This window comes from Flavobacteriales bacterium (assembly GCA_016124845.1).
Lineage (GTDB): Bacteria > Bacteroidota > Bacteroidia > UBA10329 > UBA10329 > UBA10329.
On sequence record WGMW01000031.1, the window covers coordinates 1 to 41,199 of the forward strand.

A 41,199-nucleotide genomic window follows, 5' to 3' on the forward strand; every position below is an offset into this window, starting at 1 on the left:
CCTTACGGATATTCTATGCCAGAAAGTAAAGGTCGATGATGACCAAGATGAAATAAGGCACCAACCCGCCCGCGCCTGAATAATCCTTGGCAATGCGCTGCCCCAAAAAGAGGGTGGAAAGAGTGGTAGATACATACATAAACTGGCAGAGGGCTCGCCTTCTACCGTTTTAAGATGTCGATCCAGAGCTAACGGTAAATACCCAACGCTTGTCGGATGCCAATTCGGAGCAAAGGATTGCCTCCCAACAGTTGTAGGATGGGAATCTGGACTGACGGATTGACACAGTTCATTGATCTTCGAATCGAACGACAAGGATTACCATTGGGACGGCACCTTCAAAGGCAAGCAGGTAGAAATTGGTGTGTACGTCTATGATTTCACTATTGTGGATGTATATGGCGAAACGCACTTCTACCGCGGAGGCGTGAAGCTGATGCGTTAAGACCTCCCCCAGCCCCTCCCTTCGACAAGCTCAGGACAGGCCTTGCAAGGAGGGGAGTTTGAACTTTACAAACGTTTACAGGTAGGAAAATGGGCTTAGTGAACGATCTTAAAAACGAGCTCTTTCATCAGGTCGCCTGGTTCAGTGCTTACGTTGCCGATGCCTTTGCTTTTCAGGTCCACATCTCGCAAATAGCCCATAATGCTACGTAGCTTCTTGGCAGAGAACGTACGCGCACCCAATTCATAATCCTTTATAAAATAAGGGCTGACCCGCAGCACACGGGCCGCATCGCCTCCGCGTTGGTTCTGCTGCAACCATTGCAACAGCATGATCTTGTAGAAGTAGCCGTAGAGCGTGGCCGTAAGCATGGGCAACGGATGCTCCTTTATGTTGTTTGCGAAATGGATGATGATGCGGTTGGCCTTGTTCACATCGCGCCTTAGCAGCGCATTCTGCAACTCGAACACGTTGAAATCCTTGCTGATGCCGATGTTGCGCTCAATGAGTTCGGGGGTGATGGAGCCTCCTTTTTCGAGGTCGATGAAGAGTTTGCCCAACTCGTTGTCGATCTTGCCGAGGTCGTTGCCCAGATATTCGGCCAAAATGGTGGCCGTGCGCGGATCGATATGATATCCTTGCGCCTGTATGTGTTCAGAGATCCACGTTGGCAGCGTCCAATCTTTCACCTTTTCTGAAGTGAAGAACACCCCGTTCTTCTCGATGGCCGCTTTCAGGTCTTTGCCCACTTTTTTGCGCGCATCTATCTTCTTGTACTTATGGCAGAAAACAAGCACGGTTGTCGGCTGCGGGTTCTGCACGTAGGCCAGCAGTTCGCTCTTGGCATCATCGCCACTTGGAATGAGGTTACGTAACCGCTGCGCCTCTTTCACAATGACCACCTGCCGCTGCGCCATCATCGGAAAGCGCTTGGCCTCGGAAACGATGGTGCCCACATCCGTGTCCAAACCATACAGCACGGTTTGGTTAAAACTGCGCTCATCCTCCGTGAGTGCATGCTCCGCGATGTAATCCGAAATACGGTCGATGTAGAACGGCTCCTCGCCTTGCAGGAAATAAACAGGCTTGTAATTGCCTGCTCTCAAATCAGCCAGAATATTTCGAATAGGCATCTAAAATCTCAGGTGTTTGACGGTGAGACCGTTGTTGATCAACTGCTCCAACGATCGGATGCCGATCTTCACGTGGCGGTCCACGAAATCGGCTGTGATCTTCTTGTCGCTTTCCTCGGTTTTCACGCCCGAAGGTATCATCGGCTGATCGGAGACCAAGAGCAATGCTCCTGTAGGAATCTCGTTGTAAAAACCCGTGATGAAAAGCGTGGCCGTTTCCATATCGATGCCCATGGCACGCACCTTTCGCAGCTTGCGTTTGAATTTATTGTCGTGTTCCCAAACCCTGCGGTTGGTGGTATAAATGGTTCCCGTCCAGTAGTCGTAACCGAAATCGCGCATGGTGGTAGAGACCGCCTTTTGTAATCCGAACGCAGGCAACGCAGGCACTTCTGGCGGCAGGTAGTCGTTGGAAGTTCCCTCGCCACGGATGGCCGCAATGGGAATAAGCAGGTCGCCCAAGGCATTCTTCTTTTTCAATCCGCCACACTTACCGAGAAACAGACATGCTTTGGGCGCCACGGCCGTGAGCAGATCCATGATGGTGGCGGCATTGGCCGTGCCCATCCCGAAGTTGATGATGGTGATGTCGCCTGCCGTTGCCGATGGCATGGAGTTGTTCGTACCATCCACTTCCACTCCATTCATCTCCGCAAACTTTTCCACATAGTTCTGGAAGTTGGTGAGCAGGATGTATTTGCCGAACTTCTCCACTTCCACGCCTGTGTAGCGCGGCAGCCAATTCTGTACGATCTCTTCCTTGGATTTCATGGGGTGGTGAAGGTACGGAAGATGCGAGGTCAGAAAAAGGATTGCTTCAAAATCTAACTCAAATACTTTGTGAGAATGATTAACTTCGAAGGTATGAAATGGATGTTCCCGCTTCTATTGCTTTGTTGGATATCGACCGTTAGCGGGCAGACACCTTCCGACTGCTCCATTCCCACTTGGTTGGAAAACGAATATCATGATGATGTGCGGTTCTTGGCCATGAATCGGATCATCGCAACGAATGCTCCAGCGATGGACTCCCTCTTTGTTCCACTGGCCTATTTGGACACGGTTTGGGAAGGACTGGCCGCCATTTACAATGTTCAGAACATGCCCGAGCGGGACACGGTTTTCGACCTGTACTGCATTCATCAATATCTGGGTGGAGAAGCCACGGTCAATCTTTTCACCGTGTCTGTCGATACCACGTACGCATGGACAAATAACTGGCAGAATCTTACCACTCCGACCGGTGTTCCACAACTTGACAGCATCCTTTCCCTGACACAACTGAGCGTGGTCAATTTTTCGCCCTATTTCAATAACGCAACTCTTCTTACCCCTCTCGACCTGAACAGTTCTGGTGTCCATTCCGCATTGCTCAACATCGATGGGATAACCGAAGTGGATGGTTGGGAGATCAATGGTGATGGAAACTGGCTGACCTACTCCACCAGTGCTGGAATTCGGCACTATTCGTTTGAACTGGCCTGTGAAGATTGTCCCTCAGGCTGCATGGGTCACAGAATCTGGAACTTTAGCGTCACACCAACATGTGAAGTTTCGTTTGATGGCATGCAGGATTTTGGAGGCACCAGCTGTATCAATGATCCGGATTTGCAATGTGGATATACCGCCATCGGCAACTCAGAGAAGGCTGAATTCCCCATTTATCCCAATCCGACCAACGGTGTTTTTCAGATGCAGCTTTCAGATTGGAACGGTGCGAAGGATTTGTCGGTGACCGTTTGTGATAAGCTTGGCCGCAGGATGGAAAGCCTCAAACCGCAAACTTCCACTATTGAGATCGATGCAAGTGCGTGGCCGAACGGTGTGTATTCGGTTTCGCTGATCAACCAAAGTGGCGCACAGCATACAGAACGGCTGGTGATGCAGCATTAACTTCCAAACTCATGAAAAAGACATTTACGCTTCTCTCTTTGCTCATGGTACTGACCGCATCAGATTTGTTGGCTCAGAATTACCAGCCCATCAACAGCCACTCGTTGCAGGTGTTTTATCAGGAAAACTCGTTTCCACTAAATTCCTTTAGCGGTGGCAACATGTGGGGGACGAAAATCGACTCGGTGGCGGTAACCACCCAAGGAGACAGCCTCTACTACAATTACAGGATCTATCGTGACACCTCAGCTTCGGGTTCTGGTTGCATTTGGTGGAATGCGCCCAACTGGAACGGCATCCAAACTAAAGTTGACACATTGGGATCTTCGTGGTTCTACAACCAATCTCAGGACAGCATCCGTATTTATCACCAAGGGCAGCTGAATGAAGAATGGCTTGCCTACACCTTTGATAACGGTGATTCGTTACTGGCAAAGATCATATCAGTTGAGTGGATCGATGATGGATGGGTTGAAGACTCTGTAAAGACAATCCGGTTCAGTCGCGTTTCTAATGGTATTGAGGTTTCGGACCCATTGAATAATGCCAACTTGCAGGTTTATCAGAACCATGGTTTCAGAAAGACTATGGACTTTTTGAAATTTCCATTTGAGACTGATTCCATCATGCGCGTTGACCTGAATTCGATCAACGCCAATTCTCCCGGATATAAATCTGACAATGTTGTCGTTCCGTTCCCAAGTGTTGGTGATGGCTACCTTCAAACAACCAATTGGCATACCGGATCTTGTTATGTAAATACCGATGTTTCTATCCTTGTAAATGATGTGCAACCCGATGGGAACAATGGTGACCTTCTGGTTTCAATCATCAAGAATCAAGAACAAACGGGTCTCGGACACATTACCCCCGGCTGGGATATAATATCCTGCGATCCATCAGTCACATTCAACTCAAGCCACAACTACAACCAATCATTAATTCTTCACTATCAGAAATTACCAGACACCATTAAACCTCTGATTCAAGACTCTGACGGGTTGCATTGCATGCCAAGAGAAAATGGAGCCGCTTACCTCTATTCCGTTGAATCAAATTGTGGTAATCCGACCATACGAACCGGAGGTGACTTAATAGACCCTGCTTACTATTATTATGACAGCATATCAGATCCGTGTCTGAATTTCTACCCTCCGGAATGTGAAAGCACGCCAGAAATGATATTCTCGCCATATCTGGGCTATATCGGTTCGTTTTCATACTCTGTTGATAGTTACTGTACAGCTGCTCTGTTTACTCACACCGATTACAGTTATTTGAAAGTCGGAGATTTTGTCTGCGGAGAATACGCCATGGTTGGCATCGAAGAAAACCAACGACCCAAATTTTCCATCTACCCCAATCCTACCAACGGTGTTTTTCAGATGCAGCTTTCAGATTGGACTGCCGCAAAGAATCTCTCTGTGACCGTTTACGATATGCTTGGCCGCACGGTGGAAAGCCTCAAACCACAAACTTCCACTATTGAGATCGATGCAAGTGCGTGGCCCAATGGGGTTTATTCGATTTCGCTGGTCAACCAAAGTGGCGCACGGCATACAGAACGGCTGGTGATGCAGCATTAACTTCCAAACTCATGAAAAAGACATTTACGCTTCTCTCTTTCCTCATGGTACTGAGCACATCAGATTCATCCGCTCAGAACTACCAGCCCATCAACAGCCACTCCTTGCAGGTGTTTTATCAAGAGACACCTTATTTCACTCCCTATAGCGGGCAGACTGATGCAAACATGTGGGGTACACGGATTGACTCCATAAGTGTCACCGCGAACAATGATACCATCTATTTCAATTATCCCATTGCTCGTGATACAGCTGCCGAGAATGGTCAATTCGGCAGTATATGGTGGGACGCCCCCAATTGGAGCGGAAAACAAACGAGAATCGAACCATCTGGTTCAACATGGTTTTACACTCACAATGACGATAGCGTAAAAATTGAGCCTTTGCTTTCTCTCAATCAGGAATGGTTGGCTTATACCTACCTCAACGGAGACTCTTTAGTAGGTAAAATAACAAATGTTACTTGGGAAGATGATGGATGGATAACCGACTCCGTAAAGACCATAACGTTTTCAAGATATTCAAGCGGGAACCTTATTTGGGAGGGTATGCCGATTGAACTTTACAAAGAAAACGGGTTTCGAAAAATGGTGGATTTTGTAAAGTTTCCCAATGATACTATTCCAATACATCGAGTTGACCGGAATACCATCAATCAATACTCTCCAGGTTATTTGGTAAACGGAACTATTCGCCCAGAACCAACAATAGGAGATGGATTTTACACTATCTCAAGCTGCCAGTCTTACGGTGTCTCATGCTACGGCAGTAACGGTTCATCGTCAGAATCGGTTTTGGGAGTAACCACTGATAGCATCAGCGGTCAAATCACAGCGAGTGTGATGAGGAACACTTTATACAATTCAACCTTCCAATCATCAACCATTGACCTGATTTATGAACTCTTGCCTGACACTTTCGTACCCATATACAATGCCCAGTTCAACGAGGATTTGATGCCGAGAGAAGGAGGCTCCGCTTATTCCTTTAGTTGGTCTCATCTTGTAAATACGGATGATAGTTGCACTTACCCCTTGGTCACCATACACTCCCTACCTGCAGAATGTACAGGAGTAGAATACCATTTTGCTCCATACATCGGAATTGTTTACAAATTCTGGAGCGAAGATGATTATTACTGTACTGGGTGGGCGTACCATTACTTTTACTACTCTTATCTGAAAGTTGGCGACTTAGAATGTGGCGAGCAACTTGTGGTCGGAACTGAAGAAAACCAACGACCCGAATTCTCCATCTACCCGAATCCGACCAACGGTGTTTTTCAGATGCAGCTTTCAGATTGGAATGCCGCCAAGGATTTTTCTGTGACCGTTTATGATATGCTTGGCCGCAGGATGGAAAACCTCAACCCGCAAACTTCCACTATTGAGATCGATGCAAGCGCGTGGCCCAATGGGGTTTATTCGATTTCGCTGGTCAACCAAAGTGGGCACAACATACAGAACGGCTGGTGATGCAGCATTAACTTCCAAACTCATGAAAAAGACATTTACGCTTCTCTCTTTGCTCATGGTACTGAGCACATCGGATTCATCCGCACAGAACTACCAGCCCATCAACAGCCACTCGTTGCAGGTGTTTTATCAGGAAAACAACTTTGCACAAGGCGAAGACTATAACATGTGGGGAACCCGAATTGATTCGGTTTCTACATCATCGAATGGCGATACCATCTATTACAATTACCCCATTGTCAGAGACACCATAGTAGAATACGAGCTGTATGATGGTTCCTGCGCCTGGTGGAATGCACCGAACTGGAACGGTTACGAAACCCGAATAGACACGAATGGAAATGCTTATTTCCGCAATTCGTTCGGTGACAGTCTCCTTATAAGGTTCAGCGAACAACTTTCGGGTTCATGGGAAGCTTATCGCTTTGCTAACGGTGATAGCCTTGTAGCTACGATTACGGATATAACTTGGGTAGATGATGCTTGGATTTCAGACTCGGTGAAAACAATTGAATTCATCCGCTACTCTACAAACGGAATCGTCACAGATCCAATGAATCATGTAACCTTGGAGATATATCGGTCGCATGGCTTCCGAAGAATGATTGATTTCGTAAGATTCCCTGTACATGACGAACCCATCTATCAGGTAGACCCCAATTCTATCAATGTCAACTCCGTTCCTTACAGAGTTGGAAACGAATATCGGGCAACCCCACATGTTGGCGATGGATATTTTGAATACTCTCGTTTAGACTATGTGTCATCGCCAGCATATCATGGTTCAAGCACTTCCCGATTAATCACGGATGTTTCGACCAACGGGCAAGGTCAAGTGGTAGTGTATTGGCAAGAAAACTCTCAGTCATATAGTTTCGATCAGGTTCCAAGCAACATATCTCCGTACGGATACACGTATGAACTTCATACTTCCGATGTTCAGATTGTCACATATTCCGAGATCTATACTTCAAACCCTGACAGCTCCTTCAAAACCCTGATGCGTAACTACGATGACATCAACATGATGCCTCGAGAAAAATGGACCGGGTATGTTTATAATCTGTCAGAGAGCGAAGAATGTCCGAATACAGTAACGACCTCGAATTGTTGGGGGCCGATTGGCTGGGAGCCTGATAATGGTGATTCTTGCCTGTGGGCACCCATATTTTTCAAATGCAATGGTGGAAACAACCAAACATTTATGGCTTATGTTGGCGATTACGGAAGCTCAAGTTGGCAAACGGATTGGGGAGCATCAACCCAATACTCAGCTTACACAGGCTATAGCTATTTGAAAGTCGGAGATTTTGTCTGCGGAGAATACGCCATGGTTGGCATCGAAGAAAACCAACGACCCAAATTTTCCATCTACCCCAATCCTACCAACGGTGTTTTTCAGATGCAGCTCTCAGATTGGAACGGTGCGAAGGATTTTTCTGTGACCGTTTACGATATGCTTGGCCGCATGGTGGAAAACCTCAACCCACAAACTTCCACTATTGAGATCGATGCAAGTGCGTGGCCCAATGGGTTTTATTCGGTTTCGCTGATCAACGAACGTAGCGCACAGTATTCAGAACGGCTGGTGGTGCAGCATTAACTTCCAAACTCATGAAAAAGACATTTACGCTTCTCCCTTTACTCATGGTACTGAGCACATCAGATTCATCCGCTCAGAACTACCAGCCCATCAACAGCCACTCGTTGCAGGTGTTTTATCAGAGAAGTGCCTACAACTGGATGGCCAGTGCAAACATGTGGGGAACTCGGATTGATTCCATTTCAGTATCGGGTCAGGACACACTCTATTACAATTATCCCATTGTCCGCGACACATCATTAGAAAACCCACTACCAGAATACTCATGCGTTTATTGGAATGCACCTAATTGGAATGGAGCCGTAACAGGAATACTGCAAAGTGGACAAGCGTGGTTTTCGAATGAATTGGGAGACAGCGTGAAAATTGACCATAGCCTACTTCCAAATCAAAATTGGTTGGCATACCAATATCCAAACGGAGACTCATTGATCGGGACGGTGGAATCGATTCAGATCATTGAGGATGATTGGGTAACGGATTCTGTGAAGACAATTTCTTTCAAGCATATATCTCTCGGAGAAATAGTACCTGACCCGATAAATTTCATCACCATAGAATTATTCAAGGACCACGGTTTCAGAAAAATGGTTGATTTCTTGAAATTCCCATTCGACACAAATGCAATTCGCCAAGTTGACCCAAATTCGATAAACGTTTATGCCCCCGGATACATAGTTGGGAATGGTACAATACGAGGAGTCCCACATGAGGGCGATGGGTTCTTCAAAATTTGGAGGTACGACCACAACCCTCCTGGCAACAATTGCTACCATGTGGAAACAACGAAAACCTCCGAGTTGATCACATCTGTGAGCACTCCAGACCAAAATGGTTCTATCCAAGTTGAATGCATCACAAATCACCAAAGTCTGAACTCCATGACAACGGATTACGGCAATGATTGTGGTCCACCATTAATCGAAACAGCCTCTTCGGTAACTTCCAATCAGATAACCCGAACCTACACTCCGGTGACGGGGAATTATGAAACGCTCATTCAATTCGAAAACAGGAATCTGATGCCTCGCGAAAAGAATGCCGCCTACTCCTATTCGCCCTCCAACCCAGACAACATTTGTCAATTTGCTTTTGTAGATATCTGCTCCTGCAATCCAATAGTCAATTGGGATTCCAATAATGTGGAAGACAGTTGTTTTGTTGTGGAACATCCGTACCACTTTCCGTACTTACGAAACCAAACCTTTGTTCCGAAATATGGTTGGTGGAGCGATGAAGAAAACTGGTATTATGAAATGCTTGGCGATGGTCCAAACAAATCAACCCACTATACATATTTGAAATTCGATGAGTGCGTCTTCGGAGAATACGCCATGGTAGGCATCGAAGAAAACCAACGCCCCGAATTCTCCATCTACCCCAATCCGACCAACGGTGTTTTTCAGATGCAGCTTTCAAATTGGAACGGTGCGAAGGATTTGTCGGTGACCGTTTACGATATGCTTGGCCGCACGGTGGAAAACCTCAACCCACAAACTTCCACTATTGAGATCGATGCAAGTGCGTGGCCGAACGGAGTGTATTCGGTTTCGCTGGTCAACGAACGTGGCGTACGGCATACAGAACGGCTGGTGGTGCAGCATTAAAAGTAAAAGGCCCCTCACATTGCTGCGAGGGGCCTTTCATTTCATAGATATGTCGGATGGATTAAACCACTTTCACATTCGATGCACTTTGGCCTTTAGGTGTTTGCTCTACATCGTAGGTCACCTTGTCACCTTCTCTGACCTCGTCCTTCAATCCACTTGTGTGAACGAAGACGTCTTTGCCTCCTTCATCAGGAGTAATGAATCCAAATCCTTTGGTCTCATTGAAAAATTTTACTGTACCGTTACTCATTAATATATAGTTATGTGAAGCCGCAATGTACGCTTAATTAGATCGGAAATACGCTTGTGCACGATTTAGGTGATTATATTCGACCAATGCTGCCCAAACTGAATCTACCGATGCATGCCCAACGCCTGAAACAGGAGAACGGCAAGCATTTCGTTTTCTGTCAGGTGCGGAAGAAGTTTCTGGTGCTGACGCCCGAAGAATGGGTAAGGCAACATTTAATCGCCTTCTTGAACAAAGATCTTGGCTACCCACTTTCGTTGATGAAGATTGAGCGCGAAGTGAAAGGCGGTCACCGCACCAAGCGGGCCGACCTGATCATCTGCAACCCGCAGGGAAAACCGCAACTGCTGGTGGAATGCAAAGCTCCGACCGAAACACTTGGGAAGGAAACTTTCTTTCAGTTGGGCAGGTACAATCGGCATATTGATGCTGCGCTGCTGCTGATAAGCAACGGATTGGAACACTACTGCTGCCACGTGACCGATGAAAATGAGTTCCAGTTTTTGGATGAGATTCCGAAATACGCGCAAGGCTGATTTGACTAACTTGCAGTTCAGGACATGTTAACGCCACAGATTCACAGATGGACGCAGATTTCTCGGATAAGTTCTTTCTGTGCGAATCTGTGAAAACCAGTGAATCTGTGACCGATACATGTTCTTCATGATTTTTTGAAACGCGATGAAACACATTTCCATTTTTCTACTGCTCCTTCTTCCCTTTTCTCTTTTCGCACAGGAAAATGTGGTTCCTGACCTCATCATTGCAAAGGTGAAGGACACTGATGCCAGCACGTTCTCTGCTGAACTGAAAGAACACGCATCACTTGCAGGATTGCCCATCACGGAGGTGATACGGAAATATCCGCATGCGGAAAAACCAAGACCGCAACAGACAGATAATGCAGGAAATGCGTTCATCGACCTGACGAGGACCTACCGCATTGAACTGGAAGAAGGTTCGGATCTTACCGCCATCATTAAAAAACTGGAAGAAACGGGTGTTTTCGAATGGGTGGAACCGACCACGTATTCGCAATCGTTCTACATGCCGAACGACCCGCAAATAGGTTCGTTCGACCATCTGCTGCACGCCAATCTTTATGCCGCTTGGGACACGACCCAAGGTGATACGAACGTGGTGATGGGAATAACGGACACGAGTTTCGATCTGCTGCACGAAGACCTTCAGGGCAACCTGAAATACAACTACGCTGATCCGATAAACGGAACAGATGACGACAATGACGGCTACATCGACAACTACAAGGGTTGGGATATTTGGGGCAACGACAATGGCGTTTTCTCCACCAACGATTGGCACGGAACGGGTGTTTTGGCAGTGGCCGCTGCCACCACCGATAATGGTGTGGGCATGTCGGGCGCGGGTTTCAAGTGCAAATACCTGCCCGTGAAAATTGCCAATGATGCCACCAACGGTAATACAACCATTGTTACGGCAGATGGCCACGATGCCATCACTTATTGCGCTGACCGCGATTGCAAGGTGATCAACTGCTCGTGGGGAACGCTGACCTACAGCAATGACGGGCAGGACGTGGTGAACTACGCCACTATTAATAAGGATGCGGTAGTGGTGGCCGCTTCAGGAAACACAAATGCAGAAGAGTTCCGTTATCCTGCTTCGTTCTACCGTGCTGTGAGCGTTACAGGCGTTCACAATTCTGATGAATTTGACAACGGAGTGAATGCCCCTTTCACGCGCAGCGATAGTGTGGATGTGTGTGCACAAGGATTTGATGTGATGGCCACGGCAACGGTCGGAGCTTCGGGGAGCACGGAAGTTTATCAGACTACGGGCGGAACGTCCATTGCCTCACCGATCGTTACAGGTGTGGTTGCCATGATCCGTTCGGCCTATCCGTGCCTTACTGCGTTAGAAACCATGGACCTTTTGATCAGCACTGCGGTGGATATTGAAAGCGTTGGAACCAATTCTACCTACGCGGGAAAGATCGGGAAGCGGGTTGATGCGTATGCGGCCCTTCAGAACAATCCATGCCTGACGGTTGGCATTGAAGAGAATCAGTCACCGAAAGCAAGTGTTACGGTCTATCCGAATCCATCCAAAGGTGACGTGACATTTAAACTGAGTGAACCGGGTTCTTGGAATCTGCGAATAATGGATGCAAGCGGAAGAGTCGTTATCCGCCAAAAAGTGACCAGCAATTCGGTGATGCTTTCGGGCTTCCGACCAGGCATTTACGTTGCAGAATTCAGGAATAAAGATGCCGCGATCACCGAGAAATTCACGATTGTCAAGTAGCGACCAAAGACCTCGCAGGTCTTGAAAAACCGCTGGATTTAAAAATGCGAAGGCCCGATCAGCAAGCTGATCGGGCCTTCGGTTCTTTCAGAGACCTTCAAGGTTTTGAAAACCTTGAAGGTCTATCATTCTCAATCGATGTATATCTGATAAGGAAGTCGTGCTTGCACACCTTCCATTTTCATCAGGTCTTCCACATCTTTTACGTACTCGTAGTAATGACCGAGACGATGCTGCAAAAGCGCTTCCTCGCCTTTTCCCGTAAAATCTTCAATCATCTTTTGCATTGGGTCTTTCTTGGCAGGATATTCCACTACACGATAGTTCTCCAGCTCCGCCATGCGCGCAGCAATGGCAATGGCATCTTCAATTCCACCAAGTTTATCAACCAATCCGATCTGAAGCGCATCTTCCCCACTCCAAACTCGCCCTTGACCGATGCTATCCACCTGATCAGTGGTCATACCGCGACCTTCGGCCACTTTTGAGATGAACTCGAAGTAGATCTCGTTCACACCGTTCTGAACGATATCACGCTCAACTGGCGTTAGCGGACGCAATGGCGTTCCGAGGTCGGCAAAGCGGTTGGTTTTCACCGTATCAACGGTAATTCCCAACTTGTTGTTGATGAATTTCTGCGCGTTCATGAGCACACCGAAAACACCGATAGAACCTGTAATGGTGTTCGGCTGTGCCACAATACTGTCGGCTGCGCAAGAGATGTAGTAACCACCCGAAGCAGCCACATCGCCCATGGAAACAACAACAGGCTTTTCCGCTTTGGCGAGAACCACTTCTCTCCAAATGACGTCCGAAGCCAAGGCGCTTCCTCCAGGGCTGTTCACGCGAAGTACAATTGCTTTGATCTTGTCGTCTTTTCTTGCCTTGCGGATCTCTTCGGATATCTTTTCAGACCCGATGGTCTCATCATTTCCCTGACCACCTTCGATGCTTCCTACCGCATAGACAACTGCGATCTTTTCCTTGTGCGAAGCTTTTTCATCGTCTCCTTTCACCTTAGGAGCATCTTTGTATTTGCCCAATCCGATAAAGTTGATCTTATCGTCTTCTTTCTCCAACTCAAGTCGTGTACGAAGGTTGGCAAGCACTTCATCTTTGAAAAGAAGCTCATCTACCAAACCGTTCTCCTTGGCATCTTTCGCGTTTTGGATGGTGGCATCCTGCGCCATCTTATCCAACTCAGCAGCAGACTTACCTCTTCCTTCGGCAATGCCGTTCACCATCTTGTTCCACAGATCAGACATGTAGGTCATGGTCTGCATGCGGTTGGCCTCGCTCATCTTGTCCAGCATCAATGGCTCAACAGCACTTTTGAACTTTCCGTAACGAATGATCTGTGGCTCCACTTCCAATTTCTCGAAAAGACCCTTCAGGAACATCATCTGCGACCCAAGACCTCTCCACTCCACCATTCCTTGCGGATTGAGCCAGATCTCGTCAGCAACAGAAGCTACGTAGTATGCTTTCTGCGTGTAGATCTCGCTGTAGGCAACGATCCATTTTCCACTTTCCTTGAACTTGAGAAGAGCATTTCGGATCTCTTCAATCGTTGCCATTCCGGCAGGAATACTCGTTACATCAAGGTAAATGCCCTTGATCTTTTCATCTTTTGCCGCATTTTCCAGACTGGCAATAATGTCGTTGAGGCCGATCGATCCCTTTTCGGCAAACGGCCCAATGTCCAGATTTCCAAAAGGATTTTCGGAGCCGCGCTCTTTTACCTCTTGATCGAATTTGATGTGAAGTACGGATTTGTCCTTCACTTCTACGGTCTGTTTATCGCTCATAGAAGCTCCGATACCTGCAAAAATCCCGAAAAGCAGGAAAATGCCAAGCACCAAACCAAAGGCGCTGGCAAACATGAACTTGAAGAATTGTTTCATCGGTTGATAGTTTGAATTAGGCCGCAAAGGTAGCAACGCTATTATAAGGTGTATGCCGTGCCTGTTATCAAATGTTAAGAGAACTCATACCGCTCCTTTGAAGCATGGGCTATATTTGCGCCCGATGTCTGATGGAATTAGAAAATACGTGCTTTTGACGGGCTCCGATCTGGGAGATCGTAAATCGGTCCTTGAACAGGCATCTGAACTTATTTCTGAGCGTATTGGGGTGATTCTTGACCGATCTGACATACTTGAAACCGAACCGTGGGGATTTGAGTCAGACACCACATTTCTGAATCAGGCCCTTCTTGTGGAAAGTGACAAAAAACCAGAGGAAGTGCTTTCCAGAATTTTAGGGATCGAACTGCAATTGGGGCGTAAACGCACCTGTGACCGATGGACGTCACGCACAATAGACATCGATATTCTGTGTGCCGAGGAACTGATCCATCATTCAGATTCATTGACCATTCCCCACAGATTGCTGCACGAACGCGCATTTGCGCTCCAACCGCTATGTCAACTCGTTCCAGGTTGGACGCATCCACTTCTACACAAAACGTATCATCAACTTCTGACGGAAGTCGGCACATCGCAATTCAAGGACGTTAAATCCAATCCATGAGCCGTCCGAAGGAGTATGAGTACGTGGTGATCGAAGGCAACATCGGTTCAGGCAAGACCACACTTTCCAAGCTGCTGGCCGAGCGTTGGGGTTCGCGGTTGATGCTGGAAGAGTTCAAAGACAATCCGTTCCTGCCCAAATTCTACGAGAACCCGAAGCAACATGGATTTGCTTTGGAGCTGAGCTTTTTGGCGGAGCGCTACCACCAAAAACGGGATGAGCTCAATAAAACAGACCTGTTCAGACCAGGAATCGTGTGCGACTATTCATTCGCCAAATCGTTGGTTTTCGCCCGCATCAACCTCGACCCCGATGAGTTTGAGCTTTATCAGAATCTGTTTCACATCATCCATGGAAGGCTTCCAAAACCCGACCTTCTGGTGTTTCTTTACTGCAATCCGCAAAAATCATTGCGGCAGATAAAAAAGCGCGGCCGTGCTTACGAACAGGAGATCGGTCAGAATTATTTGGAGCAGATAAACAACGGTTACCTCGAGTTTTTCAGGCAGCAAACCGGAACACGAATCGTGATTTTGAACACAGATGAGATCGATTTTGTGGAATCGAGCGAACACCTCAACCAGGTTTTTAAGCGGATAGAAACCACCTATGAGTACGGAATCACCATTGTTGAAACCTGTTGATAACCTCCTCGTAAGCCCGCTTCAAAAAAAATGTGCAGCTTTGGTAATTGATAACATTGGTTAAATTTGCAGCGAGTTGATGTCGAAGCATTGACGTAATTTTATAGTCTTAGAAAACAAAACAACCAAATACAACCAAACATGAGAAAGGGTTTACTTTCAGTTGTTCTATCAATTTTATTTACCGGAGTTTGTCTGGCAGGAGACGGGAATGGAGATGGGAAAACGTCCTCTTCCACTACTTCTTCCAAGAGAAAATTCAACTACTTCACCGTAGGTCTGCATGGCGGATGGACCCAGTTTTATGGAGACCTGCGTCAGTACGATTTTGGTTACACGCAGGCCAAACATGACGTTAACAATGGTGGTGGTGGTCTCTTTGTAGACTACCAATTGAATTCCGTGATCGGGTTCAGAGCTAATCTTTTGGTCGGAACATTGGGTGGTTCGAAGCGAACAATCGGAAATGCAAATGCTGTTAATCAGAATGTGTATTTCAAGTCGATGTTCATTGATTACACGCTGAACACAACGGTCAACTTCGTTAACCTTATGTATTCTGACAGAACAAAAGATAGATTTTTCACGGCCTACGTAATTGGCGGAATCGGATTTACTTCGTTCAAATCAAATAAATACAGACTGAATGGTCCTAATGCAGGTGAAATAGTTGGTAACTCCAGTAACCCCAGCGGTAAAAAAGAAGCCGATAAATTCACTACCGAACTGGTTATTCCTGCTGGCCTCGGTGTTAAGTTCAGACTCTCGAGAAGGTTCGACCTTGGGCTTGAATACACACAACGATTCTCACCTGCAGGCGACAAGCTTGACGCTACAGTTGGCGGGAAACGCGGGAGTGACGGATATGGTTATTTTAACGCATTTGTGGCAATCAAATTTGGTAAGCAAACACATTCTAAAGAGTGGGTAAACCCATTCCAAGCGTTGAATCAGAACATGGCAGACCTTCAAGCGAATGTTGATGGCCTTGCTAAAGATGCTGACGGTGACGGTGTTTCTGACATCTTCGACAAAGAAGAGAATACGCCTGCCGATGTTGCTGTAGACGGAAGCGGCCGTGCATTGGATACAGATGGTGACGGTGTTCCAGATTACTTGGATGCCGACCCATTCACAAGCAAAGGTGCCCGTGTTGATGAGAACGGAAAAGAACTTGACTCTGACAACGATGGCGTTGCAGACAGCCAAGACATTGAGCCGAACACAGAAGCTGGCGCTTTGGTCAATTTCCAAGGAAAGACAATTACCCTTGAAAATGCAGGTGGCGAAACCAATGTAAGCGTATCAGGTGGTCTTCCATCAATCTACTTCAAGGTCAACAGCGCAAGAATCGATTACTGGTCAAGTTATGATCGATTGGCAGAAGTTGCTCAGTTAATGAAGGCTGACAAGTCAATCAAAATCAAAGTTGTTGGTAGCTGCGATAAGACAGGCACAGAAGATTACAACCAATCTCTTGGCGAAAAACGAGCTCAAGCAGCCGTTGACCACTTGGTGAAGATCTACGGAATTGATGCAGGTCGCTTCTCAATAGCAAGTGATGGCGAAGACAATCCGCTTTCAGTTAGCGATGAGGCGCTGAATGTGAACAGACGAGTTGATTTCATCATTCAGTAAGAAGAAAGTCTGAATGAGACAAGAAGCCCCGCTCAAATTGAGCGGGGCTTTTTTTTTCAGCTGTCTCGTCCTGAAAAAAGCTGACTAAAAAATGTCAGCTTAAGATGAAAGAAGAAGGGAAAAAGCGGAAGTACATCCCCCGAAGGACGTACAGCGACACGTTCAAACGGATGGTTGTTGCCGAATTTGAGAAGGGGATATTGAACAAGGACCGGATACAGCAGAAGTATGGGATAGGAGGCAACTCGCGTGTGCTGACCTGGTGCAGAAAATTCGGTAAGTTGCACTATCCTGAGAAAGGACAGTTGGGACGTCCGATGAAAGATCCACAGAAACAGCGCATCAAGGAACTGGAGAAGCAGTTGGCCGATGAGAAGCTCAGGTGCTTGCCTATGAGAAGTTGATCGCCATCACCGAGAAGGAGGAGAACATCGTCATCTTAAAAAAAGCGCAGCCGGACAATAAGTGAGCTTGTACAGCAACATCCACGCAAGGTGAGCATGTTCTGTGAGTTGTTCGGCCATAGCAAACAGGCCTATTATAAAACACGCCAGAGCGTGAAAGACCGCTGTGATGAGAACAGACGTCTGACGGTCGGTGCTGGAGATACGCGCACAGATGTCGCGGTTGGGCACGAGGAAGTTGAAATTCATGATGGAACAGAACGGGACGATGGTGGGAAGGGACCGACTGTTCGACCTGCTCCGCCAAGAAGGCCTGTTGGTAGGCAAGCGCAGGAAATACACCGTTACCACCAACTCCAAACACTGGATGTTCAAATATCCCGACCTGAGAAAGGAACTCAGGGTACACCGCCCCGAGCAGCTCTGGGTGGCCGACATCACCTATCTGGATACATTGGGGACCAACAGCTATCTGCATCTGATAACCGATGCCTACTCCAAGAAAGTGATGGGATATGAACTGAGTGACAATATGGAGGCGGCCTCCACCCTCAAGGCCCTGAAGATGGCCATCGCTGCAAGACAATACCCCGAGGCCCAGCTGATGCACCATTCAGACAGGGGACTGCAATACTGCAGTCGGCTCTACACTGACCATCTCAAAGACAACAATATCACAATAAGCATGACCGAAAATGGAGACCCCTATGAGAATGCCGTTGCAGAGCGCATCAATGGCATACTGAAAGATGAGTTCGGGCTTGGCGGACAGATGGAGGACATGAAACAGACGGGCAGACAGACCCGTCAGAGTATTGCAGCATATAATTCTTTGAGACCACACCTGAGTAACCATATGCTCACACCTGAACAGATGCACCGACAACAGAAGATGAAAATGAGAACATGGGGAAGAAGATCTCCAAAGCCCGATCGGGCTTTGGAGATCTCTTAGTTAATTGCAACCACAATAAACAGTCAACCTATATTAGGACGACTCAGTGATGCCGATCTTCAGGTTGAATCGGTGGAACTCTTCGATCATGGCACCGAAAAGCATCCAAAGTGGCAGGTAATCAAAGCGGATATAGCCACCAAAATGCCAGCCGCTCTGGTACTCCCACGGACAACGCCCCGTGAACTGCTCCAGCATGAAACCCGTGATCAGTTCCACCAGAAGAATAACTGCGCCATAAATGAAATAGCGCACCAATCGATTCAGATTCTTCAGTAGGTTGTAGCCGATCGGAAACAGGATGGAAGTGATGCCGTAAATGGGAAACATCCAAATGTAGCTCTGGCCTTTCAGCGAAAGATCATCCAAGTTTCCCGCATTGATGCGGTCCACAATGGCGGTGAAGAACACCTCGGTGGTCACACCCAATCCGCCATACAGCACAAACGAGAAGACCCGCTCCTTAATTCCTATCTTCTTTTCCTTCATGCTTCTTGTAAATGTACTTTATGCTGATGGGCATTTCCGAAGTCTCTCTGGCTTTCTGCTCTTTCTCCAACTGCTTTTCAGCCTGTTCCCTTCTTATTCGTTCTGGGTCTGGAAACCACTCTGGAACTTCTTCCTCATCCACCAACTCCCACGAGTATTTGGGACGCTGCGGTCCCTGCCTGCGGTAAACAAACGCCACCATCACGCCTGCCAAAAGCCCGAAAAGATGCCCTTCGTAAGAAATTTCATGATCGATGGGGAAAATGCCCCAGACCAGACTTCCGTACATGAAAACCACCAACATGGAAAGTGCCATCAGCTTCAGATGCTTGCGCAACAATCCGCTCATAAATAGGAAGCCGAAAAGGGCATATACGATTCCGCTTGCCCCGATATGGAAATTGGCCCTTCCTCCTATCCAAAGCCAAATACCGCTTAGCAGATACACCCAAAGCAACGTTTTCGATGCCACCTGACGGTAGAAATAATAGAGCATTGTTCCGAGGATGAAAATGGCGGTGGAGTTATTGAAAAGGTGTTTCCAGTTGGCGTGAATGAACGGATAGGTGAGAATTCCGTAGAGCCGAGATACCTTTCTCGGGAAAATGCCATACTGCCCCAGATCGATGTCGAACACATGTTCCGCCATCATCACCAACACCATGGCAATGACCAGAATTGTCGGTACGATCATGCTTGAGAACAGTCCCTTGACCATACTACAAAAGTAAGACCCCTCCAATTAATCGGAGAGGCCTTAAAGGGGTCGGATCGCAGGGGGAATGTACCCTATCCCTTGTTAACTTTTGATGTATCGGACAACCACACGGCTATCGGCAGCTTGAATGCGTAGGAAGTAAACCCCGTTTGCAAACTGGCTGATATCTACCGACTGGTTGAAATTGATGGTCTTGTTGATCTGAACCGCAGGCATCAACGCCTGTCCCAGCATGTTGGTCACTTGGATGGAAACATTCTCCGCACTTGGCAACTGACCACGAACGTTAATGAATCCTGAACCAGGGTTCGGATAGACATCCAAAGCATCGAAAACCCCCAATTCTTCAACTCCGGTCTGGAGCGTGAACTCCAAAGTAGTGGTAGTTGTTGGACAACCGTTCGGGCCGATGTACTGCACATAATAGTTTCCACTTTGGATGGCATCATAGCTGATGTCGGTCGCCCCAGGGATCGGATCACCGTTCAAGAACCACTGATAACCGGTTCCCGGAGGATCCACAGTAAGTGTATTACCATTAGCAATGATAGTGGACTGAATCATTGGAGTTACATCCAATGTGATCGTGTTGGAAACTCCTTGACATCCATACTGGTTGGTCACCGTAACGAAGTAATCTCCAGACTGTGTGGCAGCAGTGGTCGGATTTGTGCCACCGGTAATTGCCCACTCATACGTTCCTTGATTCGGAGCCGTGGAAAGAAGCACACTTTCTCCTTCACAGAAATTCAAAGACCCATTGGCCGAGATCACAGGGCTTGGAAGTGGCTGAACGGTAACGTTGGCTACGGCTGAAGTTCCAGTACAACCATTCGCATCTGTAACTGTTACCGAATATTGTCCACCCGTACTGACCGTGATCGACTCGGTTTGATCTGTGGTGTTCCATTCGTAATCCACAAAACCCGAAGTTGCTATGAGATCCATTGTCTCTCCCGCGCAGAGCTGTAACGCTCCATTATTACTTGAAGTGATCGTGACCAACGGTGCATCGGTAACTTCAATGGTGATCTCCGCAGTATTCTCACACCCAAATGGATTTGCATACACGTAAGAGATCACATGCTGTCCGGTACCCGCAAATGCCGGGTTGAACATGCCATTGCTTACTCCCGTACCGTAGAACGAACCACCGGCAGGACTGGCATTCAATTGAACAGGATCGGCCTGCCCACACAACGTAGGTACAGCGTCAATGCTCACATCTGGCAGCGCATTGGCCAATGCAAATGCAGGTTGGCTGAAATCGCTCCAAGCAGGATTGGTGACCGTACTGTAACCACCAACCGTTCCAGCAACTTCATTCGTCATGTCCTCCCACTGAGGCGTTCCTTGCCAGTGCGCACCATTTTCCCAATCGCCATCATCTGCTGCAACGTAATACTGAGTAACGTCAGCCGCGTCAGTACCGGCAACCTGATCGATCTGGTAGTAAAATTGGTCGTTTACAAAGCAAAGAGCCGGGTCGAACTGGGTGACATCAAACCCATCGGTAGTTGCATCGACATTGGCAAAGCGCGCAGCAAATGTGTTGGCCGAGGTGGCATTCGGAGTAATGGCCAATGGACGGATCCGCAACGTTCCTACTGTACTTCCAAGCGGGAAAACGTAACTGTCAGTACTGTTCGTATTCCAAGAAAGGCGACCAGCCCCCGTACTGCTTACAAACCCTCCCGACTCTGTAACAGCCAAGGAAGATGGGTTGAGAACGTGAAGCGTATTGGAATTGGTTCTGAGTTCTCTGTCATTCAAACTGAGGTCACCGAGAACTTCGGCATCGATCTGCAGGCTTTTAAATCCGGAACCAAGCAAATTGAGGTTGAAGAAAGTTGTGACAGCAGATCCCATGACCTGTTGGTTGGCCCCGTTCAGATTCACCAAACTTTGATCTGCTGTAAAAACTGAATTGTTCTCCCAGTTTCCACTCACATTGAAAATTCCAGTATTGCTACCTGCACCCGTGATCTCATCATCGTTTGCAAGATTTCCATTCACCGTGATCCTTCCTGCATTATCGATCGTTCCCGAACCATTGTCAAGATCACCGGTCTGGATGGTTACGATACAGCCAGAATTGACCGTTACATCAGCTCCGTTGTTGAAGACCACGAACTGCGCGGAAACTTCAGAAAAGAGCGTGAGCATCGTTCCGATCAGTAAATACTTCTTCATCCTTTTTGATTTTGCATTCCGACTTCTCTTAATGGCTCAGGTCACTTAAGTACTTTTACCTTGATCACCTCTTTCCCTTTGCTGTCTTCCAAGGCAATGGCGTATCCGGTCTCATTTACAGAACATTTACCCAGTTTGCCATCCGACACCGCCTTTAAAGCATCTCCCTTGGATATTGAACCGAACTGATCAGAAACCAATGCCTGAAAAATGTATTTGCTACCATCAGGAGATGCTGGCTTATTGAGTGTGATGTAAGGAACATTGGTGGCTATACCTGCAACCGTTTCTTCCACACTTCCAGAGCACAGAGTAAGTTTACCATTGGCATCTTCGCATACCAAAGACCCCAAGCGAGCTCCTTCTACACTCCGTTCAGAATTACGTTTGTCGATTTCGTTATCAATTGATGTCTGTGCACTGGCTCCAAGGTGCATGAATCCAGAAAATACCAGCACAAAAAACAGTACCACAGCCGGTGTATATTTTGTCGATTTCATCTTCTATAAATTTTGTTCGTTGCTCTCAATTATTCGTTTATCTCTATGGCCTGCAGATAACCTTCCGTAATACCATTATATGTTGGAGAGTCGCTTACATAGAACTGTAGTGTATACGTATGGGAACCTGCACTTGGGGTAACATCCATACCCGTGATGGCGAAGTTCCATGTATTCTGACCACCCGAAATATAGTAGCCATCAGCGATCGAACCCGTAATGTGCGTAGCTCCATCTCTTAGAATTCTGTAACCACAATAATCCGCATAGATCACCGCACCACCCGAAGCCGCTACGTAGATGTCATTTCCGTGCGAATTTATAGTCACACTTGCGGCATTGAGCCAAGAACCACTTGAAGTGGGGTAGAATGTGTAATTGTAAAGACCCTGAGCAGCCTGATCGATCGGGCCTGCTGGACCCTGTGGACCTTGCGGTCCTTGAGGCCCCTGTGCTCCCTGTGCACCTGCTGGGCCTTGTGCACCTTGAGGACCTGCTGGTCCCTGTGGGCCCGCTGGTCCTTGCGCTCCTGCCACACCCGCAGGTCCCTGTGGGCCAGCAGGACCTTGTGGTCCAGGCAATCCTTGTGGGCCCTGCGGGCCATCAGCACCTTGAGGCCCGATTGGACCTGCAGCACCAGTAACTCCTTGAGGACCTTGAATTCCCTGTGGGCCCTGCGCTCCTGTTGCACCAGCTGCCCCAGTTGGACCCTGAGCTCCTTGAGGACCTGCAGGACCCTGAATGCCTTGAGGTCCCTGCGCTCCTGTTGCACCATCAGCACCTGCTGGGCCTTGTGGGCCCTGAGGACCGGTTGCGCCATCAGCACCTGCTGGACCTTGAGGTCCCTGCGCTCCTGTTGCACCGTCAGCACCCGCAGGCCCTTGTAATCCCTGAGGACCGGTCGCACCATCAGCACCCGCTGGGCCTTGAGGTCCCTGTGGACCAGTTGCACCGTCAGCACCCGTTGGCCCTTGCGGTCCCTGTGGGCCGGTCGCACCATCAGCACCCGCTGGCCCTTGTGGACCCTGTGGGCCGGTCGCGCCATCAGCACCCGCTGCGCCCTGTGTTCCTTGTGGGCCAGTTGCACCATCAGCCCCTGCCGGACCCTGTGGTCCCTGTACTCCTGGGGCACCATCAGCACCTGCCGGGCCTTGAGGGCCAGCTGGTCCAGCCGGTCCCTGAAGCCCTTGCGGCCCCTGTGGTCCAACCGCCTGAACCCATTGTGTTCCATCAAAATACCAGAACTGGTTATCATCAGTATCAAATACCAACAATCCGGTTGCAGGCTGAAATATCAGCGTACGCTGCTGAGTGGTCAATCTTGGCACCAGAAACCCTTTGTCTGAGGCACTGAGATCCAAAACCGCACTGGCATGTGGTGTTGATGTCCCAACCCCCATGTTGTCCTGCGCCTTAACAGCAACAGCATTGACACACAATAAAATCACGAGAGGAAAAAGTCTTTTCATTCCAAATATTCTTCGTTTAACTATTAGCTCAGAAGGACGAATCAATCATTTCCTTCGATGAAACAAAAGTATAGACAGATATTACATATTTCAAAATTGTTAAGCCCTCATTTAGACCAACGACATCATTTCCCTTGTCATTTTCCTGACATTTGATGCTCAAAACGGAAGGTTTCAAAACAGAATAAGACCTATGTTGTTGACCATCTTGTAATCGAATACCATGAATGCGCTTAGAATAATCCCGCTCCTTGTTCCCATATTACTGATCATCAGTATCGATCTGTACTTTTTTCAGTTGGTGAAGACTGCAATCTCCGAATCGCCAGCGCGATTACGTACCATCATTTCTTGGGGATACTGGATTGTAAGCATAGGGCTCATCGTGGCGGTTTCGTGGGGAACAGTTCAACGCTCCATGCCAAACCATCAGCGGTATTTCCTATTCAGCATGCTTTTGGTGTTCCTTGTCCCGAAGATCATAGGCATTCTCTTTCTTATAGGTGAAGATCTGTTCCGTGTAGGAAATGGATTGATAGGAATGGCACGCTCAACAGATACGCCTTTTCTTGGCGATCGCAGGCGCTTCATTGCCAACGCTGGCCTGATCACAGCAGCAATTCCGTTTGGGACGATGATCTATGGAATGGTGCGTACGGCTTACAATATTCAGATACGTAAGAAGACGGTTTATTTCGATGACCTCCCTCCCGCTTTCGATGGTCTGACCATCGCACAGATTTCCGACATTCATTCGGGAAGTTTCGGTTCTTCCAGCTTCTTCCGCGAAGCGATTGATAAGATCCTGAATCTAAAACCTGATCTGATCTTCTTCACGGGCGACCTCGTGAACAACGAAGCAGTAGAAGCGGAACCTCACATCGAAGAATTCAAACGGCTGCATGCCCCGATGGGTGTTCATTCCATTTTGGGAAACCACGATTATGGCGATTACGGACCGTGGCCTTCAGAGGAGGCGAAAGCAGCCAACTTCGCCCGACTGAAACAGATCCATCGTGAAAATGGCTGGAATCTGCTTACTAATCAGAATCACACCATTGAAAAAGACGGAGAGAAATTGGCCATCGTTGGCGTAGAGAACTGGGGTGCATCGATGCACTTTCCGAGATTGGGCGATCTGGACAAAGCAGTACAAGGTGTTGAAGAGATTCCTTTCAAAATCCTGCTTTCGCACGACCCAAGTCATTGGGATGCGCAGGTGAAAGACCATCCTCAAAAGTTCCAACTCACTCTTTCAGGCCATACGCACGGGGCTCAGTTCGGCATCGAAATTCCTGGAATAAAGTGGAGTCCTGCCAAGTATCTGTACAAGCAATGGGCAGGGCTTTACGAAGATGGTGAGCAGAAAATCTACGTGAATCGTGGCCTTGGATTCATCGGATATTTGGGAAGAATCGGCATTTCTCCAGAAATTACCCTGTTAGAGTTGAAATCGAAGAAGAAGATCGCTTAACTTTAGGGCGAGTCTAATTCCTCTCACTTTTTATTGATGAAACATTTGATTGCCTGTCTTGCACTTGTTGCAGGGCTTAATTTCTCTGTGTCTGCCGATGGTAGCGGATACGACTATTCCATTACAGTAAATCCTGAAAATGTGACCATTGTCCGCGACAAGTGGGGCGTTCCGCACATTTACGGGAAAACCGATGCCGATGTGGCCTACGGACTGGCTTGGGCCAATGCCGAAGACGATTTCTACACCATGCAGGAGTTGGTCATTACTGGTAAAGGACTTGCAGGAAAAATGCTGGGCGTGGAAGGTGCAGAGCGTGATTTCTTCTCGCACGCGCTTGGCTACCGCGAAGTTGTTGAAAGGGAATTCGATCAGCTGTCTGATGATTACGTCAAGTATCTGGAAGGCTACTGCCAAGGCATCAATGCCTATGCAAAATCGCACAAGAAGGAAATCCGTGTAAAGGGAACATTCCCCGTAAACCCGAAAGATGTGGTTGGCTCGTACATGTTCGCGTTGAGCGCGTTGATCGGAACACCAGGCGCGGTGAGCCGAATTATGGATGGAACGTACGATAAGGACACGCCATCGGATCTTCCATACGGATCGAACGCCTTTGCCTTCAACAGCAACAAGACACCAGATGGAAGTTCGATGCTCTGCATCAACCCGCACCAGCCCGTCACGGGGCCATTTTCATGGTACGAGGCGCACTTGTGCAGCGAAGAAGGGCTGAACATTCACGGAGCGATGTTCCCAGGAAGCAACACGGTTTTCCTTGGAAATAATGAGCATTTGGGTTGGGCGCACACGTTCAATCACCTCGATCTTGTAGATGTTTTTCAACTTGAAATGCATCCCAAGAAAAAGCACGTGTACCGTTTTAATGGCGAGTGGTATAAACTGGAAAAGCGACCAGTTTGGCTGAAAGTGAAATTGGCCAAAGGCATCGTTTTTCCTGTGAGAAGAATGACCTACTGGAGCAAGTTAGGTTCCACGTTGGAGTCGCCTGACGGAAATTTCTACGCGATAAAATTGCCTGGGAATGAGAAGGTTCGTGTAGGCGAGCAATGGTACCGCATGGACAAAGCATCTAATTTCTCTGAATTTTATGACGCGCTTCGCATGGAATCCATCTCCATGTTCAATGTGATCTATGCCGATGAGAATGACACCATCATGTACCTGAACAATGCGGTAGTTCCAAGACGACACGAAGGTGTGGATTACTCAAAGGTTGTGAAAAGCAATTCGGACAAGACGCTTTGGACGGATTTCCATGATGTGGAAGACCTGGTGCAGACAAAAAACCCGCAATGCGGCTGGGTTTTCAATACGAACAACAATCCCGCACACGCCACATGTAGAGGTGAATGGCAAGACATCAACGATTGGCCAAGCTATTTCGGATTTGGAAGTGACCTTGGCGAGAACAACCGTGCCGAACGTTTCTTGGAGTTGATGGATGAGCCTGCATCCGATAAGGTCTCTTTTGAGCGGATGAAGGCCATGAAATTCGATTACGAATTTCCGAGCACAAGTGCATTCCAAGAATCTCTACAAAACGTATTTGATATAAGTGGAGACGATTTCCCAGAATTGAAGCCGCTGATGACAGCCATCCAGAATTGGGACAAAAAGGCCAGCAAAGACAGTCGCGGAGCTGCTGCTTGGGTCATCACGTTCCAAAAGGTTTTCAGCATGCTTGGCTTTGGAGATGGCGAGTTCAAACATGAGGTGAACGTTCCAGACACTACATATATTAAGGCGTTGCGGTGGGCAAAGAATCAGATTGACACTTACTACGGAGGTAAGATTCCCAAATTGGGCGAGGTTCAGCGCCACGTTCGTGGAGATGTGAACCTTCCGCTGAGCGGTTTCCCCGATGCGTTGGCTGCCAACTACAATGAAGAATGGAAAGATGGCCGCTACAAGCCTTGGGTTGCCGACTCGTATGTTCATTTTGTAAAATGGAAAGACGGCAAAGTGGAGCGCATGGAAACGCTTCATCCGTTCGGAGCAAGTGGTCGTCCCGATTCGCCACACTACACGGATCAGATGCCACTCTACTCCAACCAACAGACCAAGGTGATGACCTTGAACCGCGAGAAGATCTTTGCAGAGGCGGAAAAGATCTATCATCCGCAACCATGATTTCATAAGAGGTTGATACATAGGTGACAGCCAAAAGGGCTGATTGTCAGTAACTTCACGACAGTCTTAACCCTATAAACTGTTTACACCTCAATGCCCCGAAAACTCCTTTTGCTTGTTGCCACAATTGCTGCAACCTCTGTACTGTTTGCTGCTAAACCGAAGCCAAATCCGAACCAAACAAACAGTACTGGTTCCCAATTTGAAAAGGTCGATGTGACCAAGATTCAGATAGTACGCGACCAATGGGGCGTTCCGCACATTTTTGCCGATCAGGATCACGAAGTGGCCTACGGATTGGCTTGGGCAAATGCCGAAGATGATTTCGAGACCATGCAACAAATGCTCATTGCTGGTCAGGGAAAATCTGGCCAGTTGATGGGAAAAGATGGTGCCAAACGCGACTTTCTTTTGGAGACTTTCGACATCCAACAAATAGTGGATGCGAAGTTCGATTCAGTTTTTTCGGACGAGTACAAACAATACTTGGACGGTTACGCGCAAGGGCTGAATGCCTACGCTGCCGCCTATCCTGATGAAATACTGTTGCACGGCATTTTCCCCGTTTCGGGGAAAGACCTTGTATATGGAAATGTGTTCGCAGCATGCATCGTTTCGGGCGCGCACAAGGAAGTTGCCAGCATCATTAAAGGAGATTATGATGGCGGGCGCACATGGCTTGGCTCCAACGCCATGGCATTCAATGCAAACAAAACGGCTGATGGCAGCACCATTCTGGTCATCAATCCGCATCAACCCATGGAAGGTCCATTCTCGTGGTATGAGGCACATCTGTGCAGCAACGAAGGGTTGAACATCATTGGCGGACTTTTCCCAGGCGGGCCATCCGTTTTTCTTGGAACCAATGAAAATCTCGGTTGGGCGCACACCGTCAATAAACTCGACCTCGTTGATGTGTACAAGCTGCGCATGAGCGATGACAAAAGGCGGATGTACCGATTGGATGGCGAATGGTACGAACTGGACAGGCGGCTAACATTCCTAAAGGTGAAATTGAGCAATATTCTCACCGTCCCTATTCCAAAAATGATGTATTGGAGCAAGTATGGTGCAACGGTAAAATCGAAGGATGGTGGTTTCTATGCGGTGCGATTGGCGGCCAATCAGCGAATCAATACCATTGAGGAGATCTACCGCATGAACAAGGCCAAGAACTTCGATGAGTTCTATGAGGCGTTGAGCATGGAAGCGCATCCACGCTACAACGTGATCTATGCTGACCGCGAAGGCAATATCATGTACCTCAACAATGGGCTGATCCCGAAAAGGAATGAAGATTACAACTGGTCAGGCGTACTGCCTGGGGATACTTCTGCCACGCTTTGGACAGAGTTTCATTCAATTCAGGAGCGACCGCAGGTCATTAATCCGAACTGCGGGTATGTTTTCAATACAAACAATACTCCGTTCAATGCAACGTGCGAAAGCGAGAACCTGAACCCGATGGACTACCCTGCCTATTTTGGTTTTGAAACGGGCGACAATAACCGCAGCACGCGCCTCATGCAATTGTTGGAGGAGTACGACCGCGTGACCTTGGAAGACGCCAAACGCATGAAATTCGACTGTCAATTGCCTGATTCAAGCACGTTCTTCTGCTCAATAGATAACTTCATGCAATTGGATCCGAACTGTTTCCCAGATGTGACGGAGAGCATTGTGAAAATGCAGAACTGGGACAGACGCGCAGACAAGGACAGCGAGGCGGCAGGAATGTACCTGCTGACCTACGACTATATTTTCAACAAACTCGGTCTGGGAACGGAAGCCTTCATTGAAGGAATGGATGTGGAGGACAACCTGTTCATTGAAGCGGTGACATACGCCCGTGATCACCTACTGGAGTATTTCAAAACCTTGGATGTGACCTTGGGAGAACTTCAAGTACACGTTCGTGGAGATAAGGAATATGGCGTCAGCGGCTTTGCAGATGCCTTGGCCGCCAACTACAACATGCCTTACACCAACGGCCGTTTCAAAACGTTTGTGGCCGATTCATACGTTCAGTTTGCGCAATGGAAAGATGGCAAGCAGAGTATCGAATCATTGCATCCGTATGGTGCCAGCAACCGCGAATGGTCCAAACATTACAACGACCAAATGGAACTCTACGTGAACCAGCAGACCAAGAAAATGACGCTGAACCGCGAGGAGATCTTTGCCAACGCAGAGAAGATCTATCATCCGAAGTGACCCAAGAAATTTGATCTAAAGAAAAAGGCCCGTTTCGGGCCTTTTCTGTATTAATTGTAGGAGAGTTTCATCCTCCTGAAGGTCTTGTCGTCAATGGATTCGAGTGCTTTTGAAACCGCATCATCCTCCGAGTTCATGACCCGATAGAAAGCTTCGGTCTGCCAAAGCGTTCTGGCCAACAGTGCCTTCAATCGCAATCGAATAATGTGGCCTGAGGTTTCCATACCTTCTTCCTTGCGTGTAGCGAAGTCTTTCTTCTCCTCTATTGCTTTTACCGCGTCAACAACTGCTTCCTCAGCCGATTCATCGTCAGAAACATCAGCAATCTCTTCATCAACGTCTTTCTTCTTAGGTGCCAAATTCTTCTCTGCAAAAGCAAAGAAATCATCCAAGAATTTTCCATCCACTTTGAAATCGCCATCGAATGTTTCGAAATCAGGATATTTTGAATTCAATTCTTCGCGGTTGGCATCCACGTATTCGTTGATGTACTGGTAGAACAATCCGTTTCGCAGAAGCTCCATCAGAAAATCTGAATTCTCCGATGTGTCGAGCGGAACGAAGATGTCTGGAAGAATACCTCCGCCTCCATAAACCTTCCGCTTGTTGTCGGTAAGAAACTCTTCCTGATCATTGACATGAATGCTGTCTGCGCTGAACAACTCGCCATTGTCGCGTCTGCGCTTTCCTTCATTGCGGTACTCGTCATTGCCTTCATCATACGGACGCTGAATACATCTTCCAGAAGGCGTGTAATATCTGGCCGTGGTCAGTTTCAACGTAGAGCCATCGCGTAGCTTGAACGGGCGCTGCACCAACCCTTTGCCGAAGGATCTGCGTCCAACGATCAACCCGCGATCATGATCTTGAATGGCACCAGAGACAATTTCGCTTGCAGATGCCGATCCTTCATCGATGAGCACCACCAATTTTCCCTTCTCAAATTTCCCTCGTGGTGTAGCGAAATGCTCCCGCTTCGGACTCGAAATACCTTCGGTATAAACGATCAATTCCTTATCGGATAAAAACTCATCCGACAGCTGAATAGCCGTATTCAGGTAACCTCCCGAATTACCTCGCAGGTCCAGCACCAGATGCTTCATTCCTTTGGGTTGCAATTCGGCTATTGCCTCATCGAACTCATCCATGGTTGTCTGGGCAAAACGGTTCAGTTTGATGTAGCCGACATCTTCATTGAGCATGTAGGAAGCATCGCAACTGAAAATCGGAATCTTGTCGCGGACGATCGTGTACTCGATAAGATCTTTCACGCCTCTGCGGTAGATCTTAACGCGCACTTTGGTGCCTTTGTCGCCTCGTAGTTTGTTGATCACATCGCGGTTGGTGATGCCAATTCCTGCAACCACCGTATCCTCGATCACCACGATCTTGTCTCCCGAACGGATCCCAAGTCGCTCTGACGGTCCGCCTGCGATGGGAGAAACCACCGCGATCGTGTCTTTAATAATGTTGAACTGAACTCCGATCCCTTCGAAGTTACCGCTCAACGGTTCGCTCATTTTCTGGTACTCCTCTGCGGTCATGTACTCGCTGTGCGGATCCAGATCTTTGACCATTCCAACGATGGCCTCATCCACCAACTTATCGTAATCGGGATGGTCTACATATTTGGTTTCGATGAGGTTGAGTACATCATCGAATTTCAGTTTGTATTCTTCTTTGATAGTGCGCTGCGCCCAGACGTTCGGCACAGTAAAAAGCAGCATCAACGCTGCAACGATCAGTCTTCTCATATCCTCAATTTTCCTTCAATGGAACGCTAAAGTCGCCAAAATGGTGCCAACTGCAAGTCCGAACTTTCTTAAATCTTGTGAATCCTTCAGATTGCGAAGAGATTGCATTGAACTGGCAATTCCTAATTTCGCCACTCGGAAACCTAAACGTACCGCTATGAATAAAGTTCTGTTCCCAACGCTTATGCTTGCTGCATTGTTCCTTTCATCTTGCGATAACTCCAAAAAAATGGTGGAAAACGAGTGGAAAGTGTACGATTCGGTGATTGAAAACGGGGATGTCATTTCGGCCATTGTCACCCTGAACAGAATTGTGGCCATTGACAGATACAATGCGGATGCGTTGGACACGCTTGCCATCCTTTATCTCAAAAGTGGTTCGAATGAGGCTGCATCAAAAATTGCGTTTCGTGCCTTGAACGTTCGTGAAAGCGATGCGTTGGTGCGCGTTCTGGCAAAAGCCAATAAGGGTCTGGGCAAGAACGATATTGCTTTGGAAAACTTCAGCAAACTGCTGGCAAAAGACCCGCAGAACCTTGAATATCAGTACGAGGTGGCCTATGCTTACATCAACCAGAAACGACTCAATGATGCCGTTCCATTGATCCAATCCATCATTCAGAATCCGAATTCAGGAAGCGAAGTGATGAAGGAATTCTTCGATGGAGGAAGTCAATTGCTTCCTTACCGTGCGGTGGCTTTCAACATGCTCGGTTTCATTCAGTCGCAAGCAGGACAGACCGATGCGGCCATCAAAAGCTATCAAACAGCATTGCAGATCTTCCCACGCTATTACTTGGCAAGCAATAACCTGAAACTCACTCAGGAACAGTTGAAAAAGAAGTGATCAGTGGATCAGGCGGAACAATCGGTTCCAACGGATCTTCTCTGAAAGTTTGGTCGCAGCCTGATCGATGGAAAGCCAAATGAAAACGGCCTTTCCTACGATGTGATCTTCTGGAACAAAACCCCAGAAACGGCTATCGGCCGAGTTGTGGCGGTTGTCTCCCATCATAAAGTAGTAATCCATTTTGAACGTGTAGGAATCAGCTTCCTTGCCGTTGATGTAGATGGTCGTTTCTTCGATTTTCAGGTCGTTGCCTTCGTAAAAGCCGATGATGCGCTCATAGATCGGCAAGTTGTCAATGGTGAGTTCAACCGTTTCTCCCTTTTTCGGGATGTTGATCGGGCCGAAATTGTCCACATTCCAGAAGAACTTTTTGTGAGCTGTTGATCTGAGTTCAGGATCTGAGTTCGGGAAAATATACTCCGCGTACGTTCCTTTCTCTGCGATGATCGGCTGTACCGACTGAACGTTATTCAGCTCCGCGATATGATCTTTCGCCTCATTGGTCATCGTCAGCGTAAAATCTCCATTGTTGGAAACACGACCACCTTCGGTAATGTCATACTTGCGCAGCACCAACTGATTGAAACCCGTGCCGTTGGTCTTTACCGCGTACGAGGTCTGCATCTTCTCAGGTCTGAAGGCTTCTTCACCATTGATGTACAGCACACTTTCGCGAACTTCCAACTCATCCCCAGGAATGCCCACGCAACGCTTGATGTAGTTCTCGCGCTTGTCCACAGGACGGAAACTTTCCATCGGATAATTGAACACGACCACATCGTTGTTTTTGATCTTCCCGAACCCTGGCAAACGATAGTAAGGCAGCTTTATCCACTCCAAATAGGCTTTAGTGTTGATGACTGGAATGGTGTGATGCGCAAATGGAAACGCCAGCGGAGTGATCGGTGTCCGCGGCCCGTAACTCACTTTGCTCACAAAGAGGAAATCTCCGATGAGCAGCGATTTCTCCATCGAAGACGTGGGAATGGTGTACGCCTCAATGAGGAACAATCGGATGATGGTTGCAGCAATGACCGCAAATACGATAGCATCTGCCCACTCACGTACAAAGCCTTTCTTTTTGGCAGGCTTCTCTTTCTTCCAAAATTTCCAATTCATGCCCGAAGTAACTGAACTAATGTTGATCTATTTGGCAAACCCCTCGAACTTAACATCCTTTAAGAGGTCACTCATGGTGAACACACCTTTTTTATCTGCGAGCCATTCGGCCGCAATGACCGCTCCTTTTGCAAAACCGACACGACTTTTTGCGGTGTGCATAATTTGAATCTGATCGATGTCGCAATCGTAGCTCACCACATGCGTTCCTGGAACGTTCTCCACGCGGTGCGAGATGACCTCCAACTCGTAATCTTTATCCGTTGGGTCATTCACCCAAACGTCTTTTCTGCTGAGATTGTCAATGATGTCGTTGGCCAGTTTGATGGCCGTTCCGCTTGGCGAATCGACCTTACCTGTGTGGTGCGTCTCATCAACTTTCACTGTGTATTCCTCATGGTCGTTCATCAGGCGCGCCAAAATGCGGTTCACCTCAAAGAACAGATTGACACCTACGCTGAAATTGGAGGCGTATAGAATTGAACGGTTGTGCTCGTGGCACACGTCTTTCACATGATCCAGCTGCCCGAACCAACCTGTGGTTCCCACCACAACTGGAACATTGGCATCAAAACATTTGAAAATGTTACTGACCACGCTGTGCGGCATCGAGAACTCAATGGCCACATCGGCCTGACGAAGAATGTCATCTTTCCCCACCCAATCATCAGGATCATTGAACTTGACAATGATCTCGTGCCCTCGTTGCAAAGCGATCTGCTCGATCTCTTTGCCCATTTTACCGTATCCAGAAAGGGCGATTTTCATTTTTAGGTGGGTTGAGGGCAAATTTAGCCTTTTATCTGAGTCTCAATGTTAACGCCAGAACAGGTGTTGGCATACCATTGGGGCCAACCTGCTGAAAGGAGGGTCTCACTTTGAATGAGAGGTCATCGCTCACATCAAAATTTTTCAGGTGTGCATCTACCGCAGCATCAATGATGTTCAATGCATAGAACGCTCCCGTAAAGATGAGCGACAGATCGCGGTTACGCTGATACTTATCGACCAACTGACGGAGGTTGGCATCCGAATATTTCCCCACAAACTGGTCGGTTGTGTTCGGGTCATCATCAATGCGTATCAGATACGCTTGCTTGTAGGTACGGCATCTCATATCATTGAAAACCGCGCTGTAGATCAGCCCACCGAATGCTCCGTAAATGATCGGCACTTTCCACCATTTGCCATTGTAAACCTGTCCGAGACCTGGCAAGGCTGCGCTCATAATGGTCGCCTTCTTGGGCGAATGTTTCTTTTTGATGATCGTTGAATCGGCCAGTTCCGTCTTTGCCACCGCAAGGGTGTCCTTTTTCTGGGCAAAGCTCTCCGATACCGATAAGATCGTGATAAGAAAAAATGGTATGAGATACCGATTCAAAAAACGCGTGTTGGTTACGGCCAAAGGTCCAAAATGGAGAGAACGCGCTTTAGCTCCTTTTCATTGTCGAACGGGATGGAAATTGTTCCTTTTCCCTTCGCATTCACCCTCAAACCGACCTCTGTGTTCAGTTGCTGACGGATGTTGTCCTTGATGCGTTGGAACTCAATCGGCAGCTCTTTCTTCTCCGTCTTTCCAGACTGTTTCACACGCTTGGAAGCCTCTTCAGTTGCACGAACCGAAAGTCCACCTTTCACAATCTCTTTGAAAAGCTCCAACTGTTCGTTCTCATCATCAATGTTGATGATGGCACGCGCATGTCCCATCGTCAGCACCTTATCCATAAGGGCTTTCTGGATCTGCGCTGGCAGTTTTAGCAAACGCAGATAGTTGGTGATGGTGGAACGGTTCTTCCCTACTCTCTCGCCCAACGCCTCTTGCGTCAGGTTGCATTCATCGATCAAACGCTGATAGGAGATCGCCACTTCAATGGCATCGAGGTCATCTCGCTGGATGTTCTCCACCAGCGCCATTTCGAGCATGGTCTGGTCGTTGGCCACACGAACGTATGCAGGTACTTGCGTCAATCCGGCCAATTGTGAAGCGCGGAATCTCCGCTCACCAGAGATCAATTGGTATTTGTTCGGGCGCACCTTGCGAACCGTTAACGGTTGAATGATGCCCAACTGACTGATGGAAGCAGCCAGCTCATCCAGTTTCTCCTGATCGAAACGGGTACGCGGCTGAAACGGATTCGCCTCAATTTCCGCAACTGGAATCTCGCTGATGGAACCCGTAGGAACTTCTCCCGAAACCGAACGCTCCAATTTGTCCGCACCGCTGTTCTCCAGCAGCGCACCTAAGCCTCTACCCAACGCACTCTTCTTCGCCATCAGTTCAGAATTTTCTCACTTTCCTTCAAACGGGTCATGCCGTTCTTCTGCAGAATCTCTCTTGCCAAGTTCAGGTAATTGCTTGCTCCTTTCGAAGCCGCATCGTGCATAATGATGGTCTTGCCGTGGCTTGGCGCTTCGCCCAACTTGGTGTTTCGCGCAATTACGGTATCGAACACCAACTGCTGAAAGTGCATCTTCACTTCTTCCACCACTTGATTGGCCAAGCGCAAACGCTGATCGTACATGGTCAGCAGCAGCCCTTCCATCTCCAGATCGGGGTTCAAACGTGCCTGAACGATCTTGACCGTATTGAGCAATTTGCCCAATCCTTCCAACGCAAAGTATTCGCATTGGATTGGAATGAGCACGCTATCGGCCGCGGTCAGACAGTTCACAGTGATCAGCCCCAAACTGGGCGAACAATCAATGATGATGAAATCGTAATCGTTCTTCACCTTGTTCAGCGCCAGCTTCACCATCATTTCACGGTTCGGTAGACTGATCATCTCGATCTCTGCTCCTACCAGATCGATGTGCGCTGGAAGAATATCCAGATTCGGTGTTTCGGTGCGCAGAATGATGTCTTTCGGTTCGGCCTCGCCAATAATGCACTCGTAAATGCTGGTTTTGATGTTGCGTGGGTCGAAACCTACGCCTGAGGTTGAATTGGCCTGCGGGTCGGCATCCACCAACAGCACCTTGTATTCCAACACGGCCAAACTGGCTGCAAGATTGATGGCCGTGGTCGTTTTCCCTACTCCTCCTTTCTGATTGGCTATCGCTATGATCTTACTCATCCTTGGTCAATTTTTCTGTTTGCAAAGTTAGCCCATCGGGTAACGGGCAAAAACGCATCTTTTTAACAAAAGACCACGCTTACTAACACTTTTACCTGTTCATAGCGTGAATTTCCGCAGGGTAATTGCCCTGATGATCAGGTAGCTCAGCAGTCCGATCGGCCCTGCAAAAAGCGTGAGTATCAAACTCGGAATGATTGCGATATGCAGGATGCCATTCTTGGTCGCATCTCGCGTCATCCAAGCACCGATGAACAGGTCGAAAACCAAGTAATGCACCCAGCCCAGAACAAGGATCTCATCCCGCGAAAAGGACACTTTCAGATGCTCCAGCGTGTCCATTCCGCCATCACCACCTAATGAAGAGAACAAGAGATGGAGATACAAGGAACCTAACAATAACGGATAGAGATAGGAGTGTACCACCACTTTGGTGAGTTTGCTCTTGGGAGCCAAAATCAACAGCAACCAACCGGGAAGCACCGAAAGGTTTGCGATCTTGAAAAGCAGCGGGTAACTCATTTGTGGTAGATGCTTTCGATGATGGAGGCCAGTTCGCGATCCTTGGTGGTCACCACATCGCCCGCATCGTGCGTGCACAAGCGGATCTCAACCTTATTGTATATGTTGGTCCAATTGGGATGATGGTCCATTTTTTCGGCCACCAACGCCACTTCTGTCATAAAGGCGAACGCCTGAATGAAATCTCGGAACTCGAAGGTGCCGATGAGTTGGTTGTCTTTCTCTATCCACATACGGGTTTGAAGATACAAAAAGGGCGAACCGAAATGGTTCGCCCAAAAAATTCCGAATTCAATCCACTTCAGTTAGTTGCCTGAATAGACATGGCGCGGTTTCCAACCGTTATGCCTGAACCACCTGGAATCTTCTTACAACGAACCTCAATCGTTCCAGAAGACGACAGGGTCACCTTACCCATCAATTGATATTGTGAAGTTCCGCTGGAAGAAAGCTGAAATGTTCGCTCCGTATCCGAATCGTCACTATTACCAGCCCTGACAATGCACTTGCATGATGAGCTGCCGTTCCTATCGATGTCTGCGTTAAAGTTGACCAAGTAAGTTCCAGCTGAAACGCTTGAGATGGACATTCCCGAAACCGAGGTGTAGCTTGAAGAATTGATATTCTGACTTGAACTTGACTCGACCGTTGTTGGAGATGAACCCGATGAAGGCAACGCTTGTGTAGAAATATCGCCATTCGCATCGGCCACAACCATCCGTGTTCCGCTTCCTGCAAGGTTCGAAATGCGAGCTCCTCCATTCACATGCAATTTCGCGCTTGGCGAATTGGTACCGATACCGATGTTGCCTGACGAGCCGCTGATGAAGATGCTGTTCTCCGAGCTGTTGCGCGTTAGCACAAAATCGTGGTTGTAACTGTTCATGTATGCCCGGTTGGTAAAAATGCCGGTGGTGCCGGAGTTGGCGAATCCGAAGGTTGCGCCCAGCGAACCGGAATTATTAAGGAAGTCAATGCTGCTCCAACCACTGGTTGTGGTGTTTCTCACAGAAATAACATTCAAACCAGAAGCACTGGTAACCACATCCAATGCCTTTGAAGGCGAAGTAGTACCGATACCGACCTTTCCGTCATGGGTAATGGTCATACGCTCTATGGCAGCACTACTGTATAAGGTTCCATTGGGCTTGGTAAGAAAACTCAGGTTTCCGCCTTTGTTGCTGTTTCCCTGATTCTCAGAAGCTGTACCACGAATAACTGCACTTCCTCCATTTGTAGAAGGAGAAGTATCGTCCGTACTGTCAAAGATGATCTGACCCAACAGATCTCCGTTCTGGGTAGAAGCATCCTCTCGCGTCAGCAGAACCTCCGCGCCTGATGCTGCCCCCACGTTCAGTAATCGGTCCGGGGTTGATGTTCCTATTCCCACATTACCATTGTCAAGTATGCGAATGCCCTCACTTCCTCCATCATTGGTAAGCCAATGGTCGTTCAGTTGGATATTTGCTGTTGCTATGTGATCGCCAAAGTTGTCTGCCGCTCCACCGAACTCCGTCCAAGCAGAACCGTTGTAGTACTTGAATCCTTTTGTTCCGTTGGTCTGATAGACGATCAGTCCTTCCGTTGGACCAACGATGGCATTCATCTGTGCCTGCGTCATCTTAGGAAGCAGGAATCCTGAAGTGGTGGAACGCAGTTCCAGCAAGGCATCATCATTCGGAGTGAAACTGGTGGCTCCGATACCGACATTCTGCGAAAAGCCGACAGATGCCAACCCCAGTGCAATAACGGTAAATACAAGTTTTTTCATCATCTTGAGTTTCTGGTCTCGGCTCGGTTTAACGCCATTTGAAAGCATCTGGTTATTATTTTGTGAAGTTTATCGATAAGCGACACCCGTGTTTTGGACAAGATGATGGTTAGCTTCGACCAATTGAAAGTTCATTCGGATAAAACTTGCAAACACCCAAAGCAGCATACGACACGCTCATCGGCAACCTACCTTTCAGCCCAACGGTGGGCCAGCAGGGGTTCGTTTACCGTCTGTCGGAGTTCCTCACCGAAAAGCATGTTGGAAAAGTGTTTCTGCTGCGCGGGTATGCCGGAACGGGAAAGACCTCCATGGTCATCAGCGTGGTAAAGACCCTCAAGGCCATGAACCGCAAATACGCCCTCCTCGCCCCTACAGGAAGGGCGGCCAAAGTTCTGGCAGCCTACACGCAGCAGCGGGCGTTCACCATCCACAAGTTCATATACCAGATAACTACCGATGAACCCGGCAACATTCGCTTTGCGCTGCGCCACAACCGTGGCAAGAATGCGGTGATCATTGTTGATGAGGCCTCCATGATCTCGCTGGCGCGGGACGCAGGCTCGGGCAAGATCCAGTCGAAGAATCTCCTCTCCGACCTCATGAAATTTTTGGAAGACGGCAAGGACTGCAAACTCATTCTGATAGGCGACACGGCCCAGCTTCCGCCCGTGGGCGCACTCGATAGCCCCGCGCTGGACGGCAAGGTGCTGAAGGCCAATTTCGATTTTACACCCGAGATGCAGGACGAACTGCGCGAGGTGGTGCGACAGGATGCCGATTCGGGTATCCTCTACAATGCCACCGCGCTGCGAAACCTGCTGCTGGAGGGCAGCACTGACATCCGACTGAAGGTCGATTTCCCCGACATCAAGGTCATTGACATGCTGGAACTGGAGGACGAACTGGGCCAGGCATACGGTTTCTATGGCGAGGATGCGGCCATGGTCATCACTCGGTCCAACAAGAGCGCCAACCAGTTCAACCAGCAGATACGTGTGCGCATCAAGTACATGGATGATGAGATTGCCACGGGCGACAAGCTGATGGTGGTGCGCAACAACTATTTCTGGCTGCCCAAAGATTCGGGCGCGGGGTTCATTGCCAATGGCGATCTGGTGGAGATCATGCGGCTGGGCGCGCTCGAAGTGGCCCACGGGTTCCGCTTTGCCAACGCCACCATCCGCCTGATGGATTACCCCAACGAGGATTCGCTGGATGTGAAGCTGCTGCTGAACACATTGACGGCCGAAGCCCCCGCCCTGCCCGATGCGGACATGGATCAGCTCTACCAGTCGGTCGGCTTCCATTATGCCGACATCACCTCGCCTTCCGAACGTGCCAAGAAGATAGCGGAAGACCCGTACCTCAACGCGCTGCAGGTCAAGTTCGGGTATGCCATAACGTGCCATAAGGCGCAGGGCGGACAATGGCCAGCCGTGTTTGTAGACCAAGGTTACCTCACGGCCGAAATGCTCGGCACCGACTACGTGCGCTGGCTCTATACCGCCATTACCCGCGCCTCCGAAAAACTCTTCCTCGTCAACTTCAACGAGCAGTTTATTGATGGCTTTTAGCTTTTGGCCATTAGCTATTGGCTGTACTTGCCCATTTAGAGGCCATTATAGCTGAAACTTTAGCCTTTAAGGCTCAATTTTCAGACCAGAGGTCTGAAGTTTCAGACCTCTGGTCGGGTCGATTTGCTTCTTTAGCTGAACGACCCGCTTCTTTAGCTGGTCGTTCAGCCTTTGAGTCTGAAATTTTGGCTTTTTTAGCTAAATTTTCAGCCTTAAATAGGCATCAACATGAAAGGACCAAGAGGAAATCAGATCCAGGGACTGGATGTAGGGCTTCAGGTAAGAAAGCACCTACGGGAAAAACGCATCAGCCACGCGGTATTGGCAAGGCGGCTCAAACGCAACCAATCAGTGGTCAAACGCATGCTTTACAACTCATCCATACAGACCTACCTTGTGTGGGAGCTGAGCCAAGTGCTCGGCTACAACTTCTTTACCGACCTGGCCCAGCAACTGGACCAGGCCACAGAAGGCAAACTGCAACAACAGCAGACCGAATTGGAAGAACTTAAAAAGGAGCATGAACGCCTGAAGGAGGAACACGCCTACCTGAAAAAGGCCATCGACCTCTTGAGCCATAAGGGATGACCGAAAGGGCGGATTCATCTTTCTGCACCCCTCAACATTACAACACCTCCATTACCCTTAGCCCCGTATATTTAGGGCTAAATACACCAAACAGGCACCGACAGAATTGGCTAACGATAACGAGTTAACTTTAGCCATAAGTTGTAATTCATTCCGATTGTCGGTCTCAGTGGTTATCTGACGGGTGAGGTGTCAGCTTGGAAACTTTCAATTCTTTTCGCGGTATTTGGTCTTTAAACGCGGACAGGTCTTCGCCCTGCGACAGCTCGGCAAGGCGCG

At 48.3% G+C, this 41,199-nt stretch carries 33 protein-coding genes and 2 pseudogenes; 17 read left to right on the top strand and 18 right to left on the bottom strand.

The annotated features are described in order from the left end of the window. Positions 1-540: 540 nt before the first annotated feature. Together holA and GC178_12055 are read right to left on the bottom strand one after the other, a co-directional pair. Positions 541-1,578: a DNA polymerase III subunit delta gene (holA, locus tag GC178_12050; protein ID MBI1288297.1), complete on the bottom strand. Its 1,038-nt coding sequence runs from the start codon at positions 1,576-1,578 to the stop codon at positions 541-543. Continuing rightward, positions 1,579-2,349: an AMP nucleosidase gene (locus GC178_12055; protein MBI1288298.1), complete on the bottom strand. Its 771-nt coding sequence runs from the start codon at positions 2,347-2,349 to the stop codon at positions 1,579-1,581. Between the two features lie 75 nt (positions 2,350-2,424). Here GC178_12055 and GC178_12060 point away from each other — a divergent pair, with 75 nt between their 5' ends. Genes GC178_12060 through GC178_12080 form a run of 5 tightly spaced genes read left to right on the top strand, consistent with a single transcriptional unit; the run spans position 2,425 to position 9,742 of the window. Next, the gene (locus tag GC178_12060; protein ID MBI1288299.1) at positions 2,425-3,471 is read left to right on the top strand and encodes a T9SS type A sorting domain-containing protein; all 1,047 of its coding nucleotides are present in this window, start codon (positions 2,425-2,427) and stop codon (positions 3,469-3,471) included. Positions 3,472-3,482: 11 nt separating this feature from the next. Beyond that, a complete protein-coding gene (locus tag GC178_12065; GenBank protein MBI1288300.1) occupies positions 3,483-5,057 on the top strand; it encodes a T9SS type A sorting domain-containing protein in 1,575 nt (524 codons plus the stop codon). An 11-nt stretch (positions 5,058-5,068) separates the two neighbouring features. After that, entirely contained in the window at positions 5,069-6,532 is a 1,464-nt protein-coding gene (locus GC178_12070; GenBank protein MBI1288301.1) for a T9SS type A sorting domain-containing protein, read from the top strand. After that, positions 6,393-8,135, top strand: a complete 1,743-nt coding sequence (locus GC178_12075) for a T9SS type A sorting domain-containing protein (protein ID MBI1288302.1) — start codon at positions 6,393-6,395, stop codon at positions 8,133-8,135. Before GC178_12070 ends, GC178_12075 begins: the two co-directional genes overlap by 140 nt. Before the next feature lie 11 nt (positions 8,136-8,146). Then, positions 8,147-9,742 (top strand): T9SS type A sorting domain-containing protein, encoded by a 1,596-nt coding sequence (locus GC178_12080; GenBank protein ID MBI1288303.1) that lies wholly within the window; start codon positions 8,147-8,149, stop codon positions 9,740-9,742. Between the two features lie 61 nt (positions 9,743-9,803). Here GC178_12080 and GC178_12085 read toward each other — a convergent pair whose 3' ends face one another. Next, positions 9,804-9,995 (bottom strand): cold-shock protein, encoded by a 192-nt coding sequence (locus tag GC178_12085; protein MBI1288304.1) that lies wholly within the window; start codon positions 9,993-9,995, stop codon positions 9,804-9,806. Between the two features lie 86 nt (positions 9,996-10,081). Here GC178_12085 and GC178_12090 point away from each other — a divergent pair, with 86 nt between their 5' ends. Together GC178_12090 and GC178_12095 are read left to right on the top strand one after the other, a co-directional pair. Then, complete coding sequence (locus GC178_12090; protein ID MBI1288305.1) at positions 10,082-10,531, top strand: restriction endonuclease subunit R; 450 nt, start codon at positions 10,082-10,084, stop codon at positions 10,529-10,531. Between the two features lie 145 nt (positions 10,532-10,676). After that, positions 10,677-12,281, top strand: a complete 1,605-nt coding sequence (locus tag GC178_12095) for a S8 family serine peptidase (protein MBI1288306.1) — start codon at positions 10,677-10,679, stop codon at positions 12,279-12,281. 131 nt (positions 12,282-12,412) lie between these two features. On the opposite strand, the gene sppA is transcribed toward GC178_12095, so the two are convergent. After that, positions 12,413-14,185: a signal peptide peptidase SppA gene (sppA, locus tag GC178_12100; GenBank protein ID MBI1288307.1), complete on the bottom strand. Its 1,773-nt coding sequence runs from the start codon at positions 14,183-14,185 to the stop codon at positions 12,413-12,415. Between the two features lie 52 nt (positions 14,186-14,237). Here sppA and folK point away from each other — a divergent pair, with 52 nt between their 5' ends. The 4 genes and pseudogenes from folK to GC178_12120 all read left to right on the top strand — a co-directional run bounded on the left by folK (position 14,238) and on the right by GC178_12120 (position 18,454). Then, complete coding sequence (folK, locus tag GC178_12105) at positions 14,238-14,813, top strand: 2-amino-4-hydroxy-6-hydroxymethyldihydropteridine diphosphokinase (GenBank protein ID MBI1288308.1); 576 nt, start codon at positions 14,238-14,240, stop codon at positions 14,811-14,813. Beyond that, positions 14,810-15,457, top strand: coding sequence for an AAA family ATPase (locus GC178_12110; GenBank protein MBI1288309.1), 648 nt, complete (start codon positions 14,810-14,812; stop codon positions 15,455-15,457). The genes folK and GC178_12110 overlap by 4 nt, the downstream gene beginning before the upstream one ends. A 141-nt stretch (positions 15,458-15,598) precedes the next feature. After that, positions 15,599-17,095, top strand: a complete 1,497-nt coding sequence (locus tag GC178_12115; GenBank protein MBI1288310.1) for an OmpA family protein — start codon at positions 15,599-15,601, stop codon at positions 17,093-17,095. Positions 17,096-17,199: 104 nt separating this feature from the next. After that, positions 17,200-18,454 (top strand): annotated as a pseudogene (locus GC178_12120) (IS3 family transposase). Between the two features lie 33 nt (positions 18,455-18,487). On the opposite strand, the gene GC178_12125 reads toward GC178_12120, so the two are convergent. From GC178_12125 to GC178_12145, 5 genes are all read right to left on the bottom strand, one after another. Next, positions 18,488-18,943, bottom strand: a complete 456-nt coding sequence (locus GC178_12125; protein ID MBI1288311.1) for a hypothetical protein — start codon at positions 18,941-18,943, stop codon at positions 18,488-18,490. Beyond that, positions 18,918-19,661 (bottom strand): rhomboid family intramembrane serine protease, encoded by a 744-nt coding sequence (locus GC178_12130; protein MBI1288312.1) that lies wholly within the window; start codon positions 19,659-19,661, stop codon positions 18,918-18,920. Before GC178_12130 ends, GC178_12125 begins: the two co-directional genes overlap by 26 nt. Before the next feature lie 81 nt (positions 19,662-19,742). Beyond that, a complete protein-coding gene (locus GC178_12135; GenBank protein ID MBI1288313.1) occupies positions 19,743-21,854 on the bottom strand; it encodes a T9SS type A sorting domain-containing protein in 2,112 nt (703 codons plus the stop codon). Positions 21,855-21,895: 41 nt separating this feature from the next. Continuing rightward, on the bottom strand, positions 21,896-22,354 hold the full coding sequence (locus GC178_12140) for a hypothetical protein (GenBank protein MBI1288314.1): 459 nt from the start codon (positions 22,352-22,354) through the stop codon (positions 21,896-21,898). 29 nt (positions 22,355-22,383) lie between these two features. Next, complete coding sequence (locus GC178_12145; protein ID MBI1288315.1) at positions 22,384-23,823, bottom strand: hypothetical protein; 1,440 nt, start codon at positions 23,821-23,823, stop codon at positions 22,384-22,386. Between the two features lie 238 nt (positions 23,824-24,061). Between GC178_12145 and GC178_12150 the strand changes: the two genes are divergently transcribed. The 3 genes from GC178_12150 to GC178_12160 all read left to right on the top strand — a co-directional run bounded on the left by GC178_12150 (position 24,062) and on the right by GC178_12160 (position 29,665). Further along, positions 24,062-25,297, top strand: a complete 1,236-nt coding sequence (locus tag GC178_12150; GenBank protein MBI1288316.1) for a metallophosphoesterase — start codon at positions 24,062-24,064, stop codon at positions 25,295-25,297. A 36-nt stretch (positions 25,298-25,333) separates the two neighbouring features. Then, a complete protein-coding gene (locus GC178_12155; GenBank protein ID MBI1288317.1) occupies positions 25,334-27,451 on the top strand; it encodes an acylase in 2,118 nt (705 codons plus the stop codon). A gap of 93 nt (positions 27,452-27,544) precedes the next feature. Continuing rightward, on the top strand, positions 27,545-29,665 hold the full coding sequence (locus tag GC178_12160; protein MBI1288318.1) for an acylase: 2,121 nt from the start codon (positions 27,545-27,547) through the stop codon (positions 29,663-29,665). Positions 29,666-29,715: 50 nt separating this feature from the next. Here the strand turns inward: GC178_12160 and GC178_12165 are convergent, their stop codons facing one another. Further along, a complete protein-coding gene (locus tag GC178_12165) occupies positions 29,716-31,419 on the bottom strand; it encodes a PDZ domain-containing protein (GenBank protein ID MBI1288319.1) in 1,704 nt (567 codons plus the stop codon). On the opposite strand from GC178_12165, the gene GC178_12170 reads away from it, so the two are divergent. Continuing rightward, entirely contained in the window at positions 31,304-32,266 is a 963-nt protein-coding gene (locus GC178_12170; GenBank protein MBI1288320.1) for a tetratricopeptide repeat protein, read from the top strand. The genes GC178_12165 and GC178_12170 overlap by 116 nt on opposite strands. Here the strand turns inward: GC178_12170 and lepB are convergent, their stop codons facing one another. The 8 genes from lepB to GC178_12210 all read right to left on the bottom strand — a co-directional run bounded on the left by lepB (position 32,267) and on the right by GC178_12210 (position 38,755). Continuing rightward, complete coding sequence (lepB, locus tag GC178_12175) at positions 32,267-33,388, bottom strand: signal peptidase I (GenBank protein MBI1288321.1); 1,122 nt, start codon at positions 33,386-33,388, stop codon at positions 32,267-32,269. Positions 33,389-33,415: 27 nt separating this feature from the next. Beyond that, entirely contained in the window at positions 33,416-34,156 is a 741-nt protein-coding gene (gene dapB, locus GC178_12180) for a 4-hydroxy-tetrahydrodipicolinate reductase (GenBank protein MBI1288322.1), read from the bottom strand. Positions 34,157-34,187: 31 nt separating this feature from the next. Continuing rightward, entirely contained in the window at positions 34,188-34,769 is a 582-nt protein-coding gene (locus GC178_12185; protein MBI1288323.1) for a hypothetical protein, read from the bottom strand. Positions 34,770-34,783: 14 nt separating this feature from the next. Next, a complete protein-coding gene (locus GC178_12190; GenBank protein ID MBI1288324.1) occupies positions 34,784-35,662 on the bottom strand; it encodes a ParB/RepB/Spo0J family partition protein in 879 nt (292 codons plus the stop codon). Beyond that, positions 35,662-36,462, bottom strand: coding sequence for an AAA family ATPase (locus GC178_12195; GenBank protein ID MBI1288325.1), 801 nt, complete (start codon positions 36,460-36,462; stop codon positions 35,662-35,664). Before GC178_12195 ends, GC178_12190 begins: the two co-directional genes overlap by 1 nt. 99 nt (positions 36,463-36,561) lie before the next feature. Beyond that, positions 36,562-36,984: a DUF4281 domain-containing protein gene (locus GC178_12200; GenBank protein ID MBI1288326.1), complete on the bottom strand. Its 423-nt coding sequence runs from the start codon at positions 36,982-36,984 to the stop codon at positions 36,562-36,564. Then, complete coding sequence (locus tag GC178_12205) at positions 36,981-37,217, bottom strand: pterin-4-alpha-carbinolamine dehydratase (protein ID MBI1288327.1); 237 nt, start codon at positions 37,215-37,217, stop codon at positions 36,981-36,983. The genes GC178_12200 and GC178_12205 overlap by 4 nt, the downstream gene beginning before the upstream one ends. 68 nt (positions 37,218-37,285) lie before the next feature. After that, entirely contained in the window at positions 37,286-38,755 is a 1,470-nt protein-coding gene (locus GC178_12210) for a hypothetical protein (protein MBI1288328.1), read from the bottom strand. Positions 38,756-38,985: 230 nt separating this feature from the next. Between GC178_12210 and GC178_12215 the strand changes: the two are divergent. Both GC178_12215 and GC178_12220 read left to right on the top strand, forming a co-directional pair. Then, positions 38,986-40,332: pseudogene (locus GC178_12215) on the top strand (AAA family ATPase). A 228-nt stretch (positions 40,333-40,560) separates the two neighbouring features. Then, positions 40,561-40,920, top strand: coding sequence for a hypothetical protein (locus GC178_12220; GenBank protein MBI1288329.1), 360 nt, complete (start codon positions 40,561-40,563; stop codon positions 40,918-40,920). The last annotated feature ends 279 nt before the right edge of the window (positions 40,921-41,199 follow it).

Excerpts from the sequence above, each read along its gene's own strand:
- holA (MBI1288297.1), bottom strand. The coding sequence starts at position 1,578 with ATGCCTATTCGAAATATTCTGGCTGATTTGAGAGCAGGCAATTACAAG.
- GC178_12055 (MBI1288298.1), bottom strand. The coding sequence starts at position 2,349 with ATGAAATCCAAGGAAGAGATCGTACAGAATTGGCTGCCGCGCTACACA.
- GC178_12060 (MBI1288299.1), top strand. The coding sequence starts at position 2,425 with ATGATTAACTTCGAAGGTATGAAATGGATGTTCCCGCTTCTATTGCTT.
- GC178_12065 (MBI1288300.1), top strand. The coding sequence starts at position 3,483 with ATGAAAAAGACATTTACGCTTCTCTCTTTGCTCATGGTACTGACCGCA.
- GC178_12070 (MBI1288301.1), top strand. The coding sequence starts at position 5,069 with ATGAAAAAGACATTTACGCTTCTCTCTTTCCTCATGGTACTGAGCACA.
- GC178_12075 (MBI1288302.1), top strand. The coding sequence starts at position 6,393 with ATGATATGCTTGGCCGCAGGATGGAAAACCTCAACCCGCAAACTTCCA.
- GC178_12080 (MBI1288303.1), top strand. The coding sequence starts at position 8,147 with ATGAAAAAGACATTTACGCTTCTCCCTTTACTCATGGTACTGAGCACA.
- GC178_12085 (MBI1288304.1), bottom strand. The coding sequence starts at position 9,995 with ATGAGTAACGGTACAGTAAAATTTTTCAATGAGACCAAAGGATTTGGA.
- GC178_12090 (MBI1288305.1), top strand. The coding sequence starts at position 10,082 with ATGCTGCCCAAACTGAATCTACCGATGCATGCCCAACGCCTGAAACAG.
- GC178_12095 (MBI1288306.1), top strand. The coding sequence starts at position 10,677 with ATGAAACACATTTCCATTTTTCTACTGCTCCTTCTTCCCTTTTCTCTT.
- sppA (MBI1288307.1), bottom strand. The coding sequence starts at position 14,185 with ATGAAACAATTCTTCAAGTTCATGTTTGCCAGCGCCTTTGGTTTGGTG.
- folK (MBI1288308.1), top strand. The coding sequence starts at position 14,238 with ATGCCGTGCCTGTTATCAAATGTTAAGAGAACTCATACCGCTCCTTTG.
- GC178_12110 (MBI1288309.1), top strand. The coding sequence starts at position 14,810 with ATGAGCCGTCCGAAGGAGTATGAGTACGTGGTGATCGAAGGCAACATC.
- GC178_12115 (MBI1288310.1), top strand. The coding sequence starts at position 15,599 with ATGAGAAAGGGTTTACTTTCAGTTGTTCTATCAATTTTATTTACCGGA.
- GC178_12125 (MBI1288311.1), bottom strand. The coding sequence starts at position 18,943 with ATGAAGGAAAAGAAGATAGGAATTAAGGAGCGGGTCTTCTCGTTTGTG.
- GC178_12130 (MBI1288312.1), bottom strand. The coding sequence starts at position 19,661 with ATGGTCAAGGGACTGTTCTCAAGCATGATCGTACCGACAATTCTGGTC.
- GC178_12135 (MBI1288313.1), bottom strand. The coding sequence starts at position 21,854 with ATGAAGAAGTATTTACTGATCGGAACGATGCTCACGCTCTTTTCTGAA.
- GC178_12140 (MBI1288314.1), bottom strand. The coding sequence starts at position 22,354 with ATGAAATCGACAAAATATACACCGGCTGTGGTACTGTTTTTTGTGCTG.
- GC178_12145 (MBI1288315.1), bottom strand. The coding sequence starts at position 23,823 with ATGAAAAGACTTTTTCCTCTCGTGATTTTATTGTGTGTCAATGCTGTT.
- GC178_12155 (MBI1288317.1), top strand. The coding sequence starts at position 25,334 with ATGAAACATTTGATTGCCTGTCTTGCACTTGTTGCAGGGCTTAATTTC.
- GC178_12160 (MBI1288318.1), top strand. The coding sequence starts at position 27,545 with ATGCCCCGAAAACTCCTTTTGCTTGTTGCCACAATTGCTGCAACCTCT.
- GC178_12170 (MBI1288320.1), top strand. The coding sequence starts at position 31,304 with ATGAGGTTGAGTACATCATCGAATTTCAGTTTGTATTCTTCTTTGATA.
- GC178_12165 (MBI1288319.1), bottom strand. The coding sequence starts at position 31,419 with ATGAGAAGACTGATCGTTGCAGCGTTGATGCTGCTTTTTACTGTGCCG.
- lepB (MBI1288321.1), bottom strand. The coding sequence starts at position 33,388 with ATGAATTGGAAATTTTGGAAGAAAGAGAAGCCTGCCAAAAAGAAAGGC.
- dapB (MBI1288322.1), bottom strand. The coding sequence starts at position 34,156 with ATGAAAATCGCCCTTTCTGGATACGGTAAAATGGGCAAAGAGATCGAG.
- GC178_12190 (MBI1288324.1), bottom strand. The coding sequence starts at position 35,662 with ATGGCGAAGAAGAGTGCGTTGGGTAGAGGCTTAGGTGCGCTGCTGGAG.
- GC178_12195 (MBI1288325.1), bottom strand. The coding sequence starts at position 36,462 with ATGAGTAAGATCATAGCGATAGCCAATCAGAAAGGAGGAGTAGGGAAA.
- GC178_12200 (MBI1288326.1), bottom strand. The coding sequence starts at position 36,984 with ATGAGTTACCCGCTGCTTTTCAAGATCGCAAACCTTTCGGTGCTTCCC.
- GC178_12205 (MBI1288327.1), bottom strand. The coding sequence starts at position 37,217 with ATGTGGATAGAGAAAGACAACCAACTCATCGGCACCTTCGAGTTCCGA.
- GC178_12210 (MBI1288328.1), bottom strand. The coding sequence starts at position 38,755 with ATGAAAAAACTTGTATTTACCGTTATTGCACTGGGGTTGGCATCTGTC.
- GC178_12220 (MBI1288329.1), top strand. The coding sequence starts at position 40,561 with ATGAAAGGACCAAGAGGAAATCAGATCCAGGGACTGGATGTAGGGCTT.